Genomic DNA, 55,596 nt, shown 5'->3' with positions numbered 1-55,596 from the left:
TGCCGACGTTCCTGGAGATGACCGGGGCGCACCACGAGCGGGTGCGCCGCGCCGTCCTGCCGCTGTTCGGCCGGGGGCGGCTGGAGTTCATGGCTCCCCGGATCCGGGCCACGGCTCACGAGCTGATCGACGCCATGGTGGCCGGGGCGCGGGACGGCACGGCGGACCTCGTGGCCGCGTACGTCGAGCCGCTGCCGCTGCGGGTGCTGTGCGAGACCGTCGGGCTGCCGCACGAGGACCGCGACGTCTACCTGCCGCACACCCTCGCCCTGCTCGGCGCCGCGGGGCTGACGATGGAGGAGGTGCTGGCGTCTCTGTACGCGCTGCAGGACTACGCCTCGGAGCTCGTCTCCCGCAAGGAGCGGGACGGCGAGGGCGGCGCCGACTACGTTCACCTGCTGCTGGCGGAGAGCCGTCGGCCGGGGAGCGGGCTGACCCGGGACGACGTCGTCAGCTTCATCGTCACCATGCTCATGGCCGGCTACAAGACCAACATGCAGCACACCGGCAATGCCTTCCTCGCCCTGCTCACCCACCCCGGTCAGCTGCGGCTGCTGCGGGACGAACCGGCGGGGATCGGCACCGCGGTGGAGGAGCTGCTGCGCTACGTGCCGCTGATGAACGCCATCAACATCCTTGTGGCCACGGAGGATTTCACGCTGCACGGGCAGCACATCCGGGCCGGTGACGCGGTCGTCCCGGTACCGGCGTCGGCCAACCGCGACCCGGCGGCGTTCGCAGATCCGGACCGGCTCGACCTGACCCGGTCGCCCAACGCGCACGTGGCGTTCGGACACGGCCCGCACGCCTGCACCGGCGGGCACCTGACCCGGCTGCAGCTCGCCACCGCGATCGAGGTGCTCCTTGAGCGGCTGCCCGGCATCGAGCTCGCGGTGCCGGCCGATTCGGTCCCCTGGGACGAGTCGACGCCGCTGCGCGCCCCGGCACGGCTGCCCGTGCGCTGGTGACCAGGCCGTTCCGCCGTCGTACCGCACCCGGCTTCAGAAGAGAGGACCGCACCCCGTGACCGCACCACAGGCGCCCCTGACCGACGACGCCCCGCGCGAGGAGCCGCTTCCGCACTACCCGTTCAGCACCGAGGGCGACCGGCTCGCCCCTGAGCTCGCCGAACTGCGCTGCCGCTGTCCCGTGGCCCGGGTCAGCACCAACTCCGGCGACGCGGCGTGGCTGGTCACCGGCTACGAGCTGGCCCAGCACGTGCTGCGGGACCGGGCGTTCGCCCGCTCCGTCCTTGGCGAATCCGACAGCCCCGCGCAGGATGCCCCGATCCTGGCGCCGGAGCTGATGGACGCCATGAACCACCTGCACAAGGCCGGGCTGCGCGACGAGGTGCTCCAGGCTCTCGGCCGCAATCAGCCGGAGCTGCCGGAGGAATGGGTCGCCGAGGCCACCGTGGAGGGCCTGGACGCGATGGTCCGGGAGGGCGCACCGGGCGACCTCCAGCGCTACTTCGCGGAGTGGGTCGCCGCCAAGTGCATGTGCCGACTGCTTGGCCTGCCCTTCGCGGACCGGGCCTGGCTGACCCATCGGGCCGACGTCGACCTGACGATGGTCACGTACTCACCGGAGGAACTCGCCCGCAACTGGGAGGAGATCCGCCTGTACATGCAGAAGTACATGGCCGCCCGCCGCCCCGGCGAACCGCGCGGCCTGGCCGACCGGCTCGCCGACCTCAACGAGCGCCACCAGGGGCTGACGGTACGGCAGTTGTCGAACATCGTCGCCGTCCTCTTCGTCAGCGGCTACGAGGACTTCGCGAGCTTCCTGGGGGTGGCGGCGTTCAACCTCCTCCAGAAGCCGGAGGTGATGAGCGCGGTGCGGGGCCGTCCGGAGACGATGCCGCAGTGCGTGGAGGAGTTGCTGCGGTGCAGCGTCGTGCTGGGCAACGCGATTCCGCGCTACGTCACCCGGGACGCGGAGCTCGGTCCGGCGTCCGTCAAGGAGGGCGAGATGGTGCTGCTGTCGCTGGACGCGGCCAACTTCGATCCGGCGGCGTTCTCGGACCCCGAGGCGTTCGACCCCGCCCGCTCCCCCAATCCGCATCTGCGGTTCGGGTACGGCCGTCACCACTGCCCCGGTGCGCATCTGGTGCGCCGCCAGTCCGACACCGCTTTCCGGGTCCTGCTCGACCGGCTGCCCGGCATCCGGCTCGCGGTGCCGGCGGCGGAGGTGCCCTGGCACCCCCACCGGATGGCGATCATGCCTGCGGGGATTCCCGTCACCTGGTGACAAGCGGGCAACCGGGGCCCGGCGCCCCCTCATCGGCGCGCCGGGCCCCGGTCGCGCGGGCCGTTCGTCCGGGGAGTTGATCGCGGGCGCAGGCGCGAACGTTGTCGCGGGCCCGGTCACACCACCGCTCCCGCGGCCCGCAAACCGGCGCCGCGACATGGGCGGTCGACACCCGTACGGCACCTTCGCGTGGTCCGGATCCCCGCGAAAGCACCGGACGGGTTGCCGCCTGGGCCCTGCGACGATCCTGACCGAGTCTCCACCCTCAAGTCAATCCTGGGGATTCCTCGCCAACTTCCAAGGTATAGCTTGGAGTTGTGACTCTGGATGACCTGCGCGTGTTCGTAGCCGTGTGCCGGGCCGGGAGCCTCAGCGCGGTAGCCCGGGACCTGAACTGCACCCAGTCGGCGGTGAGCCAGCATGTGAAGCGGCTGGAGCGGGAGACCGGTGTGAGCCTGTTGGAGCGTCAACCGCGCGGGGTCGTGCCCACCGCGGCGGGGCGTGTCCTGTGTGACGCCGCCGCCGACGGAATCGCGGGACTCGATCTCGCGCTGCGCCGTCTTGAGGACCTCGCGAAAGGGGAAGGCGGCTCCGTACGGATCAGAACCGGCGGGACGACCGTACGGCACTTCATGGCCGAGGCGATCGTCGCCTTCCGCCGCCGCTACCCCAAGGTGAGCCTGGAGCTCCAGACCGAGACCTCCAAACGCGGCTGCTTCGAAGCCCTCCTGGCGGGCAGCCTCGACCTGGCCTGGATCACCATCGGCGGCCCGGTGCCCGGCATCGAGCAGCGGGCCGTCATCGATCTGCCCTGGGTCCTCGCCATACAGGCCGACGACCCGCTCGCGGCCCGGGGGCACGTCGACGCCGCCGATCTCACCGACATCCGTCTCGTCCGGCTGCCGCCGAACTCCACCTCCGGCGGCAGGCTGGACGCGGCCCTCAGCGACCTGGGCATCCGGGTCGGACCGCACACCGGCGTGGCCGACTGGGACACCGCCTTGCTGCTTGCCGAACTGGGCCTGGGACACGCCGTCGTACCCGCCATGCCGGGTCTCCCGCAGCCCGGCGCCGACGGGCCGTTGCGCCTCGTACCCATTGACGGGATAGCACCGCTGCCGGTCGGCTGGGCCGTCCGCCGCTGGGACGCACTCACCCCTCTCGCCCGCGCCTTCGCCGATGCCGTGGCCCATAGCTGTACGCAGTAGCCCCACAGCGCGGGCCGCCGGTGTGCTCCTCGTCATCGCCACGCGTTGGGGCCACTTCGGGTGGCTGCCGGCACCTCAGCCGGTCCAGATGCCCGTGATGTCAGAGGAGTTGGCGGCCTCGCCCGCGTGGGAGAGGCCGTACATGTCCTCCAGGGTGCGCAGCAGGTTGTAGTGATTGACCGTGGTCGAGTACGACGAGCCCGGTGTCACCTGCTGGCCGTAGAAGACGGTCGGGATCTTGTTTCCGCTGAGCCGGTTGTCCTCGTCGAAGGTGATGACGAGCAGGCTGTTGTGGTCCTTGGCCCAGCTCGCGTATGCGCCCAGGTTGTTCTGCAGCCAGGTGTCTCCCGTGGCGACCGAGCAGTCGTGCATGTCGCTGCACAGGTTCGGCACGACGTACGACACCTGGGGCAGCGTGCTGTAGTCGGCCGGGAACTGGTCGAAGGTGTAGGCCGAGTCGGTCGGCACATTGGAGAAGCCGAACCACGGGTTGTGCTTCTGCGCGTAGTCGCCGCTGCTGCAGTCGGTGGCTCCTTGAGCGGGCAGCGACTCGTTGTAGCTCGCCCATGTCTTGCCCGCGGCGAGCAGTTCGGAGGCGAGGTTGGGGGCGGACGAGAAGCCGGGCGTGACGCAGCTGTCGTCGGTGATCCCCTGGGTGGACCCGGAGAACATCGCGTAGTAGTTGGGCTGGCTCGGGTGCGTCTCGGCGTACGAGTCGGTCAAGTTGGCGCCGCCGGTGGCCAGGGAGTTGATGTACGGCGCGCTGGAACTGCCGATGACCTGGTTGTACGCGTGGTTCTCCAAGACCACGACGACGACGTGGTCGGGGGTGGGAACCCCGGTCGCGGCATGAGAGGTGCCGGCGAGGCCGAGCCAGAGGCCGGTGGACGTGACGGCCAGGCCCAGAGCGGACAGGAACGCGGTGCGGGTGCGGCGTTTGGATGCGCCGAGCATGACTACCTCCGGTTGGGGGACAGAGGGGTGCAACAGGAGGGTAGGAGTGTCCATGTCAAGTGCGAAGGCTGCGGTCGGTTAAGACGCGGCAAACGTCTGGTGCGAGCCGGACATCTCTTCACGCGCCGGGGAGGCGCCCGCCGGGTCGTTCGCCGCGAATCGACGACACACAACACTGCCTGAACGGGCCCTCGCCGCATACGAGTTGACCGTCGAGATCAGGACGACTGCGCTCGCCCCAGTCCCTGCAGGAGCAGGTCGACCAATCGGCGGGGGTCATAGCGGGGATCGCTGTCACGTCCGATGCAGAGGTTGCCGATGCCCCGCATCAGTTCGTAGGCCTGCGTACCGGGCCTGACTTCGCCCGCGTCGACCGCGGCATCGAGCAACTGCGCGCAGACAGGCACCAAGCGGTCGAGGAAGTAGGCGTGCAGCGCGTCGAAGCCGCTGCTGTCCGACTGCATCGCGTCAGCGAGTCCGTGCTTCGTGACCAGGAAGTCAACGAAGAGGTCGACCCACTGACGGAGCGCCGCGAGCGGCGAGTCGACACCGCCCAGCAAGCTCGGGCCGGCCTCGGCGCACGCCTCGACCTGGTGGCGGTAGACGGCCACGACGAGATCCGCCCGAGTCGGGAAGTGGCGGTAGATCGTCCCCATCCCGACACCCGCTCTGGCCGCGATCTCACGGATCGGCGCATCGACGCCGGAGGTGACGAACACCGCGGCGGCGGCATCGAGCAGCTTCTGCTCGTTGCGCACGGCGTCGACCCGCTTGCTTCGGGCCGGCACCTCCCCGGACTGGCTTGCAGCGGGCACCACGCCCTCCTTCCACGGCCGTTGACAAAACGGAACAGCGCTCCGTATATTAAACGGAACAACGCTCCGCTTCTATCGTAACTGAAGCCGGACGCTCCCGAACGCCTCACCCGCCGCCAGCCGTACGAGACCGTACGCGACGGGCAACAGAGGCCATCGAAGGGAAAACGCCATCATGAGTGCATCGACTTGCCCGGCCGGCACCGTCAGCCCGCCCACTCCCGTCCTCTCGGTCGGTCCGGTAGTACTGCCCGCCCCCGGCCGTGCCGTGGATCTGGAGGTACGGGTATCCGCGCCCACGACCGGAGGCGATCTGCCGGTCATCCTCCTCTCGCACGGCCAGGGCTACTCGAACAACCTCTCCTCGCTGAACGGCTACGCCCCGCTCGCCAACTTCTGGGCGGCGCACGGCTTCGTCGTGATCCAGCCCACCCATCTCAGCTCGACGACGCTGAACCTGGATCCCGATACCCCGGGGGCGCCTCTGCACTGGCGATCGCGGGCCGAGGACATGCACCGCGTCCTCGACCGGTTCGACGTGATCGAGGCGGCGGTCCCGCAGCTCCTCGGGCGCCTGGACCGGAGCAGGGTCGCCGTGGCCGGGCACTCGATGGGCGGGCACACCGCGAGCCTGCTGCTCGGGGCCCGGCTCACCGATCCGCACGACGGAACGGAAGTGAACCTGGCCGATCCCCGGATCAAGGCGGGTGTACTGCTTGCCGCGCCCGGCAGAGGCGGCGATTCCCTCACCGAGTCCGTGGCCGAGAATTTCCCGTTCTTCTCGACCACGGACTTTTCCGGGATGACGACGCCCACGCTCGTGGTCGCCGGCGACAAAGACGCCTCTGCCCACCTGACGGTCCGGGGCCCGGACTGGCACACCGACCCGTACTTCCTCTCCCCCGGCCCCAAATCCCTGCTCACCCTGTTCGACGCCGAGCACGGACTCGGCGGGATCTCCGGATACGACGTCGCCGAGACCACGGACGAGAACCCCGAGCGGGTGTCCGCGGTCCAGCGGCTCACCTGGGCCTACCTCCGCACCGAGCTCTACCCCGGGGATTCCGCCTGGCAGGCGGAGTGCGACGCGCTGACGGCCGGCCCCGACCCGCTCGGACGGGTCGAATCGAAGTAGGCCGAAGCGGTCGCCTCCTGCTGGTGGAGCAGATGGCCGAGTTGTACGCGGTTGCGGGCGCCGAGGCGGTTCATGATTTCGGTGATGTGGCGCTGGCAGGTGCGGATGGACATGCCCACGCGCCGGGCCACGGCCTTGTCCTCGTCGCCCGCCGTGAGCAGCCGGACGATGTCGGCCTTGATGTTCTCGGAGGCGGCGATGGCCTGGGCCCGGCCGTGCGCGGTGGGGAACGGGACGGCGGCGGCCCAGGCCCGCTCGAAGGCCGCGACGATGAAGTCGACGGCGTGCGGATCGCGGATCAGCGCCGCACCCAGGGGGTTGCCGCGCAGCTGGATCACCGCCACCTCGCGGTCGAAGACGATGAGCTGGTTGAAGCCGTCGCCCAGGGTGCGGATCTCGGCACCCAGCGGGACGAGTTGGTCGAGCTGGTCCCGCAGCCGGTCGGCGTCCGCCTGGAGCAGCGAGATCTGCTGGAGCATCGGCCGGGTGACCTGTTCCCGGGCGCTCTCCGGGGACACCGTGGTGAGCAGATCCGGATGTGCGGTGCTGCGGCGCAGCAGCCGCAGCGCGGTCAGACGCCGCAGCACCGACTCCACCTCGGCCTCGGGCAAGCCCGTCTCGGCGGCGAGGTCCGCGACGGAGAACCTCAGGAAGCGGGCCGCACATTTATACACGCGGAGCTGAGCGGCGGTGCGGCGTGTCGGCGGAGTCCTCGTACACGAACTGGGCATCGCGGAGAGCAGGCAGTTGGAGAATCTGGTCGAGGACCTGCTCGACAACTGGCTGGACCCGGCCCGCAGTGCGCTCTACGCGCATTCCTGGGAGTTGGTCGCCCGGGTCCCCGCCGGGCTGCGCAAGGCACTGTACGAATTCCGCACCGCCGAGCCCGGGGCCGTCCAACTGGTGCGCGGGACGCACGTGGACGACGCGTCGCTCGGCGCCCCGCCCACCGCCCTGGAGGAGCCGGGCCCCGGATGTCGCACCCGGCGCGAGGAGTTGCTGCTCGCCCTGGTGGCGATGTGCCTGGGCGAACCCTTCGCCCGCGCCGGGGAGCAGCAGGGCCGGATGGTGCGGAACGTGCTCGCACCCGCCGGGCCGGACGAGCCGCGCTGGCGCACCGCCGATGGGCCCGGCCCCGACCGCGACGACTATCTGGGGCTGTTCGCCCTGCGCTGCCCGGACGGCACCCGCGTTCCGCTGGCCGAGGTCAGGGACGTACCCCTGGCGGCGGAGCACGCGGAGGTGTTGAGGCAGGGGCGGTTCAGCGCGGGCGGACGCACCGGTCCCGTCCTGCGCGGCGCCACGGACGACCCGTACCTGCTGCTCGATCCGTTCCGTGCCGGAGCCGACGACGCGGTGGCGGAGGCGGCCCTGGCGGCCCTGCGTGACGGCCTCGGGGCGGTCCGCCACGAGCTCGTGCTCGAGCCGGGAAGTGTGCTGGTCATCGACAACTTCCGGGCGGTGCACGCCTGCCCCGGCCGGCCCGGCCACTGGCTGAAACAGATCCTCGTCGCCCGTGACCTGCGCACCCTGCGCGGACAGCGGGCTCCCGGAACCCGAGTGCTGGACAGTGATGAACGACCATAGGACACCAGTCCGGGTGGGGCTCAACCTCACCCTGCAGTATCCGCCCGGCGAGGACGCCGGGCGGGCCTGGCCGTCGTCACGGAACTGGTCTGCGCCCTGGCCACCGTGCTGCTCCTGGCGGCCGCCTCCCCGTGGCTGCTCGCACTCTGCCTCGCGGTACGGTAGTTGGCGACCAGCGGCAACACCGCGGCCCGTGCCACGCTGATGGGGAAGCTGGTACCGCCCGAGGGCCGCACCGCCCTGCGCGCCTACCAGCGGTCCGTCTCCAACATCGGCTTCTCCGTCGGCGCCCTGCTCTTCGCGCTCGCCGTGTCCACCGGTACGACCACGGCGCTGTACGCACTCCTCGCGCTGGACGCCGCCACGTTCTGCGTCGGCGCCCTCACCACCTCCCGGCTCCCGGCGACCGGCCGCGGCGCCGCGGGCAGGGGCCTCGGGCGGGATGCCATGGGCGACAGCGGCTACGTGACGGTGAGCCTGCTCAACGCGGTGCACGCACTGAACCGTGCCGTCGTCTCCATCGGTGTGCCGCTGTGGATCGTGTACGGATCGGACCTGCCGCCCTGGACCACCTCGGCGGCGATGATCCTCAACACGGTGGTGGTGGTCGCCCTGCAGGCCCGGCTGAGCCGCCCGGCGAAGGACGTCGCCGGGGCGCGCCGCGCCCTGCTCGCGGCCGGAACTCTGACGGCCGTGGGCTGCGCGGCGCTGGCGGCGGCCGAACGGGCGGTGTGGCCCCTGTTCGTGACGGCGTGTCTGGCCTTGGCCCTGGGCGAGATCCTGGGTGCCGCCGCGGGCTGGACCCTGTCCTACGACTCGGCCCCCGACCACCTCCTGGGCCAGTACCAGGGAATGTGGCAGCTCATCGCGGACGGCTCGGCGAAGGCGGCCGGCCCGGCGGTCATCGGCTGGACGGTCGCCGCGGGCCCGGCGGGCTGGGCCCTGCTGGCGGCCTGCTTCGCGGGCGTGGCGGCAGCGAGCCCGCCGGTGGTGACGTGGGCGTCCGCCTGCACGCGCCGCCCCGCCCAAATGGGCTGACCCCGACGGGCGGCCCGAGCCCGGGTCGCCCCACGGACTACTGGCCCGGCCCCCTTGGGCCCGCCGAGTCAGTGCACCGCCACGCCTTTGCCGCTGCCACGACGTCCAACTGGCTTGCTTTCCAAGGGATTTCCGGGGAATTGGCCCTCTCTTGCAGAGATGTGGCGACCTTCACCGAACCGCCGCATGACGGACCCATGACAGACCCACGAGCGGTCTATGCGCGTAAACCAAGCGCTGCCAGACTCCCCGGTGCACTCGCTGCACCGACGTCTCCGGCACCTCTGACGCCTCCGGCACAGAGGTTCCCCCGCTCCTCCCGCACCCCGTTTCCGACCCCGGGAGATCCCCGCCATGCGCACTTCCCTCATACGTCGCGCCGCACTCGCCGCCGCCTGCGGCACCGCACTGGCGACCGCACTCGCCGCCGCCCCGGCCCACGCGGCCGGTACGTACTCGCTGCTGGTCTTCCCCGACCAGAGCCACACCAGCGTCTACGACTTCATCAACTCCGCGTCGAAGTCCATCGACTTGACCATGTACGAGCTGCGGGACACGACCGCCGTGACGGACCTCATCAACCGGCAGAAGGCGGGCGTCACGGTCCGGGTGATCCTCGACGCCAAGCACACCTCGGTCAACGGCTCCGCGTACTCGAAGCTCAAGGCCGCGGGCGTCGGTGTCACGTACTCCTCGTCGTCCTTCGTCTACACCCACCAGAAGACGCTCACGGTGGACGGCACCACGTCGCTGATCCTGACGGGCAACCTGGACTCCACGTACTACTCCTCCAGCCGGGACTACGGGGTCTTCGACTCCGACGCGGCCGATGTCACGGCGATCGAGGACGTCTTCGCCGCCGACTACGCGAAGACCTCGATCACTCCGGCCGACGGCGACAACCTGGTCTGGTCGCCGACCGACTCGCAGGACCGGCTGCTCGCGCTGATCAACGGCGCCCAGCACTCGCTCGACGTCGAGCAGTTGGAGTTCGGCGACGCGGCACTGGTCGACGCCATCGTGGCGGCCGAGCAGCGCGGGGTGACGGTGCGGGTCGTCGGGATGAACCCGAGCAGCTACGGCACCCAGTTCCAGAGCGTCGTCGACGCGGGCGGCAAGGTCGTGACGTACAGCAGCACGACCGGTCTGTACATCCACGCCAAGGCGATCGTGGCGGACGCCGGCACCGCCACCGCGAAGGTTTTCGCGGGCTCGGAGAACTTCTCCGACAACTCCCTCAACAACAACAGGGAGTTGGGACTGATCACGGACGACTCCGGAGTGCTGGGCGGCATCGAGTCGACGTTCGGCACCGACTTCACCAACGGCACGCCGTACGGGGCCTGAGCCCCCGGGTGCCGACGGCCCACACCGGGCCGCCGGCATCCGAAGGCCATGGCTCACACCAGTGCGGGTTGCGGTTCCGGTTGCTGCGCCGGTGCGGGCTTCGGCTCCCACGACTTGGTGGTCCGCATGTATTGGTGGACCACTGAGGCCATCGCCAGAATGAGGAGCGGTCCAGACAGCCACGGATATTCGGCCATCTTCATCGGCAGATAGCGATACGACACCAAGAGCGCGGCGAAGACCGTTGCGCCGTAGGCGACCAGCCGGATTCCCGACCGTTCCCAGCCTCGGTCGAGCGAGCGCAGCGCTGCCTCGATCGTGAACGCGAACACCACTCCGGCAATGATGTCCGCGCCGTAGTGGTAGCCGAATCCCAGCGTTGCGCCGAGCGTGGCGGTCAGCCAGAACGCGCCTGCGTATCGCAGAATCCGGGGGCCCTGGCGGGAATGGATGAAGATCGCGGTGGCCCACGCGGTGTGCAGGCTGGGCATGCAGTTACGAGGGGTGATCTCGTCGTACGTCATGTGGTGCGGGGCAGTGAGCGGCGGCGGCGTGTGCGGCCACAGGTTGGCCACCGCCCAGTGCTCGCCGCCGGTACCGAAGGCTCCGGTGCCGTAGGCGAAGACCGGTCCGACCACCGGGAAGATCATGTAGATGGCCGGCCCGAGCAGGCCGATGACCAGAAAGGTGCGCACCAGATGATGGACCGGGAAGCGGCGTTCGGCCGCCACGTTGCGCAGCTGGTACATCGCGAAGACGACTGCGGCCACCGCGAGTTGGACGTAGACGTAGTCGAGGACATGGGCGCCGATCGAGCCGGTGGCCTGCACGATCCGGCCTGCCAGCCACGACGGGTTGTCCAGCGCGTGATCGGCGGTTGCCACGTACTGGTCGAGCACCGCCGGGCGCGTCTTGGAGGTGATGAGCAGCCAGGTGTCGCCGGTCTTGCGGCCGGCCACCAGCAGGAGGCCCAGCCCGACGCCCTTCAGCAGCAGGACACGTTCCCGGCCGGTGCGGCGTGTGACGGCGATGACCGCACAGCCCAGCATCACCCACAACGCGCCGTTGCCGAAGTTCATCCTGGCGTCGACCGCCCACCGCACCAGCGCGAAGGCGGCGTCGATGCCGATCGCGGCACCAGCCGCGATGAGCCGTTGCCGCCAGGTGAGCACCACCATCATCAACGCCATACCGTCGTACAGCAGCGGCCCTGATTTGGGGGCGAATATCACCTCTTGCGCCTGGTTGGTGATCGGCCCCGGCAGACCGTAGTGCCGCGCGGCGATCTCCAGCGCGACGAAGAATCCGAGGGCCGCCACAGCCACCGCGCCCCACAGGATCGCCCGTGGTCGACGCCATGCGGCGAACGTAATTCCGCCCTTTATCCGGGAAAATATTCGCGATGCTATAGATATCAATTGTCTGGCCGATGTGTGAGTTCGATCACGCTGACGGAGCGGTGCGGGTGGGCTTCGCCGGTCACGGACGGCGCGAAGGCCGGTCGATCCCGCGCTCGACGGTCCAGCCTCCCGGGGATGATCATGCAACTCCCGACGCCCGGCGGACGGTGATCGGCTCGCGCCTCCGGTCGGGTCACCGGGCGCCGGCCCACGCCAACGGCCGGGTCACTTGACGGCTCGATCACACACAGGTGTCGTAGAGGTTGAATCACCGTGCGGATCTTACTTGTCATGGCTGTTCCGGGCCGAGTCGCCTTACGTCGGGCTCGCCGGCGCGGTGGGCCCACGCCCCGGAGGGGTCCCCAACTCCCCATGGGTTACAGCTCGATAACGTCCGGTCGGTACTCTAGCTGTAACATTGCACATGTCACATCATCCATCTCATGAGAAAACTGATAGCCCTGCTCTCGGCAGCCGCGGCCGTCGCGGCCGCCCTCGGTGGAACGTCCGCCAGTGCCGCTCCCAAGGCCGCCACCCCCGAGGACACCGGGCAGGGGAAGCTCGTCTGGAGCTCCTGCAACGACGCCACCACGCCCGCGCTCCAGTGCGCGATGCTCGATGTGCCGGTCGACTACGCCGCCCCGCACGGCCGCAAGATCAAGATCAAGGTGAACCGGCTCCCCGCCACCGCGCCCAAGAACAAGCAGCAGGGCCCGATCCTGCTCAACCCCGGCGGCCCCGGGGACTCCGGACTCTGGATGCCCGCCTACATCTCCGGCCAGCTCCCCAAGGACGTCGCCTCGACCTACGACTGGATCGGCTTCGACCCGCGCGGCACCAACGGCAGCGACCCCCATGTCATCTGCGACGCCCACTACTTCGACGGCCTGCGGCCCGACTACCAGGTGAGCCAGGGCACTTCAAAAGCCTGGCTGACGAAGGCGGCCGGGTACGCCGCCGACTGCGCGGCCGACTGGTCCTGGCTCATGCCGCACATGACCACCGTCGACAACGCGCGCGACATGGACAGCATCCGGCGGGCGCTCGGCGCTCCGAAGATCAACTTCTACGGCGGCTCCTGGGGCACCTCGCTGGGCTCCACCTACGGCCAGCTCTTCCCCTCGCACGTCCGGCGCATGGTGCTGGACAGCATCGTCGGCCCCACCATCAGCTGGTACGACCACAACATCCTGCAGGACAAGGAGCACCAGCGCCGCTTCGACGCCTTCGCGGCCTGGACCGCCAAGGCCGACTCGGTCTACCACCTGGGTACGGACGCCGCGGCGGTCGAGAAGGCGTACCAGCAGGTCGAGGCGGACCTGCGGACCAACCCGGTGGCCGCCGCTCCGGCGCCCGGCAAGATCGGCCCGGCCGAGTTCGAGGACACCTTCTACGGCGGTGGTTACAACTTCCTGCGCTGGCCCCGGATGGCCACCGCCCTCTCGGCCTATCTCACCCATCACGACACCCAGCCGCTGAGCATCGCCTACAACCGCTACGCGGCGCCGGGCGCCGACGACGGCGCCTTCCCGGCGTACAACGCGGCGCAGTGCACCGAGAACGCCTGGCCGCGTGACTGGGAGTTCTGGAAGAAGGACCAGGCCAAGGTCAACGCCTCCGCGCCCTTCTACGCCTACAACAACATGTGGTACAACGCCGCCTGCATGTTCTGGCCCTACCAGGGCAACCAGGCGGGCCGTATGAAGATCACCGGCAAGGGTCTGCCGCCCGTCCTGCTCTTCCAGGCCACCGAGGACGCCGCCACCCCGTACCAGGGCGGGCTCGCCATGCACGACGCGCTGCCCGGTTCGAAGCTGGTCGTCCAGAACGGCGGCAGCTTCCACGAGATCCTCTTCCACGGCAACGCCTGCCTGGACGACACCTTCACCGACTACCTCCGCGACGGCAGCCTCCCCAAGGGAACCGGCCGCATCGCCAAGACCTGCGCCCCGGAGGCCGACCCCGCCCCGGTCTACGTGACCCCCTCGCCGGCCCTCACCGCCAAGACCGCCGCCACTCCCCTGTCGCCCACCGACCCCGAGGCCGTCCGCGGCGTCCTGCGGTAATCAGCGGATCAACCAGCCACAGCCCGGCGGCCGTTGGCACTCAGCCGACGGCGACCTGCCCGCCCCCCGGGTCCTCAGGGGATCGGGCAGGTCACAGCTGAGCCGACTGCAGGGTTACCGGCCGGCCAGTGCGGCGAGGCTGCCCGGGTAGAGGTACTTCTTCGCGGGGATCGTCGTCCCGTGGGCCCACGCGTCGAAGAAGCCCTTGAGGTCCTTGCCCGACACCTTCGCCGCCAGCGCCTCGAACTGCGGGAACGAGGCGTTGCCGTAGGCGTGGTCGCCGGTCCAGCGCCGGAGGGTGGCGAAGAAGGCGTCGTCACCGACGGTGCGCCGCAGCGCGTGGAGCATCAGGGAGCCCTTGAAGTACAGGGCGGGGTCGAGTTCCTTGCCCACCCCCGGGTCGTAGAGCTTCGTGGACCAGTACGCCGGGTTGTCCTTGTTCGCGTCGACCACCCGGGCGTAGAAGCCGGTGTCGAGGTTGGCGCCCTTGTGCTCCTCCCACAGTTGGTTGGCGTACTGGGCGAAGCACTCGGCGATGCAGCCGTCGCGCCAGTCGGTGAACGAGACGCTGTCGCCGAACCACTGGTGGGTGTTCTCGTGGACCACCGGGGCGTCGAAGAGGGCGCCGGTGTAGGTGGGCCGGCTCTGCGTCTCCAGGGCCAGCGGGCGGTTGCCGGACTCCTTGGGCCGGCCGACGACGACGGCGCCCGCCGAGGAGAACGGGTACGGGCCGAACTTCGAGGCCAGGAAGGCGAGGATGTCCCGCTGCTGGGCCTCCGTCGCCGCGTCGACCGGGACGTCCGGGCTGTACGCGGTGATGACCGGCGTACCGCCGGGCAGCTCCGACCGGTGGACGGTGAACCTGTCGATGGCGACCGTACTGAGATACGTGGCCATCGGCCTGTCCTCGTGCCAGCGGAAGGTCGTCGTGCCGCCCTGGGCGGTGGTCGGCCCGGGCAGGCCGTTGCCGATGGCGGTCCAACCGTCGGGAACGGTCGCGATGAGGGCGAAGGTGGCTTTGTCGGACGGGTGGTCGTTGGACGGGTACCAGGAGGTGGCTGAGTGCGGTTCGCCCGTCGCGTTCGCGCCGCCGTCCGCCAGGGTGTGCCAGCCCTCCGCGTCGGGCTTGCCCGCGTACCTCACCCGGACCGCGAACGTGGCGCCCCTGGCCACTCGGTGGGCCGGTTCGACGGCCAGCTTGTGCGCGCCGGAACGCGAGAACGACTTCGCCGGGGTGCCGTTCACGGTGACCGAGGCGACCTCGAAACCCTTCAGGTCCAGATCGAAGCGGTCCAGTGCCTGGTTGGCGCGGGCGGTGACGGTCGTGTCACCGTCCAGGTGGTCGGTGCGCGCCGGGTCGTAGGCGATCCGGACGTCGTAATGTGCCACGTCATAGCCGGAGTTGCCGTCGTCGGGGAAGTACGGGTCCTTCACCGTCGCGCCCGCCGCGGGGACGGCCGTCAGGGCGACGCCGAGGGCGGCCACGACCGCCGGCACGGCGGTGCTCCCACGGCGCCGGCTCAGTAATCTGCGCATCTCTGTCTCCTCTGGTCGGGCGGTCAGGGCCGGTGGGTGGTGGGGACGGTGGCGGCGAGCTGCCACACCACACCGATCAGGGCGTTGGTACTGGTCGTCTGCGTCGCGGGGTCGACGTTGGCGAGGGTGTCGCACGCATTGTGGATGCAGTCCGAGATGCCGGTGCTGAAGCCGGACGACGGGATGCCGGCCTTCCCGAACGACTCGTGATCCGAACCGCCCACGCCGATGTCGAAGGTGGCGATGCCGCGGGCGGTGAACCATGCCTCGAACGCCCGGAAGGCGGTGCTCTCACCGTGCTGCGCGTCGTTCACCACCAGCCACTGCTTGGTGTTCTTGCTGCCTGCCTGGTCGAGGTTGAGATACAGGTCGATCGCGTTGCGGTCGGCGGCGGACAGGCCCCGGACATAGTCCGCCGAACCGACCAGCCCCGCCTCCTCGGCTCCCCACCAGGCAAAACGCAGGTGCCGAGCGGGGTTCAGACCGGCCTCGGCCACCTGAAGGGCCGTGGTCAGGACCGCCGCCGCACCAGAACCGTTGTCGTTGATCCCCGGGCCCGCCGCGACGCTGTCCAGATGGGCGCCGGAGAGCAGCACGTGGTTCGGGTCGCCACCCGGCCAGTCGGCGATCAGGTTGCAGCCGTCCGCGCCGCCGTACGAGAAGTGGCGGAGCTCCGTGTGGAAGCCGGCCCGGTCCAGCGCGTGGCGCATGTACGCCACCGACTGCGCGTACCCCCGGGTGCCGTGCGCGCGGTTGCCGCCGTTGCGGTCGGCGATCCGCTGGAGTGCCTGCAGGTGCGGCATCACATCCGCCGCCGAGACGGTCGGCGCGGCGGGGGCTCGCACGTTCTCGACTGCCTCCGCCTCCGTGGCGGCGGGGACCGTGCGGGCCGGTGGTACGAGGAACGCGTGATCGCCCAAGTCGTACCGTACCGACGCGACTTCATGAACTCCCGCAAGGGACAGGGGACTTGGCGATGTCGGTGGTGTTGTGGTGTAGAGGTCTGCTGCCAGCACTGCTGCCGGTATCGGTGCCACACACAAGGCCAGGACCGCCACCATGGCGGCTGTCCGTGCCCCCTGGCCACGCCGTGCCAAGGAGGGGAAAGGGAATTTCAGCAACTAAGACCTCCGGGGGCTACTGATGCGAGTGATGCTTGATCCGAGTGACGCTTGATCGGAGTGACTCTGTCCGGACGCAGGCCTACGCCCTTTGCCCCATACGACGCGCGGCCCCCCGTGAGGTTGCGCCTTTCCGCAGAAATCTCCGCCGGGTCGTGGGTGCCCCGGCTCCGGTTGCCCACCTTCCGGCCCTGCTCATGACCGGATCGGTCCGCTGCCGGACCCGATGCGGCCTGTCGCCGCCGCACCCGTACGACTCAGGCTTGGGGACATGACCCGAGCACTGATCGTCATCGATGTCCAGGAGTCCTTCCGCGCCCGTCCGCTGTGGGAAACCACGTCCGACCTGAAGATCGCCGACCAGGTGAACCGCCTGGTCCGGCTCGCCCGCCAGGCCGGGGACCTGGTGGTGTGGGTACTGCACTCCGAGCCCGGCACCGGCGATGTCTTCGACCCGGCCCTCGGCCATGTCCGGCTGATGGAGGAACTGGCGCGCGCGGATGGGGAGCCGTTGATCCACAAGACCTCGCACAACGCCTTCACCACCACCAACCTGCAGCAACTCCTCACCGAGCGCGGCATCCGCGAGCTGACCGTCTGCGGCATCCGCACCGAGCAGTGCGTGGAGACGACCACCCGCGTCGCGAGCGACCTCGGCTACCAGGTCACCTTCGTCATCGATGCGACGGCGACCAATCCCATCCCGCACCGCACCGCTCCCGCCGACCGGAGCGTCGCCGAGCTGCTGGCCGACCCCCGCACGCTGCCTGCCGAGGAGGTCATCAGGCGCACCGAGTACGCCCTCGCCGGACGCTTCGCCACCATCGCGACGGTCGACCAGCTGGAGGCAGCGGCAGAACTTCAGGCATGATGACCGAATCGTGAGCCTCATCGTCTTCTTCCTGGTGCCCGGAGTCCACTTGCTGGACCTGGCCGGACCCGCGCAGGTCTTCTCCACGGCCGCGGACTTCGGGCACCCCTACACGCTCGCCTACGTCGCCGAGCAGCCGCTGGTCTCCTCCGCCCAGGGGCTGCCGCTGGTGGCCGGGCTCGACTGGCCCGAGCTCGGGCCCGAGGATCTGATCGTGGTGCCCGGCTGGCGGACCGTCGCCCTGACCGACGTCCCCGCCATCGGCGCCGCCTCCCTGCAGGTCCTCCGGGACCATCACAGCGGGGGCGGGACGGTGGCCAGCGTCTGCGCCGGAGCCGAGGCGCTCGGCCAGGCGGGCCTGCTCGACGGCCGCCGCTGCACCACCCACCACGACGTGCAGGACGAACTGGCCCTGCGCCACCCCGAGGCGGTGGTCGTCCGCGATGTCCTGTTCACCGCCGACGACCGGGTGATCACCTCGGCCGGCATCGCCAGCGGCATCGATCTGGCCCTGCACCTGGTCGCGACCCGGCACGGCCCGGCCGTCGCCGCCCAAGTCGCCCGGGACATGGTTGTCTACGCCCGCCGCAACGGCCATGAGCCGCAGTCCAGCGCGATGCTCCGGCACCGGTCGCACCTCGACGACACCGTGCACCGCGCCCAGGACCTCATCGACGCCCGCTTCGACCAACCACTGCCCCTCCCCGCCCTGGCCTCGGCCGTCGGCGTGAGCGAACGCACCCTCACCCGCCTCTTCAGCCGCGCCACCGGGCTCACCCCCCTGCGCTACCAGCAGACCCTCCGCCTCGAACGCGCCCAGCACTTCATCAGCCACGGCGCGACGATCGACGCGGCCGCCCGCTCGGTCGGCTTCGAGGACCCGCGCATGCTGCGCCGCCTCCGCGCCCGGACGGCCTGACTGCGTCACCCGGGTGTTGAGGCACGGCTTGAACGGCTCCGACACGCCGAGCCGCGACCGTTCCGCTGACCGCCGCAGTGGTCGTCGGCCGCCGCTTCACCGTGCGCGGTCAGCGGGTGTCCGGCGGGTCAGGGTCGGGCCTCGGCCGTGTCCTTCAGCTCCTTCAGCCACTCCTCAAGGCCTCCTCCGAGGTACTTGACGGAGGTGGGCACGTCGGCTTCGACCTGGGCACCGGTCCAGGTCTCCTCGGTCTGTACGAGGACACCGCCCCGCACCTTGGTGAAGGTCCAGACGTGGACACCCCTGTCGATGCGCAGCCCGTCGCCGATGGCGGGCCCGGTCCAGCGGACGCACGTGCCGGGCTTGAGCTGCTGGACGGTCGAGGTGATGGTCAAGGTGGTGGCGGGCGTCGTGGCGGTGGCGGGCACCGGGGTGGTCCACCGGAACCGCGCACCCTTCCGCAGCGGCCCCGCGTCGAGACGTTTCATGCTGGTGACGGGCGGCTGCCAGGACGGCCAGCGCTCCACGTCGGTCTGCAGATTCCAGACGGTGCGCACCGGCGCGTGGATGACGGTCGCGGTCCGGTACCCGATCTTGGCGGCGGGGTCGACGCGATTCCCCCCGCAGGTCAGCGAGGCACCCACGCGGTCGGCGTGGTCGGTCTGATCAAGCGCGGCGGCCTGGCTGGGCATGGCAGCCTGGCCGGGTGCGGCGGCGCCGAGGATGCCTGCGACAGCCAGCGGGACCGTCAGCAGGGCGGCGCGCAGCCGGGGACCTCGGCTGATCCTGAGCGGGGCATGCCCTGGGCTTGGCCGTCTCGTCTTCCTCTGTCCCCGCGCCTCAGCCGGAGTCGGTGCGGAAGGGAGTGCAGGAAGTCGGCGCGCGGCCTCCGTGGGTGCCGAGGAAGGTGAGGAGATCGCAGATGGACTGGCCGAGGACCTGGTCGTGGCCCGCGCCGGGATATGTGCGGGGAATGATCGCGGGCGAGCCGAGGCCGCGCAGGTTCTGTACCACGGCAGCGGTCCACGCGGGCGGCACGTCGTGGTCTTCCTGGCCTTGGACGACCAGGACCGGGGTGGGGATGGCGGTGCGGTCGGGGTCCCCGTAGTCGCCCATCTGTTGTCCGATCCGGGCCAGCTGACCGGTGCTCAGCGGCAGGGCCTCCTCGGTGTTGACGTGTCTCAGCACCGGGTAGCCGGCCGCCTGGCATTGCGCGAGGACGCGGAAGGCGAGCTCCGCCGCCGGGGTCCCGAGCAGCGATGGCAAGGTACGGGAGGGGTCAGTGGCGCTCAGACCGGCCAGCGCGTAGAACGCGAAGGACAGTTCGCTGGGCACGTGCGAGGCCTTGACGCCCGGCAGCATCGCTTCCAGGTGGCTGGCCGGGGCAATGGCGACCGTACCGGCCAGCCGGGCCGCCCCTGCTCGGCTGGGAGCCTGGGCGGCGAACAGCACGGCCTGCCCGCCCTGGGAGTGCCCGACCGCGAACCAGAGGTTTCCCAGGCCGGGCAGGAGGTGGTGGGCAGCGGTGACGATGTCCACGACCGCGTTGCCCTCGTCCGCGCCCACCAGGTAGGTGTGCATGCCGGGGGTGCCAAGGCCCGGATAGTCCGTGGCAGTCACCGCGTAGCCGGCCTGCAGCAGTGCGCGCAGTTCCTTGGCGTAGGCGTCGGACCCCAGGTCGGACATCTGCGAGGGTGCGCAGGAGTCGGCGACGCCAGTGGTGCCGTGTGCCCAGGACACCACCGGCCACCCGCCGCGAGGCGGTGCGCCCGGCGGGAGGAGGACCGTGCCGCTGACGGGGACGTCGACTCCATGGGCGTTCACCGAGTGGTAGAGCACGGTCCAGTGCCGGGCACCACCGAACCGGGTGTCGGTTCCGTGGTCGGTTGCGGCGATGAGCGTGCCCGGGGGACGGTCCGGCAGCGGCTGCGGCACCCGGTAGGTGTGATCGGCCATGGAGACCTGTGGCAGGGCGGGGCTGTCTGCCGCGTTCGCGGGCCCGGCCGGTTCCCCGGCGCAGCCGCCCGCCGCCATGACCATCACGACCGTGACCGCCACCGCGAGAAGCCACCTCGCGAGGTACACCGTTCTCGCGAGTGAGCGACGCGTTGAGCGGTGGAGGTTGCTCGGCGTCCTCACGGCGACCGTCCCTTCACAGCGACTGACTGTGTTCACCGTCGCATCCGCGGCATCGGGGTGCACTCGGGACGCCGCCGTCGGACTTACCAGGCATCCGGGGCCCCGGTGCCGGGATCCCTCACAGCTCGGTGGCCCGTTCGTGGCGAGGCTCGTACATGCCCACCTCACCACCGCCCGGCAGACGGAACCTGGTCAGGCGGCCCCAGCGTGCGTCCGTGACCGGCTGCGTGAACTCCACACCCTTCGCAGCCAGGTTCCGCACGGTCGCATCGACGTCGTCGCACATCAGATACAGCTCCTGCGACTCCGGGCCCTCAGTGGGATGTACGGCGATCTCGGCGGGCGGAAGCTTGAAGATCAGCCAGCCGCCTCCCGCGTCGACGTGCGGGTGGTCCAGCACATCCCTGAAGAAGGCCCGGTCCGCTTCCGCGTCGCGGCTGTAGATGATGACGTGCGCGCCATTGATCATGCGGCCAGGGTAGGTTCCGGCACTGACAGGGCGGCTCTGCGACGCTCGGCATCGGACCGACCCGCTGCGGATCACTGCCTGGACGGCCATCCGCGGATGCCGCCTCACACCCCTCGCCCGGGCCCATTCCAGGTTGGGGCGGGTCAGGGCGTGGCCAGGTCCTGGCGGCGGGCAAGGGCGTCGGAGGTTTTGACCGTGATGTAGAGCGACGCCACGAGAGTGAGGACCAGTGCGGCGCCCGCGGCGAAGATGCTGCCGCTCATGGCGGGCTGCGGACTGCCGGCCTCGGAGCGGGCGGAGCCGCTGAGGAACGGGACGACGGCCAGGACGGCGATTCCGAGGCCGACCTCGGCCCAGACGACCGCCGGGAAGTGCCGCAGCGTCAGGTGCACAAGTGAGGCGGTGGAGTCGGCGCGGCGGGCCTGGGCGATGCGGGGCATCAGCCAGAACTGGTTGAAGCCGCCGGCTACGACCATGGCGAGGACCAGCGCGATCTTGATGAGCAGGAAGAATCCGTAACTCGTCGTCCACAGCTGCCCGATGCTGCCGACGTGCTTCCAGCTCATCCACAGTCCGGAGGTGAGCACCGCACCGACGCAGACCAGGGCGACGAAGCTGAAGCGGCGCCAGAGGTCCGCCCACAACGCTCCGGCGCTCTCGCCGAGTCGGCCGCGAGCTCTCGCGAGGGTGGCGAGCAGGGCCAGACCGCCGATCCAGACCGTGCCGCTGATGATGTGGACCTGGTCGAACAGCAGGTCGAGCACCTTGTCGGCGTCCGTCGGCGCGGTGGCCGGTATCGCCGCGATCAGTGACACTGCGACGGTAAGGGGCAGGGCGGTCAGCGCGATGGTGTCGAGGTGTCGTCGCGCCTGGGAAAAGAGCAGGGCGACCAGGGCGGCCGACACCAGGACCAGAACGACGTTCTGGACCAGATAGATCGTCCCCTGCGCCACCCAGGCCCCCTTCGCCGCGGGTGCGCGCAGGAAGTCCCAGATCCGCCCCGGCGCGAGAGCGTCGCCGAACGGCATGCCCTTGCCGGCCCGGGACACGCGGGCAGCGAGCTGGAAGTAGCCGGCCACGAGCAGTACGACCCCGGACCAGGCCAGGTACATCGCCGTCCGCCGACGCAGAGCGTCGATGTCACCGCGCTCGTTCTCCGGCGAGCGGAGCGCCGGGCGAACTGCTGCCGCGTACGTCACCGTGGCGCCGATGGCCCCGGACAGCCCGAGGAAATAGCTGGACTTGGTGAGGATTCGCCAGAGTGGAGGCGTGGTGTAGCCGGCCGAGGCGGCCAGGTGAATGAGGCTCATGAGAGGTTAGGCTAACCTAAATAAATAGATCGTAAGTCTGTGACGCCCGTCTCCCGGCTGCGGTCACCTTCGAGAGGGCACTACGCGAAGGTGGCCACGAAGCGTCGCTGCCACGGTGTTTCGACGGCGCGGTGCGCATAGTGCTTCCGTACGTAGGCGACCGCATCGGCGTTGGGTACGCCGTCCAGAACGGCCAGGCAGGCGAGGGCCGTGCCCGTACGTCCGAACCCGCCTCCGCAGGCGACTTCCACGCGCTCGTTCTCGGCACGGGCCAGAAGTCCGCGCAGTGCGTTCGCGAAACCCGCCCGATCGGACGGCAGCCAGAAGTCCGGCCAGCGCAACCACCGGCTCTCCCAGTCGACCGGCGCCGGCCGGCGGCCGCGCAGGTGGAGCGCGAATTCGGGCCGGGGCCCTGGAGAAAGGGGCTTCCTCAGGCCCCGGCCGCGCACCAGCAGACCCGACGGCAGTTGCATGACGCCTTCGGCCGCAGGTTCCCAAGTGGTGTTCATGGGGTGAACGTGGCTCCTTCCGAAATGCCCGCGGTCACTCGGCGATGGACCGGGTGAGGATGACCACGGCGACAAATCTGCGGTACAGGCGGATCGGGTCCGCGTCGGTGAGGTGCACGGTCAAGTCGTCGTCGCGCACCGCCCCGTTGATCCACGTCGCCATCTCGGCCAGGTCCGCGTTGCGGAACCGGACGGTGAGTGTGGCGGGGAGTTCGATCGCGGGCACTGTGGCCTGCGGCAGGTGCCGGACCGCCTCGTGGGCGGCCTCCCGGATCACCTCGCGGGCCTGCGCCGGGTGCATGCTGTCGGCGGCGAAACGCGACACCGAGGTCTTGACCACAGCGGCACGAATACCGGGACAGAACGGCTCGACCTCCTCGGCCGTGATCCGGTCACCCGTGATCAGTACCACCGGCACCCCGTGCCCGAGTGCCACCAGCGCATTGATGCCACTCTCCCCCGCGGGTACGCCATTGAGCCGGACGTCGGCGATCGCCTTCGGGTTGTAGGTGTGCGACAGCGTGGAGGCCGGACCGGACATCGACCCGTGGTAGGAGACGAAGAAAACGCCGTCGAACGAGGCGTCGAGGCCCTGCATCATGTACAGCGGCTTGTGGCGGCCAGACAGGTAGCGAGCGCGGCAAGCGAGCTCGTCCGGGCGGAGGTTGGCCATCGCCGAGTGCGAGTCGTTGACGAGGAACTCACTCGCGCCACCGGCCTGCGCGCCCTCGATGGCAGCGTTCACCTCTCCTTGGAGCAGGCCGCGGAAATAGCCGTACTGGGTGCCCGAAGGCCTGCACTGGTCCCAGTCGACGACCCCCGCGGTGCCCTCCATGTCGGAGGAGATGAAGATCCTCACCGCACGCCCCTTCAACTTGACGTGCAGACCACCGGGTTGAACTGCGAGTGGGCCGCTCCGCCGCTACGAGCCAACCACGGAAGACGGCCGCGCGGCCCACGTCTTCAGCCCAACTGGCACAATATTCACGGCACTTATCAGCCAGCGCGTCAGCGGCTCGCGGAATCCCATCTCCCGCGTAGTCGGCCGCCGGGCCCTCAGCCGCGGGGGCCGTATCGGACGGGCAGTTCGGCCAGGCCCCGGATCAGGCCGGGGCGCCAGGGCAGTTGGGCTGGGTCCGTGGCGAGGGTGAGGTCGGGGAAACGGTCGAGCAGCGCGGTGAAGGCGACCGTGGCCTCCAGGCGGGCGAGCGGGGCGCCCAGGCAGTAGTGGATGCCGTGTCCGAAAGCGAGGTGCCCCACACCGCCGGTGCCCGCACGGGGGCGGCGGATGTCGAAGCCGTCCGGGTCGGGGAAGCGGCGGGGGTCCCGGGAAGCGGATCCCAGCAGGATCAGGACGGCCTCGCCGGCCGGGATGGTCACCCCATCGATCTCCACGTCCTCGGTGGCCCAGCGGTACGCCGAGGACGTCACCGGCCCCTCGTACCGCAGCATTTCCTCGATGGCTCCATCGAGCAGGGACCGGTCGGCGCGCAGCGCGGTGAGCTGCTCGGGGTGGGTCAGTAGGGCGTAAGTCCCGTTGGAGAGGAGGTTGACGGTGGTCTCGTGGCCCGCGACGAGCAGCACGAACGCCATGCCGAGCAGTTCCTCCGGCCCGAGCCGGGCACCTTCCGCGTCGCGGGCCCGGACCAGCGCGCTGAGGAGGTCGTCGCCCGGGGAGCGGTCTTTGGCCCGGAGCAAGTCGGTGAGGTAGTCGGTCATCGACTTGGCCGCTGCCAGGGCAACCTGAGGGGTGGGCGGGAAGACCATGTCGTGGGACCACACACGGAAGGGCTCCTGGTCCGTGGCCGGCACACCGAGGAGCTCGCAGATGACGGCTATGGGCAGGGGTCGCGCGAGCGACTCCACGAGATCGGCGCCGGCCAACGGGGCGATGGCGTCGAGGAGTTCATCGGTCAGCTGCTGGATGCGCGGGCGCAGCGACTCGATCCTGCGGGCGGTGAACTCCCCCGCGACCAGCTTGCGCAGCCGGGTGTGCTGGGGCGCGTCGGTCTGGAGCATGTTGCGGCCGATGGCATGACCGCCGTCGTCCACCCAGCGGGAGGAGTGGCGCACATCGTTGCTCAACCGGACGTCTGTGAGGGCGTTCCGCACCTCCTCGTGCCCCAGGACCACCCAGATGTCACCGGCTTCCCCGGTGGGCACGCGGTGTACCGGACCCTGCTCGCGCAGGTGGGCGTAGACGGGATAGGGGTCGGCGGTGAAGTCTGTGCCGGCCGGTGCGAGAGTCTCGAACTCGGGCATCGTGCTCACGGATTGTCGTCCCTTCGTCGTCGGGCCATGACCTCGGGCAGGCCCCTCGGGAAGGCCATGGCCCGTCAAGTGGGGAGTTGCCCCCACTTCGCGATCCGACCCTAGCAGCGAACCGGGGAGCGGTCCACGGTTTGTTGCTAGGGTGCAGTCCGCGACAGTGGTACGAGCACCGGTGCACGGCGGGAGTGGTGAGGGACTGTGAGCGCTACGCGAAAGCGCGGGGCATCGGCCGAGGACAGCGGCCGGGCCCCGTTGCGGCGGGACGCCCTGCGCAACCGCGAGCTGCTCATCGCCGCCGCCCGCGAGATCTACGCCGAGCAGGGCGTGGACGCGCCGCTCGACGACATCGCCCGCCGCGCCGGCGTCGGCAACGCCACCCTCTACCGGCGCTTCCCATCCCGGGGCGCACTCATCGAGGCGGTCTTCGGCGAGTCGCTCAACGACACCCTCCGGCGCGGCGAGGACGCCAGGAAGGCCGAGGACGCCTGGGACGGTCTGGTCCGCTATCTGGAGCACATCTTCGAAGGCCTGGCCGCCGACCGGGGTGCCAACGACCTGATGACCACGGGGACCCAGGGCATTCCGTCCCTGGACGCCCTCAAAGCCCACCACCACGAGACGGTCTCCCTGCTGATCGGCCGCGCCCAGGAGCAGGGCGCCATGCGCGACGACGTCACCGTCGAGGACCTCCTCTTCATGCTGGCCGCCCTCGGACGCGTCGTCCCGGCCTCGATGACCGCCGCCCCCGGCACCTGGCTGCGCCAACTCCACCTGCTCCTCGCCGGACTGCGAGCCGAGGCCGCCGCCCCCCTGCCCGCCCCACCGCTCACCACCGACCAGCTCACCCGGGCGCTCCAGACCCTCGCCGCCCCGAAACAGCAGGGCTGACAGCCGCGCCCGCCACGTCGGACACGGGCGAACTCACCTTCCACAACCGGCTGGTTGCATCGGAGAGCCGGATGCGTCCAGCCTGCGCGCCCGAGATCCACTCGCCCCACCGGGCAGCCCGCCCATGCAACGCAGGGACAACCCCCGGGGCGATTTCCACTTCGCCGCCTCCCCGGTCGGTCAGTCGCTCAAGTTCCGACCGAGGGAGCATCAACTCCCGTCTCTCACCGGCTGATCGGTTGCCATACTCCGACCTGGCCCAGCGAGGAGGGACGGTAGGCATGTCGACATCATCCAGTATCGAAACGTCCGAGCGGATGGAGGTGCCGCAGCTCGACATCCCCGAGTTGGCGGCTCCGGGCGGCTCCATGGAAACCGAGCGGGAGCATCGCAAACGGCAACTCGCGGTGACCTTGCGCCTCTTCGGCCGGTACGGCTTTGACGAGGGGATCGCCGGGCATGTGACGGCCCGCGACCCTGAGTTCCCCGACCGGTTCTGGGTGAACCCCTACGCGGTGCACTTCTCCCGTATGCGGGTGAGCGATCTGCTGCTCATCGACGAGGACGGGCACATACTCGAAGGGCAGCGGCGCACCAACAAGGCCGCCTTCTGGATTCATTCCTCGATCCACCGTGCCCGCCCCGACGTTGTGGCGGTGGCCCATGCCCACACCATTCACGGACGGGCGTTCGCGTCCCTGGACAAGCACCTTGCCCCGATCGTCCAGGAGTCCTGCGCCTTCCACGACGACCACGTGCTCTTCGACGAGTACAAGGGACTGGTGCTGGAGAGCACGGAGGGCGAACGGATCGCCGCCCGCCTGGGCCATCGGCGGGCCGCGATCCTGCGCCATCACGGCCTGCTGGCTGTGGGCGGTTCGGTGGCGGAGGCGGCCTGGTGGTTCATCGCCATGGACCGCGCCTGCCAGATGCAGCTCCTCGCGGACGCCGCCGGCAGCCCCCGCCACATGAGCGACGACGAAGTCCGCCTCGCCCACCGCCAGTTCAGCAACGCCAACATGGCCCGGCACAACTTCCAGATCCTCAGCGACCTCGTATGCGAGCAGGAGCCGGACGTACTGGACTGAGATGGGTGCGGCTCAGCCGGACCCGATGGCCGATGCGGCGGTGGGCGCGACCGGGGCGGGCGGTCGCACGACGGTGCGGGCCCCAGCACATAAGGCGGGGCCCCACTACCTGGGCCGGACGAGCCGGGTTTCGTAGGCGAACACCACGGCCTGGACCCGGTCGCGGAGCTCCAGCTTGACCAGGATGCGGTTCAGATGGGTCTTCACCGTCGCCTCGGCCAGGTGCAGCGCGGCGGCGATCTCCGCGTTGGAGAGACCCCGCCCGACCTCCGTGAGTACCTCGCGTTCACGGGCGGTGAGCCTGCCGAGCCGATCGTCGTCGCCCCGGCCGGTGCCGGACGGGAGTTGGTGGGCGAAGTTCTCCAGGAGCAGCCGCGTGATGCGCGGTGCGACGACCGCGTCGCCGGCCGCGACGGAGCGGATCGCGGCGAGCAGTTCCTCGGGGAGCGCGTTCTTGAGCAGGAAGCCCGAGGCGCCGGCCCGCAGCCCGGCGAAGGCGTACTCGTCGAGGTCGAACGTGGTCAGGATGAGGACCTTCGACTCCGGGGACTCGGCGACGATGCGCTCCGTCGCCTCGATGCCGTCGGTGCCGGGCATCCGTACATCCATCAGTACGACGTCGGGCCGCAGCTCGCGGGCGAGCCGGACGGCCTCCGAGCCGTCGCCGGCCTCGCCGACCGGCGCCATGTCGGCCTGTGCGTCGAGCACCATGGTGAAGGCCATGCGCAGCAGCGGTTCGTCGTCGACGAGAAGGACACGAATGGTCATGCGGTCACGCTTCGATTCCGTTGAGGGCGAGCACGACACGGACCTGCCAGCCGCCGCCGGGTCGCGGCCCGGCCGTCAGCTCACCGCCGTAGGCCGCGGCCCGCTCCCGCATTCCGTGCAGACCGTGACCGGTCGTGGTGGTGGGGAACTCGGCGGCGGGGCCGTCGTCGGTGACGTCGACGGTGATCTCCTGGGGGCCGCAGCTGACCCGCACGGCGGCCCGGGTGCCCGGCGGTGCGTGCTTGAGGGTGTTGGTGAGGGCTTCCTGGACCAGGCGGTAGACGGTCAACTGCGCGGCGGCGGGCGCGGCCGACGCATCCCCGGCGACTTCCAGGAGGGTGGGCAGTCCGGCGGCGCGCACCTGGTCCGCCAGCGGTTCCAACTGGGCGATGGCGGGCATGGGGTGACGCAGGGCGTCCGGCTCGTCGGCCCGCAGTACGCCGAGGAAGCGCCGCATGTCGGTGATCGCCTGGCGTCCGGTGGTGGAGACCTGGCGCATGGCCGTGGTGGCCCGCTCGGGAGCTCGGTCCTGCGCGAAGACCGCGCCGTCGGCGAGCGCCACCATGACCGACAGGTTGTGCGTGACGATGTCGTGCATCTCGCGGGCGATCCTGGAGCGCTCTCCGGCGACGGCGAGCTGCGCCTGCTGGTCCCGCTCGCGTTCGAGGCGCAGCGCCCGCTCTTCGAGGAACGCCATCTGGGCGCGCCGGCCGCGCATGTTGATGCCGATGACCGAGGCGGCGACGACCATCGCGGAGAGCCCGATGAACGTCTCGGCGGCCCTGTCCTCGGGCGCCCAGCGGACCGCGGCCAGGAGCACCCCGCCTTCGAGCACGCCGATGGCCAGCCAGGTGCGCTGCCTGCTCGCGTACGCGGCGACCGTGTACAGGCCGATGAGCAGTGCGATGTCCGCCGGGAGCCGCAGGTCGGCGAGCCACTGGGCGAACGCGACGGCCGACATCGTCAGGAACATCGCGAACGGCGCCCGCCTGCGCCACACGAGCGGCAGCACCATCGGGGCGGTGCAGCCCACGATGGCCCAGGGGTGATCGTGCAGCGGCCGGCGTGCCATGCCCGTGAGGGCGATGAAGACGGCGGCCGCGAAGAGCGCGTCCACCGCGAGCGGCGAAAGCCGGGCACGTGCCCGCAGCCGGGCGCGCACCGCGAGGGCACGCCACGACTCGGCCCGCTGTCGCACGGCGGCCACGTGCGCGTACGTCATGATCCGGCCCGGCCGGGCCGGGAAGGACCGGCGGCGCGGCCGCGGCACGGCGTCGGTTCACCCGTGCCGTGACCGGAGCCGGTCGCCGCCGGCCTCATCAGGCGTCCCGCCGCTTGAGCGCCACTCCCGCCCCGGCCAGCGCGACCAGCGCGTACAGGCAGAAGAATGCGAATCCGGTCCATGGGGCCAGCGTATGCGGGGCCTGGTGGATGTGGAGCAGCCCCTGTCCGGCGGTGCTCGGCAGGTAGGGGTTGATGTGCTGGAACCACGACGACGGCAGGGCCTCGGCGAGCACCGGCAGGACGAGCAGGACGCCGAAGACGGTGGCGATGCCACCCGCCGTGTTGCGGATCAGGGCGCCGAACGCCACCCCGAGCAGACCCACCACCGTCAGGTAGAGCCCGGCGCCGAGGACCGCCTGCGGCACTCCGGGCGCGCTCAGGGAGGTCCCGAGGTGGTGCCCGGACATCGCGGCCTGGCCGATCAGGAACGCCACCAGTGAGGCGACCGTCGTCAGCACCCACGCCACCACCCCGTACACCAGCGCCTTGGCCCACAGGACGGGCAGGCGGCGGGGCACCGCGGACAGCGAGGCGCGGATCATGCCGGTCGCGTACTCGCCGCTGACCACGAGGACACCGAGTACGCCGACGGCGAGCTGGGCCAGGTAGAAGCCGCGCAGGCTGACCAGGGTCGGATCGAAGTTGGCCTTCTCGTCGGCGGGCAGATGCGCCCAGCGGTCGGCCGTGAAGTAGCTGAACAGCAGCCCGAGACCGATCATCGCGAGGACGGCGGCGAGCAGCGTGAAGAGCGTGGAGCGCAGCGAACGCAGCTTGATCCACTCGGAGTGGATCACCCGGATCTGGGTGACCTCGCCGCGCGCCGCGGCGGGGATGATGGATGCCGTCGTCATGCCGCACTTCCTTCGCTGCCCGCGGCGACCAGTTCCGGCGCCGGGGCCTGGTACTCCACGGCGTCCCTGGTCAGCTCCATGAACGCCTCTTCGAGCGAGGCCTGCTGCGGGGTGAGCTCGGCCAGCGCGATGGCGTGGTCGGCGGCGATCCGGCCGATCCGGTCACTGCTGAGACCGCTCACTTCGAGGACCCCCGGCTCCTGCGTCCCGACCGTGACGTCGGGACCCGCGAGCAGCCCGCGCAGCTTCTCCGCCTCGTCGGTGCGTACCCGCACCATGTCACCGGCGGCCTGGGCCGTGAACTCCGCCACCGAGGTGTCGGCGATCAGCCGGCCGCGGCCGATCACGATCAAGTGCTCGGCGGTCAGCGCCATTTCGGACATCAGGTGCGAGGACACCAGGACCGTACGGCCCTCGGCGGCGAGCCCCTTGAGCAGATTGCGTATCCACAGGATGCCCTCGGGGTCGAGGCCGTTGACCGGCTCGTCGAGGATCACCGTCGCCGGATCGCCGAGCAGCGCGCTGGCGATGCCGAGCCGCTGGCCCATGCCGAGGGAGAAACCGCCCACCCGCTTCTTCGCCACCGCGCGCAGTCCGACCAGGTCGATCACCTCGTCCACCCGACGGGCCGAAATGCCGGTCGTGGCGGCGAGGGCCAGCAGGTGGTTGTACGCGCTGCGCCCGGTGTGGATCGCCCGTGCCTCCAGCATCGCCCCCACCTCGTGCAGCGGCGCCCGGTGCTCGGCGTAGCTCTTGCCGTTCACGACCGCACGTCCCGAGGTGGGCGCGTCGAGGCCGAGGAGCATCCGCATCGTGGTGGATTTGCCCGCGCCGTTCGGCCCGAGGAATCCGGTGACGATGCCGGGTCGCACGGTGAAGCTGAGGTCCGCGACGGCGGTGCGCTCGCCGTAGCGTTTGGTGAGGGAATGGGCTTCGATCATGGAAAGTCCTAGCGGAAAAGGGCATCGGGGGTCCGAACCGGACGCTGCCCACGCTAGGCCCGGCCCCCCGCCCGCCACGACGCCCCACGGACCGACATTGCGGCGCCGTCCGTGCACCCCGGGATTGAACGCACCTACACCCGGCGATGTACGCGCCCGGCCCGCACCGACCCGCATGCCGGTGCCGCCGCTCGCCCTGCCGCCGTGCCGTCGCCTGACGGCTCGGTCAGCCCCGGGACGTCGGTTTGAGGGCGGTTGCCAGGCCGTTGGCCCACAGGCTGTCCACCTGGGCGCGCTCATTGGTGTCGGGGTAGGCGTTGGTGCAGGACGGACCGGGTCCGTGGCCCGACATCAGTTCACTGCACGGGCCGTTGTAGTCGTCCGGCAGGCCGAGCACGTGTCCGGTCTCGTGGGCCACCACGCGTACCGAGTAGTACACCTGGTTCTGCTGGTAGTCGAGGAAGATGTATCCCTTGCCGTGGCCGTCCGTGGACGCGTACGAGCCGTTCTGCGGGTCGTCGCCCTCGTTGTACGAGAAGTCGGCGCTCGAATCGTTCTGTGCCAGCTGGACGTTGTGCACGGAAGAGTTCCAGATCTGCGCGGCCTGGGATATCTGGGAGCTGAACGTGGGGGCGTTGGCCGCGCTGTAGTAGACGGTGACGGAAGCCGCGCCCGGGTGGGCGGCGCGCTTCTGGGCGACCGACTTCATGACGGCGTCATAGAACGCCTTGCTGTTCGCGGCGTTGTCCTTCGCGCCGGTGAAATGGACTGCGGCGGCGCTTGCCGCGGTCGGCGTCACGGTGGTCGGTGTCGCGCCGCTCGCCGGGATGGCACTGAGGCCGGCGAGAGCCATTCCGAGTGTGGCGGCCAGGACAAGAGCCTTGGGGTGTCTCATGGGGGGACTCCTGGGGATCGCGTGGGGATCGCGTGGGGGGTGTGGCCTGCAACCATGAGTGTGAGCCTCCGCAGGCATCCGAGAACGATGCCGATCCGCGATAACTCCCATGTATCAGGGGGGATTTGGCCATCCACGACGGCCCGCCCCATGCGGTCTGTCAGTCGACGGACGGACACGACCGTCGGTGACCGGATCCGCGGACCGGATACCGCCACCACGGCGCAAGCTGCGCGACGCCGAATGTCACTTCGACGGCGAAGAACAGCCAGAGCAACCGCAAGGCCCCGTGGGTCAGCGCGTACGCCTGCCACGCCGCGAACAGCGTGCGTGCGGCGCCGTCGAGGAGTCCGTGCAGCGGCAGGGGCCGGACGATGCGCAGGACGGCCCAGACGACCACGACCGAGCCCATCAGATTCGCGTACATGGTCTGCACCGGGTCGAGTTCGGGCAGGACGCCCGTCCCCAGTGCGTCGCCCAGCGAGGAGAGCGCGTCGTGCACCAGCGTGTACGTCCACGGCGTCGCGAAGCCTGCCGTGACGACGAGGTCGTACCAGGCGCTCGCGCGCACAACGCGAAGGTAGTTGGGGCGTGCGGGGGCGAAGAGAGAGGTCACAGTGAGGCTCCTGCTGTTCTTGGGGGCAGCAACGCCTCACGCTAAACAGTGGAGTACGGTCCAAGGTCAAGCTCATCATCCGACGGAGGGCCATGCGTATCGGGGAGTTGGCCGCACAGACCGGCATGACCAGGGACACCATCCGGTTCTACGAGAAGGCCGGCCTCGTCTCAGGCAGGCGGCTGGCCAACGGTTACCGCGACTTCGCTCCCGAGACGGTGGCCTGGCTGCACTATGTCCGCACCGCGCGGACGCTCGGATTCTCACTGGCGGAGATCGCACGGACCGGCGAGGAACTGCGCGGGCTGCCCGATGCCGCGGAAGCGTTGTCCGCGCTGTTCGAGGAGAAGATCCACGTCCTCGACGCCCGCATGTCCGAACTCGCCGCCCTGCGGACCGAACTCGCCGCGCGCGTCGGCACCGGGTGCCCCTTGCGGCCGGCCGGCCAATCGGGCCAGGACGTGGCCGATGGGGCACGTGACCGGCTTACGGGCTGATCGTCCCGGTCGGCGGGGTGATACATACGGCCACTTGCATGCCCATGCAGAACCATGCATACTCTTCCCATGTCTAAGGTCCTCACCTCCCTGCCCACCGGCGAGCGCGTCGGCATCGCCTTCTCGGGCGGCCTCGACACCTCGGTCGCGGTCGCGTGGATGCGCGACAAGGGTGCCGTCCCGTGCACCTACACCGCCGACATCGGCCAGTACGACGAGCCCGACATCGCCTCGGTGCCCGGCCGCGCCAAGACCTACGGTGCCGAGATCGCGCGCCTGGTCGACTGCCGCGCGGCGCTGGTCGAGGAGGGCCTGGCCGCGCTCACCTGCGGGGCGTTCCACATCCGCTCGGGCGGGCGGGCCTACTTCAACACCACGCCGCTCGGCCGCGCCGTCACGGGCACCCTCCTGGTCCGGGCGATGCTCGATGACAACGTCCAGATCTGGGGTGACGGCTCGACCTTCAAGGGCAATGACATCGAGCGGTTCTACCGCTACGGCCTGCTCGCCAACCCCCACCTGCGGATCTACAAGCCGTGGCTGGACGCGGACTTCGTGACCGAGCTCGGCGGCCGCAAGGAAATGTCGGAGTGGCTGCTCGCGCACGGCCTGCCCTACCGCGACAGCACGGAGAAGGCGTACTCCACCGACGCCAACATCTGGGGCGCCACCCACGAGGCCAAGACCCTGGAGCACCTGGACACCGGGGTGGAGACCGTCGAGCCGATCATGGGCGTGCGGTTCTGGGACCCGTCCGTCGAGATCGCCGCCGAGGACGTGACGATCGGCTTCGACCAGGGCCGCCCGGTGACGATCAACGGCAAGGAGTTCCTCTCCCCCGTCGACCTGGTGATGGAGGCGAACGCCGTCGGCGGCCGCCACGGCATGGGCATGTCGGACCAGATCGAGAACCGGATCATCGAGGCCAAGAGCCGCGGCATCTACGAAGCGCCCGGCATGGCCCTGCTGCACGCGGCGTACGAGCGTCTGGTCAACGCGATCCACAACGAGGACACCGTCACCCAGTACCACAACGAGGGGCGGCGCCTGGGCCGGCTGATGTACGAGGGCCGCTGGCTGGACCCGCAGGCGCTGATGGTGCGCGAGTCGCTGCAGCGCTGGGTCGGCGCGGCCGTCACCGGCGAGGTCACGCTGCGGCTGCGCCGTGGTGAGGACTACTCGATCCTCGACACCACGGGCCCGGCGTTCAGCTACCACCCGGACAAGCTGTCCATGGAACGTACCGAGGACTCCGCGTTCGGCCCCGCGGACCGGATCGGCCAGCTCACCATGCGCAACCTCGACATCGCCGACTCGCGCGCCAAGCTGGAGCAGTACGCCGGGCTCGGCCTGATCGGCACCGACAATCCCGCGATCGGCGCCGCCCAGGCGGCCGCGACCGGGCTGATCGGCACCATGCCGGAGGGCGGCGCCGAGGCCATCGCGTCCCGCGGCGAGGTCTCCGATGACGACGAGATGCTGGACCGCGCCGCGATGGAGTTCGGCACGGACTGACCAGCGCCCGTCGAGCCGACGGTTCGACACCGCGCGGAGCATGCACCACCAAGAAAGGCCGGCTCGACGCCCCCATGGCGATGAGCCGGCCTTCCTTGTTGCCCGGGCCGGACGGAGGGCCGAGTCTGCCGCGTTGCATAGTGGCGGCGTACGCCACGTACGAAGCAGGCGATTGGTGAACCACCCGGATGGCACCCGGATACGACACCGATACGGCATGAATACGGCACGGAGTCCTTTGTGAACGAACACATCCAGTCCGCGACCGTTCGCGTGTTCATCGCCCTCGCGCCGCCCGACGACGCGAAGGAGGAACTGGCGCGGGAGCTGCGCCCCGCCTACGCCGCGCACCCGCGCATGCGGTGGAACCGCATCGAGGACTGGCACATCACCCTGGCGTTCCTCGGCGAGCTTCCGGTCGCGACCCTTGCACTCCTGCGCCCGCCGCTCGCGGACCTCGCGGCCGCGCGCGGACCCGTCGAACTGGCGCTGCGCGGTGGCGGGCACTTCGACGAGCGAGTGCTGTGGAGCGGGATCGACGGGGACCTCGAAGGGCTGCACGGGCTCGCCGCAGAGGTGCGTGCCGTCGTCAAAGAGTGCGGTGTCGCGTTTGAGGACCGGCCGTGGCGCCCCCATCTGACGCTGGCCCGCGCCCGCCGGGGCGCCCCCTCCTGCGCGGTGGAGACCGCCGCCGGGCTCGCCGGATTCGTCGGCCGCCGATGGCGGGCCGAGCGCCTGCACCTGGTCGTCAGCAACGTCGGCCGCGGTCCGGAACCGATCCGCTACCGCGACATCGCGGCCTGGAGCTTCAGCGGCGGAAGTCACGACCACACGGCCAACTGACCGTCTGATCGTTTCGAGGGCCTACGCCGCTGAGGAACAGCGTGTGCGTAGCGCCGAAAAATGCCGTAATGCCTGGTCCGCTGCGCGGCGACGCCAGGGTTCAGATCAGTCGGAGATGTTGCTCCGGAGTCTGTCGAGTACGTCCTCGAACGCGGCCGTCTCCTCCTTGGACAGGCCGCGGCGCAGCCGTTGGTCGAAGGCCGTGGCGGCGCCGCGCATGGATTGGAACGCGGCCTCGCCCTTCTCGGTGAGCTCCACCTGGTGGACGCGACGGTTGGCGGGGTCGCGCCTGCGGGTGACGAGACCCTCTGCCTCCATCGCGTTCAGGTGGTGGGTGAGTGTCGCTCCGCGGATGCCGACGGCATCGGCCAGTTCCCGCTGGTTCCCGAGCCGGTGGGACTTCAGCGAGATCAGGATCAGCCAGTTCGGCATCGACCCGCCGACCTCGGCCAGCGCCTCGTCGAAGGCACGGCCGACGGTCCTCGCGGTACGGGCGAGGTGCAGGCCGATCGGGGGGTGAGCGGGTCGGGGCATGGTTCGACACTAGCAGAACCCATAGATATCGAATTGTTTGACCTGGAATCGTTAGAGACCTAACGTAGCCAGGGAAGGAGGGACGTCATGGAACTGCGGATCGTCAACCCGCGGCCGGAATACGCGCCGCCCCCGTTCACCGAGCCCCCGGCCACGGGGTACCTCCACCTCGCCGCCGCCGTCGAGCCGACGCTCGGGCCCACTCCGTTCCCCCGGGGCGGCCCGCGGAAGGCGGGGCTCCTGGGCCGACTGAAGGTGCTGGCCGCGGAGTTGGAGCGCCAGGGTCCGGTGCGTACGGTCACCGTCTACCGGGCGGTCCTGATGCCGCCGGCACCTCCGGCCGCTGCACACCCGGCCCGCTTCGACGTGGTCGTGCTCGTGGAAGCGGAATCCCCGGACGTTCTCGACGCGGTCCGGTCGTCGGAGCCCTACCAGCGGATGGCCGCCGAGGTCTCGGCAGTCGCGAGCGACGTGCACGAAATGGCGGCCCGCTGCCTGCGCTTCCTGGGCGACGTCGACAAGAGCCGCCAGGGACTGTTCCTGTTCAACTACTTCACCGCCGAGGACGCCGAGGTCGCCACCCGGCTCTGGGAGCACCTCGCCGGGTGGTACGTGACGGAGACGGGACTTGACAACTCCACCCTGCTCGCGCCCATCGGTACGGCCGACTACGTATTCGTCAACCACGCGCGGTGGGACATGAGCCTGCCGGGGTTCGCACTCAAGCAGTTCAGCAAGAGCTCGTTCCGCGGGTACGTACTGGCCAACCTGCGCGCCAACCGGACGACAGCGATGCCGATCCTGTACCGGAAGGCCTGACCATGTCCGAGGCGGACACGTTCCAGGGAAGGGCCGCCCTCGTAGCGGGGGCCAGCCGAGGGATCGGCGCGGAGACGGCGCGGGCCTTCGCCCGCTCGGGGGCCGCCGTGGTGCTCGCGGCCCGGGATCAGACGGCCCTGGAATCCGTCGCGAGCCGGATCCGGGCCGACGGAGGGCGAGCGATCGCCGTGCCCGACGATGTGGTGACGCCAGCTCCGTCGAGCGGCCGACCACGGTATCCGGGTGAACGTCGTGGCACCGGGCCCGATCCTCACCCACCACCTCGAAGCGGCGGGCGAGCAAGCCCAGTCGCTGGCCGCCGAATCGACGCCGATGCGACGCGTCGGGCGCGCCGAGGAGGTGGCCGCGGCCGTTCTGTGGCTCTGCTCCGATGCGGCGTCGTTCATCACCGGGGCGGTACTGCCCGTCGACGGCGGCCAGTACGCCGGAGTGAAACCCCCGCAGATGTACCGGCAGGGCCGCCCCATGGAGCGGCCCTCGACCTGAACGGCCGCACCGCGACACCGAGTCGCGTAGGCGGCGACCGGGACGACGATCGCCGTGCCCCGCCGCCGCACAGAAGGGCCCTGAAGCCCAGCGCGAGGCCCTGGTCTCGACGGCGCGCCGGCTGAGCTCCTGAGCGCGTATCCGAGGCGCGGCGGCGGTTGGTCAGTACGGCGCCGGCTGACGGGGCGCTGATGGCGACTTGTGCTGGGGTGTCGGGGACTTGCTCGTCGCGGGCCCGATGGTGATGCTCACGGCGACCACGGCGTCGGGCTTGGAGGCGCAGGCGAAGTGGATGTCCGCCTTGCCGGGTCGCGCGCCGGAGGCGATCGTGGCGGTTCCGACGAGTGTTCCCCTGGGCCCGGGTTTGAGGTCGGTGGCCCCGATGGGACTTCTCACGGTGGTTCCCTTGCCCGTCACGGCACCCTCGGCACGGCCGCCCTGGCCGGGGTTCTTGCAGTTGCGCAGCGTCAAGGTGACGGTCTGTGCCATCGGTCGCCCTGTCACCGCACACGAAGCGGCGAGCTGGCGAGCAAGCGGGCGAACCAGGAACCTCAACAGTTCACCCGTTTGGCGGTTGCGGACGTACTGACGGGCGCAGCAGAACGTGCGCCCGCGTTGGTCACCCGCGAGCACTCCCGGTAGCTCTCTAGGTAGCTTCCGGATCAAACGCAGCGTGCGCGGGCGCGGCCGCGTCCTTGGTGAAGGAGACCGCGCCCGGCTGCTTCGTGTGATGCTCGGCGCTCGGTGGCGCAACGGCCCCAGCCGGGCTCACCCCGGCACCATGCGCCGCATCGCGAACGTCCGCGGAGACCTCTTCCAGCTCCGGGCGCAGGTCGAAGGCGCTGCGGATCTCGTTCAAGCCGAGGCCGTCGGCGCCATCCAGGACATGCTTGCGCACGAAGGCCTTCGGATGGAGGTCCTCGAACTCGAAGTCCTTGAATTCCGGGCCGAGTTCGGACCTGAGATCCTGCTTGGCATTCTCGGTGAAAGCTCGCACCTTGCGCAGGACTCCGGTGGCGTTCCGGATGAATTCGGGCAGCTTGTCCGGGCCGAAGACGAAGATCGCTACGATGGCGATGGCGAGCAGCTTCATCGGGCTGAGTTCCGTGAACATCCGCTCGCTCCTTGATCCGCTTCTGGGGGCAGAGCTCCATCCTGGAGCCCCGCAGCCTCACATTTTAGGGGTTACGCAAGTATTGCAACCATCGAGGCCGCTCGGACGCCGATCCGCCCAAGATGTGCCGCCTCCGCAACCGGCAGCCGTACGGGACCGGCGGCGCCGGGGTGCGCGTCCGGACTCACCTCCCCAGCTCGGCGAGATGGGCGCTGCGCGATACTTCCTCCTATCCGGCGGGGGGCCATGCCGACACACCGACCCGCCTCGCACGCTTACTATGTTGCGCAATCATGCAAGTGAAGCAAGGGGGGTGAGCGGCTTGCGTACCGCCGTCTCGCATCTGTGGGGGAATCGAGGGCCCGTGCCGAGTATGCCGAACAGCCTTGTGTCGGGGGCCAAGAGCTGGACAGCTCAACGGCGCAACACGGAACTGGCGCTGGTCTCATTCGCCGTTCTCATCTCGGTGTTCGGTCACGCGTCCGTCGGCCTGGCCATGAATGGCTCCCTGCCCTCTGGGATCTGGGGGTACGGCGGGGGCCTGGGCGCTCTCGCGCTCACCGCGCACGTGGCAGTGCGGCGCTTCGCGCGCTATGCCGATCCGCTGATCCTGCCCGCGGCGGTGATGCTGAGCGGCCTGGGGCTGGTGATCATCGACCGGCTCGACGCCTCGTACAAGCTTCACTACCACGCGACGGCGTCGGCCCCCGGGCAGGTGATGTGGACGGCCATCGGCGTCGGCGTACTGATCGCGATCGTCGTAGCGGTCGAGCACCACCGCCTCCTTCAGCGTTACACCTACGTGTGCATGGCGCTGGCGCTGCTCCTGTTGATGGCACCCGCGTTCTTCCCCGGCGACACCTACGGCGCCAAACGCTGGATCTACCTGGGTCCGGTGTCGTTCCAGCCGGGCGAGTTCGTGAAGATCATCATCGTGATCTTCTTCGCGGGATACCTGACGGCCAACCGGGACGCCCTCGCCCTGGTCGGGCGCAAAGTCTGGGGCGTCAGCCTGCCGCGCGGCCGCAATGCCGGCCCGGTCATCGCCGTATGGATGCTCAGCCTGCTGGTGCTGGTCTTCGAGCGCGACCTGGGCACCTCGCTGATCTTCTTCGGGGTCTTCGTCCTCATGCTGTACACGGCCACCGAGCGCACCAGTTGGGTCATCTTCGGACTGGTGATGGCAGCCGTGGGCGCGTTCATCGTCGGATCTCTGGAGCCCCACGTCCACGGCCGCGTGGTGGCCTGGCTGCACCCCTTCGACATCTACTTGCCAGCCTCCCAGCGCCCCGCGGGCCTGATCTCCGATCAGGCCGCACAGGCCCTCTTCAGCTTCGGCAACGGCGGCCTCACCGGAACGGGACTCGGGCAGGGACAGCCCTGGCTGATCGGCTTCGCCGGACGCAGCGACTTCATTCTCACCACCATCGGCGAGGAACTCGGCGCAGTCGGCGTGATGCTCGTCCTCATGTTGTACGTCCTGCTCATCGAACGCGGCCTGCGCACCGCGCTCGCGGCCACCGATCCGTTCGGCAAACTCCTGGCCACCGGCCTGGCCACGACCATCGCGCTCCAGGTCTTCGTCGTCGCCGGCGGCGTGACCGGCCTGATTCCGCTGACCGGCAAGGCCCTGCCCTTCCTCGCCCAGGGCGGTTCGTCATCGGTCGCCAACTGGATCCTCGTGGCCCTGCTGATCAAGGTGAGCGACGGCGCCGGGCGCGCCGCCACCCAGCCGGAAGGAAACGCCACCATCCTCACCCCGGCCGTCGGCGCGGCGTCCTAGGAGGTCCGGCGGAGCGGGACCGGCGCACCGCTTCCCTGTGGCTTTCACCATAGACACTTGCTGACTTGCGCCAGTGTGCAACTAATAGGGTCCGCGGCCCGTCTCACTGAGCACAGAGCACGGGCCAACGAGCCAGGGCAAGTGCTGGCCGACCGGCCGGACCGACGGGTGAGAGCGGGCGCATGCAAGAACAGCGGGCACAAGCAGCGGGCAACCAACTGAGAGGGCAGGGCCAGAGTGCCGGGCACCGGCACCAGGAGGCACCGCTGCCCCCTGCGCTGCGGCGCGCTCCCTCGACGGCCGGGCGGCCCGGGCCCGGCGCGGTGGCCCTGGCTCTGCTGGTGCCGCCGCTCCTGGGCGCAGGCCTGGACGCCGTCTTCGCGCACGGCCCGAGCTGGGGACTGACAGCCGGAGCCGCCGCAGGATCGGCGATCGCGGCTTTTCTGGCGGCCCGGCGCGGTGCGTTGTGGTGGGTGGTGCCACTGCCGGTACTCGTGGTGGCCGCGATCACCGCCGGTGCCGGGATGCTCTCGGGCTCCGGCGGCAAGTCACTCGCCACGGAGCTGCTGCGGTGGGCCGTGGCCGGGTTCCCGGCGATGGCGGCCGCCGAGTGCGCCGTACTCGCCGTGCTCGCGGTACGGGGCGTACGGTCCCTGCGAAGCCGGAGGCGTTCTGATGTCTGACAGCCGGCGCTCCGACTCCCGGCGGTCTCGCCGACATGCTGCCAATGCCCCTGGTACACCGGTCACCGGCCGCACCCGCCCGCGCGGATGGCTGCTGGCGCTGCGCGCGGTGGTGTGGGTGACCTCGGCGGCAGTGCTGATCACCTGCGGCGTGACGTGGTTCGCATACCGCTCACTCACGCATGGCCTGACCACCTCCGACGCGCTCGATGCCGTCAAGAAGAACGCGCCCAAGCATCTGGACAGTTCGGTGAACCTGCTGCTGATCGGTCTGGATTCGCGCAAGGACATGAACGGCAACGACCTGCCCAAGCAGTTCGTCCAGGACCAACTGCACGCCGGGTCCAGCGACATCGGCTACTACAACACCAACACCCTGATCCTGATGCACATCCCGGCGGACGGCGGCAAGGTCAGCGCGTTCTCCATCCCCCGCGACGACTACGTGGAGACCCTCAACGGCGACGGCTCCTCCCAGGGCGAGCACAAGATAAAGGAGGCATACGCCAACGCCTACACCGGCGCCAGCGAACGCCTCGCCAAACAGGGCATCAAAGGCCCCGACCTGGAGGGCAAGAGCCGCGAAGCCGGACGCGAGGCCACCCTGGCCACCGTCCAGCAGTTCACCGGCGTACCCATCGACCACTTCGCCGAAGTCAACCTGCTCGGCTTCTACGACATCGCCAAAGTCCTCCAGCCCATCACCGTCTGCCTCAAACACCCCGTCAAGGACCGCTACTCCGGCGCCGACTTCCCGGCCGGAGAACAGAAGGTCAACGCCAAACAGGCCCTCGCCTTCGTCCGCCAGCGCCACGGCCTCGACAACGGCGACCTCGACCGCACCCGCCGCCAGCAGGCCTTCATCTCCAGCATCACCCACCAGCTCAAGAACGAAGGCATCTTCGGCGACCTCGGCAAACTCCAGGGACTGTTCGGCGTCATCAAGAAGGACCTGGTCCTCGACAGCGCCTGGAACGTCCTGGACTTCGCCCAGCAGGCGCCCAACTTGACGGGCGGCAACGTCGTGTTCCATACGCTGCCCATCACCGGATTCGCCATGCGCAAGGGCGAGGACGTCAACCTCGTCGACCCCGCCAAGGTCAAAGCCATGGTTCAGCAGACCTTCGCTCCCAGCCCCGCCTCGCCCGCCTCCGACGGCGGCGACTCCAAGCCCGGCGCGAAAGCCGCGCCCGCCACCGTCGACATCCGCAACGGCAACGGAACCGGCGGCCTCGCCGACACCGAACTCACAGCCCTGGCCGCGCTCGGCTACACCGCGGGCGACACCGGCAACGCACCAGCCCAGGCCCACACCACCGTGGCCTACGGGGCAGGCGCGCAGCAGGCCGCCCAGCAGATCGCGTCCCGACTCAAGTCCGGTACGGCCACCCAGAGTTCCGCCGTCCCGGCCGGACACGTCCGCGTCACCCTGGGCCACGACTACTCTCCGCCGAGCGACGGAACGCCCTCCACCGGCCCGAGCGGCTCCGCCCCCGCGGCGGACAGCGGCGACGCCGGAGCAACGGTCAAGGCCGGGGGAATCCCCTGCGTCAACTGACGCGACAGCCAGACTGCGTGCTCTGAACCTGTCAGCGCAGGCACTGTAGGAAACGGGTCTGGCCCCGGAGTTGACTCCGGGGCCAGGTCGGGGGTCGTGGCGGCTACCAGTCGCCGCCGCCGAAGCCGCCTCCTGAGTCGCCGCCGAAGTCTCCCCCGTCGAAACTGCCCGCGAAGTCTGACGGGTTGAAGTCGGAGCCGCTGAACTCGCCGCCGCCGGGCAGGCCGTCGAAGCCGGACGCACCTTCGGCGAAGTCAGCGGGTGCGCTGATCAGGCTGCCGAGCACGGTGCCCACGAGGAGACCGCCGAGGACGCCTCCGGCACCCCCGAAGTAGCCGCCCGCCCACTGGACGTCGGCCACCGAGGGGCCGTGGCGGGGATCGAAGAAACACGGCAGCCGACGCTCGGGCAGCAGTCGGCCGCCACGCCGGGCCTCCAGGGTGGCCAGGGCGAACCGGCCGTCGGCAAGCGTCTCGGTCACCGGTTGCACGTCCTGCGGCCTGGTGGCCGCCGCCAGCTGCTCCTTGGCCTTGTCGTAGGCGTCGAGAGCGTGGGTGTAGTCCCCGCGCATCTCGTCCGTGACGCCGGGCCCGGACGGGGAGAAGGCGATGCGGTCCAGTTCTTCGGCGTACGCGGTGATGTCCTCGTCCACCACGGTGCGCAGGGCGTCCAGTTCGGCGCGCTCGCGCTCCTCGCGCTTCTTCTTCGACCGCCTCAGCAGGGCGTATCCGGCGCCGCCGCCCACGACGAGCACTCCGCCGACAGCCAGCCACGCGATGGTCGCCGAGCTGTCCTCGCCCCCGCCTGTCCAGGATGCGGGTGCCTTGCCCTTGGCCCGGACTCTTCTTCAGCGCGTCGGCCACCGCGCCGGTACCGCTCGCCGCGTGTGCCGGCACGGCTGCCCATATGGCGGCCAGGGCGAGCAGCAGCCCGATCAGGACAGTGGCCGGGCGCAGTTGTCCCGCGGCCCGGGGAAGGACGGGCATCAAGAGTTCTCCTCGGAGTGTGAAAGCGGCGGAGCGAGGTGGTTCACTGTCCGATGGAGCTCAGCCGTAGGAAAGGTTGGAGCAGGGGTCGTCGTCGGCCGAGCGGGCGCCGTCGGCAACTCCGGTCGGCACCGCGCCCGGCACCGTTGACGGCGTCGCGGTCGGGTCGGCGGCAAAGGCTTTGCCGAGGATGACCTTGATCCCGGCCGCCGCGGTCGCGCTGACTTCCGCGCCGGGGAAGACCTGGGCGGCCTTCTCGGCCTGGTCCTGCTGGCCGGGCCCGTACTCGATGACCGTCTTGGTCTGGGTGCGCACGATGGCCGTGGCCGTACCGGTGACGGTGAAGCCGTGCTGCCTGAGCGCGTCGGCGGCGCGGGCCGCGAGACCGGTGACGGTGGTGCCGTTGTACACGGCGACGGAGATACCGGTGCCGGAGACCGCCGGGGTGGCGCCCGGCGACGGGGATGCCGCGCCGGCCTGATCGTCGTGATGCCTGCCGGCGTCCTGACCGTCGAGGGTGCGGTCTGCTTTGAGCGCGGCCCACAGGGCCTCCGCGTCCGGGTGGACGACGGCGACCCGGGCACCTTGATAACGCCACGGCAGGGTGACGAACTTGGTGTTGTGCAGGTCGATGTCCTTCAGCGACATCGCGAACGAGATCAGCTTGTCGGCCGAGCCGAGCCCGGGGTCCACGGTCAGGGACTGCGTGGCGGCGTTGGCGAGCGGCAGCAGGCTGGTGGGGTTCAGCCCATCGCTCTTCACCTTCTTCAACAGCGAGGCCACGAAAGCCTGTTGGCGCTTGATGCGGCCCATGTCGGAGCCGTCGCCGATACCATGCCGGATGCGTACGTAGTCCAGGGCCTGCTGGCCCGCGACGGTCTGCGGGCCCTTGGCGAAGATCTGGTCACCGCGGGTGGAACGGTTGGGGTTGAGATCCTTCTGGTAGACGTCCTGGGGCAGACAGACCTGGACACCGCCGACGGCCTCCGTCATCTTCGCGAAGCCCTTGAAGTCGACCACGACCGTGTGATCGACGCGCAGCCCGGTCAGCTTCTCCACCGTGTTCTGGCTGCAGGCGGGGTTGCCCTTGGGCGTCTGGCCCACCGAATAGGCGGCGTTGAACATGGTGTTGCTCTGCCGCGTGGTCCAACTGCCGTCGGGGAGCTTGCACGAGGGGATGTCGACCAGGGTGTCGCGGGGAATGGATACCGCGACGGCGTGCTTCTGATCGGCGTACACATGCAGCAGGAACGCGGTGTCCGAGCGGCCGATGTCACCCTTTTTGCCGCCGCCGAAGCTGATGTTGCCGTCGGTCCGCGCATCCGTGCCGATGACCAGCACATTCGACCCGTTGGCCGAAGCGGGCGGCCGGTCGCCGGAGATCCCGTCCGCGCCGAAAGTCTCGATGTTGCCGTCGAGCTGGATGTACATCCAGCCGGCACCGGCCGTCAACAGCACGAGCAGCGAGACACCCGCGGCGATCCCGAACCGCACTCCGCTGGGCCGGGGCCGCGTAGCGGACCGGCCGCCTTCAGGCCGGCGGCCCGACGCCTTATGACTGCCTGCCATCTGCGCGCCTCTTGTCCGTCCGCGTCACGTAGTCACGTAGAAACAGGAAGGGGCCGCCTGACCCCCACCAACAGTTCCGCAGTTGCGCAATATAGCAACCTTTATGACGGGCGCGGTCCCGGCTCATGCGTCCCATTCGGGCTAGCTTGCTAGCATGCGACCCACAACTGGGGTAAGTCGGCGAAGTTCTTCCAGTCGCTGGGCTACGAGTTGGAGTTCTCGACCGACCACAACTCCGGCCAACTCCGCAACGGCTAGGGCCCGTACGTCTTCATCGCATGACCGTCCGCGACCCCGACGGGCGGCTGTGGAGCCTCCAGGCTCCCGCCAAGAACTGACCGCGGCGAAAGGCGAGCACCATGGCAGACGGACAGACCGAGGCGCCGGACAACACCGCGGTGCGGACCGCGCTCTGGCGGGCGATGCACGTCCTGGTCGACCCGCCACCGCATGTGCTCCACGACGAGATCGGCCTGCGACTGGCGGCCCCCGGCGATGACTGGCGCCGCCGCCCCGACATGGACCCCGACGCCACCAGAGGATTCCGGGCGGCCATCGTGGCCCGCGCTCGTTTCATCGAGGACTTGATCGCCGAGCAGGCCGGCCGCGGCGTCACCCAGTACGTCATCCTGGGAGCCGGACTGGACACCTTCGCCCAGCGCAGGCCGGACGTCGCCGCCCGCCTACGGGTCTTCGAGGTCGACCAGCCCGGACCCCAGGCCTGGAAGCGCCACCGCCTGGTCGAACTCGGCTACGGCATCCCCGACTGGCTGCACCTGGTGCCGGTCGACTTCGAGGCAAGCGAAGACTGGCTGAAGAAGCTGGCCGCCGCCGGTTTCGATTCCAGCCGGCCGGCGGTCATCGTCTCCACCGGCGTCTCCATGTACCTCACCAAGGACGCCACCGCGGCCATCCTGCGCCAGATCACCGGGCTCGCACCCGGCTCGACGCTCGCCATGACCTTCCTGTTGCCGACCGAGCTGGTCGACGACGCCGATCGCCCCGGCCTCCGGACGAGCAAGCAAGGCGCGCAAGCAGCCGGAACGCCGTTCCTCAGCTTCTACACCCCGTCCGAGATCCTGGCGCTGGCCCGAGCAGCCGGCTTCGAAGACGCCCGACACGTGCCGGGACATGCGCTCGCCGAGCGCTACTTCGCCGATCGCACCGACGGCCTCGCCCCCTCGACCGGAGAGGACGTACTACTGGCGGCCACCGCCTGATCCCTCCTCATCGCCCCGCGGCGACGCCTTACGCGATGACGAGCCCTGGCCCAGCTCTCCCACCGAACAGGCAAGCCCTACGTGCTCGGTGGGTGCGGGGCCGGGGCCAGGATCAGGGGGAGGTATACGTCGTCGACGATTTCCGTGATGGCCTCGTCGTCGACAGGGGCACCGAACAGCAGGAACTGGTTGCGCAGCAGGTCGGTGGCCACCGTGGCTCTTCGGGTGGCGATCACCCACGGCTCGATCTCACCGCGTTCGACGGCACGTTCAAGGATGGCGTGGATGGTCGCGGGGCCGCCGGCCGTGTGGATGTGTTCCCGGATCAGTCCGGCGAGCTCGGGGTCGCGTGCCATCTCCGCGAGGAGCCCGCGCAGGATGCCGCCGAGGGGACTGGCCATCTTGGTGGACAACTGCCCCAGCAGGGCGATCACATCGGTGCGGAGCGCACCGGTATCGGGGAGGGTGTCGTGGGGGACACCGCCCAACTTGCAGGCGTCCACGACCAGTTCGGCGCGGCTGGACCAGCGACGGTAGACGGCGGCCTTGCCGGTACGGGCCCGGGCGGCCACCCGTTCCATGGTCAGCGCGGGGTAGCCCACCTCGGCGAGTTCAGCCAGCGTCGCCGCCAAAATGGCGCTTTCCAGTTCCCCACCGCGGCGGCGGGGACCTTTGCGGTGGTCAGCGGCCCGTTCTGCGGACTGCTCGACGTTCGGCGACACCGTGACTCCCCAAGGATTTCTTAGAGACCGTTGCGTTCCCTAAGGGGGCAGCCTAGCCTCTCAGTTAGAGAACTGTCCGTTCTTTAAGCGTCCGAGGTTCGAAGGATTTCGATGACCGAGACTGCCGCAACACTCCAGACGCACGACGCCCCCGCCTTCCCCGCAGACCGCACCTGCCCCTATCAACTCCCCGAGATGTACAGCCGACTTCGGGACGAGCCCGAGGCGCTGCACCCCGTGACCCTCTACGACGGCCGACGGGCCTGGGTCGTGTCCGGACACGAGGCGGCGCGCTCCTTACTCGCCGACCCCAGGCTCTCCTCCGACCGCACCCGCGCCGCATTCCCCTCCGTATCGCCGCTCTTCGAAGCCATCCGGAACCAGCGCCAGGCGTTCATCGGCATGGACCCGCCCGAACACGACACCCAGCGGCGGATGCTGATCAGCGAGTTCACGGTGAAGCGCATCAAGGGCATGCGTACCGACGTCGAGCGCATCGTGCACGGCTTCATCGACGACATGCTCGCCGCGGGCCCGCCCGCCGACCTGGTGAGCCGGCTCGCGCTGCCCGTCCCTTCCCTGGTGATCTGCCAACTCCTCGGTGTTCCCTACGCCGACCACGACTCCTTCCAGGGCGCGAGCAGGCGGCTGGTACAGGCGACGGACTCGGCCGGTGCGGCCGCCGCGCTGGACGAACTCCGGAACTACCTGGACTCCCTGATCACCCGCATGCAGACGCGGCCCGTGCCCGGGGTGCTGAGCACCCTGGTCACCGAACAGTTGGCGAGCGGCGGGATCGACCGCGAGGAGCTCATCTCGACCGCACTGCTGCTGCTCGTCGCCGGACACGAGACGACGGCGTCGATGACGTCGCTCAGCGTGATCACGCTGCTGGAGCACCCCGAACAGCACGCCGCCCTGCGCGCGGACCCGAGCCTGGTCCCCGGGGCGGTCGAGGAACTGCTCCGCTACCTGGCCATCGCCGATATCGCCGGCGGCCGGTTCGCCACGGCCGACATCGAGATCGACGGCCGTGTCATCCGCGCGGGCGAGGGCGTGATCGTCACCAACTCCATTGCCAACCGGGACGGTTCGGTGTTCAAGGATCCGGACACCTTCGACGTGCACCGCTCGGCCCGCCACCACATCTCCTTCGGCTACGGAGTGCACCAGTGCCTCGGCCAGAACCTGGCCCGGCTGGAACTCGAAGTCATCATCGCCACGCTGTTCGAGCGCATCCCGACACTGCGCCTGGCCGTCCCGGTCGACCAGCTGACACTGCGCCCCGGCACCACGATCCAAGGCGTGAACGAACTTCCGGTCACCTGGTGACCGCACCGAAAGGAGGGACCATGACGCCGAAAGGAGACACCATGGAGGTGTCCGCCGACCGGAACGTCTGCATCGGCGCCGGACTGTGCGCGCTGACCGCCCCCGACGTCTTCGACCAGGACGACGACGGTCTCGTCGAGGTGCTCATGCCCGATCCCGGCGTCGGCCATCAGGCCGCCGCCCGCCGAGCGAGCAGTCTGTGCCCGTCCGGCGCGGTCCGGACCGCCGAGTAGCACCCCGCCCGGGACCGGACCCGCTCGCGGGCCCGGTCCCGGCGCGAAGGCTTGGCAGGCAGGGTAGTCAGCGCCGCCTCCAAGTCATCCCGTTTCAGGCGGTGTTGTGGCCGCCGCCGACAGGGGGCGGACCAGGAGGTCGGATCGGGTCAGCGGCCGTGCAGCCAGATCCGCAGCGGACCGATCGGCTCGAAGCCGTGGCTGATGGCGGCCGCCAGGTCGTCGCCATGCTCGTAACCGACCACTGGCAACGTGGGGAACAGCCGGTGCACCGTGTCCAGTACAGCCGACCAGGCCGCGTCAGGGCTACCCTCCAGGGCGAAGACGTTGGAGATTCCGACCACCTGCTCGCTGCGGCTCGCCACCGCTCCGGCGACCACTCGGCCGTCCGCAGACCGTCCGGCGAGCATGAACGTGGCTGGGTCGTCGAGCAGTTCGGCTCGGAAGAGACCCGCATTGCCGTTCCCGCCGTCCCAGGCAAGTGCCCAGGCGCGCACCGTCTCCGGGTCGCCCACCACATCCCAGACGAGGTCCGGCCTGGCGGCGGCGGACACACTCGCCGGGCGGTGGATCCACTGCGCCTCGAACAGCACCTGGAATCCGGCCTCCGTCAAGTCGAGGTCGGCGAAGCTGTCCTTGACGGAGGAACCGGGCGCGATGGTATCGATCCGGGCCACCAGTGCGGTCGGGTCGGCGCGTGGCACCAGCGTCACCGCGTCGGGGTAGAACTGCGGCGCCCGGGCCGGAGCGGCCCAGGCCTGTGCTCCGAACTCCCCCACCAAGCCGTGCGATCGGCTCATCGCTGAACACCACTCGGCATTGTTCCCGGCGGCGGCCCGGACCATAAGCTGCTTCGGCACCGTCACGAGTGCGGATCATGCCGCGTTCGCGTCTGCCCGTCGAACGGTTTTCCGCAGCCCGCAAGTTGAACACTCAAATCGATGGCGGCCCCTGAGCCAGCCCTGGCAAAATTCATTCCCCTCTGGGGCAGCCGGCCGCGCGCATGATCGTGCGTCACGCCCCCCTCACGGGTGAAACAAACAGATAGACGCACCATGTGGTCAATGACCCTGCTGTCCTGGACGCACCCCGTAGCCAAGGGGCGGTACGCGATCCAGGAGGAAGCTCATGCAGCTTTCACGATTCACCAGGCCAGTAACCGTCCACCCCACCGCAACTACCACCGCGCCCGGCCGGTCCCGGAAGGTCGCAGCCGGACTGGGTGTCGCACTGCTGGCACTGTCCGGATCCGTCCTCACCATGCCCGCCGTTGCCGCAGAACAGCGGGCCGCCGCTGTCCCGGCGGGTGACTACTGCGGGCCGACCGAGTCTTTCTACGGCGGAGGCAGCTACACCTACGCTGAGGTGCAGGTGTGCCTGCGCTTCGGCTCCGGCGGCAATCAGGTGATCGTGAAGACCAGCAACGATCAGTACCAGTGGGGCGGTTCCTGGTACAACGCTTCATCGACCTACCCCGCCCAGTGGAATGCCACCGGCTCGGTGAGCATCAGCGGCCAATCGGGAAGCTACGCCACCCCCAACCCCGTCACGCAAGGGTCCTCCAACGGTTCGGCCGACGGCGGCTCACCCGCAGCCCTCAGCGCCTGCGGCACCTACAACGTCACCATGACGTTCCACCAGATCGGCCCGTACTGGACTGACAGCAGCAACGACATCGATTCCGGCCAACGGTCCTACCAGGTAAGCGTGCCCTGTTAGAGGCTGGAGACCAGGAGCGGAGCCAGAGGCGTATGGCAGGCTTCCGTTGTCCCGGCCTGAATCTGTTGGGCACCCCGCAGCTCAGCGGCACGCCGTTGCAACATCCCATGACAGGCCGACAGTTATGCGCGGAACGCCGTCCTATCGTGGTGGGTTACGGCCAACCTCCGACCAGGGACATCGAATGAACGACGATCCGGCACACATCGTTGAGGCGGCATTCCGGTTCTACCGGTCACAGGACCGTGAGGCGGCTCTCCCGCTCTACGCTGATGACTTCACCTTCACCAGCCCACAGGACGACCACATCGACAAAGCGATGTTCTTCGAACGCTGCTTTCCCACCGCCGACCGGTTCAAGGAGCAGCGGACGCTGCGCGTGACCCCCGCAGACCGGGAACTCGTCTTCGTCTACTACGAATACGAGCTCGCAACGGGCGAACGGCATCGCAATGTCGAGGCGATCACGGTGCGCGAGGGACTCATCCGGGAGGTGCAGGTCTTCTTCGGCGGCAAGGTGTGACCCGGGTACGGGACATGATCCCACCCTGCCCGCGTCTCGGCCGCCGCCCTACGTGAGGTCGAAGGGGGCCGGGGCGTGGCCCTCCCAGATGTGGCGGGAGGCGTGTTCCGGGTAGGGCATGGTCGTGGATTCGGCGTCCAGGATGCGGGTGAGGTACTGGCCGGGGTGGTAGGCGGGCCATCCGGGATGGCCGGTGGTGGCGAAGCGGATCCACGCCTGCTGGAGTTCCCGGGACACCGCGATGGCCTCGGGGGCGGGCTGCTCGCCGAAGAGCTGTCTGCCGGTGGGGCTGTCCAGCGTGCCGAACGCCAGGGGAACGTCGAGGCTGTGGCAGGCACCCAGGATCCCTCCCGAGGCCGGGGAGGCCAGTTGCAGCTCGAACAGGTACGAGGTTCCGCCAGCTCCGGCGTTCGCCTGGGCCAACTGCTGTGAGGGGATCCGGAAGAGGGCATCGGAGTACACGGTTTCCACCAGCTCTTCCGGGGTGGCCCGCGGGTGGGCGGCACGGTAGGCGTCCGCGCCGTCCGGTGCCGGGGCGAACAGGTCCAGGGCGGTACGGGCGTCCTGGTCGGTGAAGGTGCCCAGTCGTCCGGTCATGACGCTGAACAGCCGGAATTCATCGCGTGTATGGCCGACGAGGAGTTCCGTGCCGCTCGCGCGGCCATCGCTCAGCGCGGGCCAGGGTGTTTCGGTGAGGACTTCGCCGTCGACGACGGGGCACATGGCGATACCGGCCTGCGCGAGCCGACCCCATCTCTCGCGGTGGCCGGGGAGGTCGACGCTGAGGGCGGTGACCGCTTCGGCCAGGCGCCAGGGGTCGATGGCGGCCAGGGCGGCGGCGGTGGGCGCCGTACCGAGCCGGTCCGCGAGCGCCGCGGCGACCTGTTGGGCCAGTGCCCGGGTGCAGTGCCAGCCCGGCACCGAGTGGGTGATGGCCCGTCGGAACAGGCCACGCTCCGGCTTCATCGTCAGCAAGGCGGCGATCGACCCCGCCCCGGCGGACTGTCCGGCCGCGGTGACATTGTCCGGATCTCCTCCGAAGGAGGCGATGTTCCGCCGTACCCATCGCAAGGCCGCGATCTGGTCGAGGAATCCGCGGTTGGGCGGGGCGCCTTCGAGGAGGGCGAAACCCTCCGCACCGACGCGGTAGTTGATACTCACCACCACGAGCCCCGCCCCGGCCAAGGCCGCCGGGTCGTACATCGGGTCACTCGAATCCGCCGTCATGTAGGCGCCTCCGGGGATCCACACCAGCACCGGCAGCCCCGCCGCGCCCGGATCCGGAGTGCAGACGTTGAGCGTCAGCCAGTCCCTGCCCGCTGCCGAACTCCCGCGAGTCGGCCCGGACTGCGGCGCCGCGGGGCCGAACTCCGCTGCCTGCCGTGTCCCTTCCCAGCGCGGAAGCGGGGCGGGCGCGGCGAAGCGGAGTGCGCCCACCGGCGGTTGGGCGTAGGGGATGCCGCGGAACACCGCGTACCCCTGCCGCAAGCGGCCCTCAACCACACCTTCCACAGTACGCACGATCGGCCGTTCAGACATCCCGGTTCCTTCCTCCGCAGGGGGACTCCAGGGTTATCGGCCATGTGTATTATGTCAACTGTATTGGAAAGAGCCCATGGGGGGCATGGAGAGGCTGACGATGCCGAAACAGGTGGACCACCGCGAACGCCGCGAAGCGATCGCCCGAGCGCTGTGGCGGGTGGTGGAGCAGCGCGGTGTCACACATCTGACGGTGCGTGAGGTCGCACGGGAGGCGGGCATGTCCCACGGGCAGCTGCAGCACTACTTCGCTTCCCGGCAGGCCATGCTCTCCTTCGCCATGGACTTCGCGTCCGAGCAGACGACACACCGCGTCGCCCGCACCCTCCAGCCGTTCGGCGACCGGCCACACCCCCGCGAAGTACTCCGGGCGATGCTCACCGAGACGCTCCCCCTGCATGCCGACGCTCGCGCGACCAGCCGGATGAGCGCCGCCTACGTCCTGGAGGCGCTGCACGACGAGCACGTCCACGCGCGGGCGCGCGACGGCCTCGTCCAAGGGCGCGCTCTCGTCGAGCAGTTGATCCGCGGGGCGATCGCCGGCGGGTTCATCCGGCCGGACCGCGACCCGGTGACGGAAACCAATCTGCTCCTGGCGCTCACGGGCTTCACCACCCTCCTGGAACTGAACGTGATCGCGCCCCAGGACGTACTCACCGCTGTCGATCAGTACCTGGACAGGCTGTTCGAGAACGACCAGAGCGCGTGAGGCGCGCGACGGACTCCGGCCACAGGCAGACGGACCTCACCGTCAGCGCCTGCTGATCCGCACCGTGTCCCCCGCCCTGCCGCCCGCGAGGACGTCGATACGGGCACCCGTGTCGGGATCGGTGAAGGTCTGGCCCGGCTTGTACGCGGCCAGGTCCAGCTGGGTGCAGCCGGTGGGCGGGGTGGCGGTCGGGTTCGCGTTCATGATCCTCAGCGGCCCCTCGCCGGTCTTGGCGGCCGAGTCGACCTTGTAGATGAGGACGCCGGTCGAGCAGGCGGAGCGGTCGTTGCCCTCGGGTCGGCGGGACTCCGCGACGTACGCCGTGGTCTCACCCGTGCGCAGGACGGCGATCTTGGTGCCACCGAGCCGTTCCACCGAGGTCAGCCGTACCGTGCGGTGCCCGGGTGCGGGCAGGCAGGCGACCTGGTTGTCGCGGGTCCAGCCGAGCTTCCAGGACTGCCATCCGAGATACTGCGGGGCGGGTCCCGCGATGTTGCCCATGAGGTCCCAGCCTCCGACGTACTGGTGGGTGGCGCCGGTGAAGGAGTACAGGTCCGGGAGACCGAAGGTGTGGGAGGTCTCGTGGTCGGCGACCTTCGGGCCCCAGTGCCACATGTCCTGGCCGAAGGTGACGGCCCACTTGACCCGGGTGCCGTCGGCGGTGATGCCGGGCGTGGTCGGATCGTAGAGGTACGTCGGCGAGAAGGAGATCGCGGCCGCCGCCTTGGTGGGCACGACATAGACCATGTCGTAGCGGGAGAAGTCCGCGTACGGATCGGCGGCGCTGATCGCGTCCCGTACGTACTTCTCGTGGGCCTCGAAGGTGAGGCCGCGCTGGAAGCCGTACGAGGTGGAGTCGGCGGGCATGCGGACCCAGCGGTGCAGCGAGCTGATGTGGAGCCGGGACCGGCCGTAGCTGGCTTTGGCCATCCAGTCGGCGGCGGGGGCGAGTTGGGCGGCATACGCGTCCGTGGAGGCGGTGGCCTGCGCGTCCGGGAAGTCCACGAACAGTGTCAGTACGCGGTGGGTGCCGGTGGCGGGCTGGAACTGGACGCGGTCGGTGTCGTGCCCCTCGTCGGTCCAGCCGGTCTTGCCGGGAAGCGCGCAATGGGCCGCGGAATCAGGGGAGTTGGAGGACACGGCCGCGTTCGCGGGGGCGGCGAGGCACGGGATCAGGGCGAACGCCGCGGCAAGGGGGCGCAGGTGGGTCGGCAGGGCTGGCATGTGTCTCCCATCGGAGGTGTGTGGGGGCAGGGCAAGGCCTAGGCACGGTCTGCGGCCAGGTCCATGAGGCGGGCGAGCACGCGGCCGCCGGAGGCGGAGACGCCGTCGTGCTCCCACTCGTTGGTGACCCAGGCGCGGGTGGCGCCGACCTCGCGCGCGGTGCGCAAGGAGAGCCCGGCGTCCACGTACATGTCGTCGTGGTAGACGACCGCGGCGAGGGGGACCTCGTTGGCGGCGAGGCGGTCCGGGTCGTAGAGGGGCGGCCAGTCGGTGCGGGCGGCCAGCAGGTCCGCGGCGTCCGCGAAGGGGCGCAGGCCCGCGATCTCCCGGACCATCCAGGGGTACATCATCTCGCCGGTGAGGAGGAGGGGGTCGGCGCCCTCGCCGAACTCGGGGAAGTCGGCGAGCGCCCGGTGGGCCGCCCAGCCGGTGGGACGTCCGGTGCCTTGCGCGAACAGCGACTCCTGCATGACGACGAACAGCGGGTTGTCCACGAAGCCGGTGAGGCCCATCACCTGGTGGAGGAAGGTGGCGCTCAACTCGCCGTCCGCGGCCAGGGCTTCGTCGAGCAGCCAGTGCAGCCGCTCGAAGCCGTCGCCCATTCCGAGGGCGAGGCCGAGGGTGCGCAGGCGGCGGACGGTGAGCCGGTCCCCGTCGGGGAGCCGGACGTCGGTGGCCGCCAGGAGGTCGGCGATCTCGCGCAGCCTGACGGCGTCGTCCGGGTAGCGGGCGTAGAAGTCGAGGACGCGGTCGCGTACGCGGGGGTAGGTGCGCGCGTACACGTCGTCGGCAGTGGCGGTGAGACCGGGCAGGCCGCCGGTCACATAGCAGGCGCGGAGGCCCTCGGGGGCCTGGGACAGATAGGTGAGGGTGATGAAGCCGCCGTAACTCTGGCCGAGCGTCTCCCAGGGTTCGCCGTCGCACAGCTCCCGGCGGATCAGCTCGGCGTCCGCGACGATCGCGTCGGCCCTGAAGTGGCTGAGATAGTCGGCGAGTTGGGACGGTGCGGCGAACCCGGAGGCCGCCCGGGCGGTGACCGGAGTGGAGCGCCCGGTACCGCGCTGGTCGAGGAGGAGAACCCGGTGGGTCTTGAGTGCCTCGGGGAGCCAGCCGGGTGAACCGGCCGACGGGCGGGGCGACTTGCCGCCCGGGCCGCCCTGCAGGTAGAGCAGCCAGGGCAGCCGCTCCCCCTCGCGAACGCGGGCGACGACCTCGCGGGCGAAGACCTGGATGGTCGGGCCGTGCGGCGCCGAGTGGTCGAGCGGGACGGTGAAGACATGGTCGACGGTCGCGTACGCGGGGTTCATGATCACATTGCTTTCGCAGGTGAGAGGGTGTAAGTGCGGCTGGAGGTGTAGAACTCCAGGGCCGCGCGGCCCTGTTCGCGGGGTCCGTGGCTGGACGCCTTGGCACCGCCGAACGGCAGGTGGAAGTCGACGCCGGTGGACGGGGCGTTGATCCGGATCATTCCGGTGTCGATCCGGTCGAGTCCGCCGAGGGCCGCGTCCAGATCCGTGGTGTGCACCGAGGTGACCAGGCCGTACGGCACCGAGTTGGTGATCCGGACCGCATGGGCGAGATCGTCGGCGGGCAGCAGCGCGGCCACCGGACCGAAGACCTCATCGCGCAGCAGCCGGTGTCCCGGGGAGACCTGCTCGACCAGGGTGGGGGCCGCGTACCAGCCGGGCCCG

At 69.9% G+C, this 55,596-nt stretch carries 56 protein-coding genes and 1 pseudogene (2 of these 57 only partly in view); 27 read left to right on the top strand and 30 right to left on the bottom strand.

All coding sequences use genetic code 11. From position 1 onward, the window contains the following. From ACIBK6_RS10575 to ACIBK6_RS10565, 3 genes are all read left to right on the top strand, one after another. Positions 1-968, top strand: partial view of a cytochrome P450 gene (locus ACIBK6_RS10575; RefSeq protein ID WP_399050628.1) — the 3' portion only. 247 nt of this gene lie to the left of the window's left edge; only the last 968 of its 1,215 coding nucleotides appear in the window; the start codon falls outside the window, past its left edge; its stop codon occupies positions 966-968. Between the two features lie 55 nt (positions 969-1,023). Beyond that, entirely contained in the window at positions 1,024-2,250 is a 1,227-nt protein-coding gene (locus ACIBK6_RS10570; protein WP_399050626.1) for a cytochrome P450, read from the top strand. Positions 2,251-2,567: 317 nt separating this feature from the next. Beyond that, complete coding sequence (locus ACIBK6_RS10565; RefSeq protein ID WP_399050624.1) at positions 2,568-3,458, top strand: LysR family transcriptional regulator; 891 nt, start codon at positions 2,568-2,570, stop codon at positions 3,456-3,458. Positions 3,459-3,533: 75 nt separating this feature from the next. Here ACIBK6_RS10565 and ACIBK6_RS10560 read toward each other — a convergent pair whose 3' ends face one another. Together ACIBK6_RS10560 and ACIBK6_RS10555 are read right to left on the bottom strand one after the other, a co-directional pair. After that, positions 3,534-4,412 carry an alkaline phosphatase family protein gene (locus ACIBK6_RS10560; RefSeq protein WP_399050622.1) on the bottom strand — a complete coding sequence of 293 codons (879 nt, stop codon included), beginning with the start codon at positions 4,410-4,412 and terminating at the stop codon, positions 3,534-3,536. Between the two features lie 218 nt (positions 4,413-4,630). Continuing rightward, positions 4,631-5,227: a TetR/AcrR family transcriptional regulator gene (locus ACIBK6_RS10555; protein WP_399050620.1), complete on the bottom strand. Its 597-nt coding sequence runs from the start codon at positions 5,225-5,227 to the stop codon at positions 4,631-4,633. A gap of 175 nt (positions 5,228-5,402) precedes the next feature. Between ACIBK6_RS10555 and ACIBK6_RS10550 the strand changes: the two genes are divergently transcribed. After that, a complete protein-coding gene (locus ACIBK6_RS10550) occupies positions 5,403-6,362 on the top strand; it encodes an alpha/beta hydrolase family protein (protein ID WP_399050618.1) in 960 nt (319 codons plus the stop codon). Here the strand turns inward: ACIBK6_RS10550 and ACIBK6_RS10545 are convergent. Then, complete coding sequence (locus ACIBK6_RS10545; RefSeq protein WP_399050616.1) at positions 6,278-7,036, bottom strand: LuxR C-terminal-related transcriptional regulator; 759 nt, start codon at positions 7,034-7,036, stop codon at positions 6,278-6,280. The genes ACIBK6_RS10550 and ACIBK6_RS10545 overlap by 85 nt on opposite strands. Before the next feature lie 16 nt (positions 7,037-7,052). Between ACIBK6_RS10545 and ACIBK6_RS10540 the strand changes: the two genes are divergently transcribed. The 3 genes from ACIBK6_RS10540 (at position 7,053) to ACIBK6_RS10530 (ending at position 10,334) form a co-directional block, all read left to right on the top strand. Continuing rightward, on the top strand, positions 7,053-7,949 hold the full coding sequence (locus ACIBK6_RS10540; protein ID WP_399050614.1) for a hypothetical protein: 897 nt from the start codon (positions 7,053-7,055) through the stop codon (positions 7,947-7,949). Between the two features lie 165 nt (positions 7,950-8,114). Beyond that, a complete protein-coding gene (locus tag ACIBK6_RS10535) occupies positions 8,115-8,987 on the top strand; it encodes a hypothetical protein (protein ID WP_399050612.1) in 873 nt (290 codons plus the stop codon). 354 nt (positions 8,988-9,341) lie between these two features. Then, a complete protein-coding gene (locus tag ACIBK6_RS10530; protein ID WP_399050610.1) occupies positions 9,342-10,334 on the top strand; it encodes a phosphatidylserine/phosphatidylglycerophosphate/cardiolipin synthase family protein in 993 nt (330 codons plus the stop codon). A 53-nt stretch (positions 10,335-10,387) separates the two neighbouring features. Here the strand turns inward: ACIBK6_RS10530 and ACIBK6_RS10525 are convergent, their stop codons facing one another. Beyond that, positions 10,388-11,707, bottom strand: a complete 1,320-nt coding sequence (locus tag ACIBK6_RS10525) for a phosphatase PAP2 family protein (RefSeq protein WP_399050990.1) — start codon at positions 11,705-11,707, stop codon at positions 10,388-10,390. A 470-nt stretch (positions 11,708-12,177) separates the two neighbouring features. Here ACIBK6_RS10525 and ACIBK6_RS10520 point away from each other — a divergent pair, with 470 nt between their 5' ends. Then, complete coding sequence (locus tag ACIBK6_RS10520; RefSeq protein ID WP_399050608.1) at positions 12,178-13,800, top strand: alpha/beta hydrolase; 1,623 nt, start codon at positions 12,178-12,180, stop codon at positions 13,798-13,800. Positions 13,801-13,914: 114 nt separating this feature from the next. Here the strand turns inward: ACIBK6_RS10520 and ACIBK6_RS10515 are convergent, their stop codons facing one another. Together ACIBK6_RS10515 and ACIBK6_RS10510 are read right to left on the bottom strand one after the other, a co-directional pair. Further along, on the bottom strand, positions 13,915-15,336 hold the full coding sequence (locus ACIBK6_RS10515) for a M1 family metallopeptidase (RefSeq protein ID WP_399050606.1): 1,422 nt from the start codon (positions 15,334-15,336) through the stop codon (positions 13,915-13,917). A gap of 23 nt (positions 15,337-15,359) precedes the next feature. Further along, entirely contained in the window at positions 15,360-16,256 is an 897-nt protein-coding gene (locus tag ACIBK6_RS10510) for a M20/M25/M40 family metallo-hydrolase (protein ID WP_399050604.1), read from the bottom strand. A gap of 472 nt (positions 16,257-16,728) precedes the next feature. On the opposite strand from ACIBK6_RS10510, the gene ACIBK6_RS10505 reads away from it, so the two are divergent. Together ACIBK6_RS10505 and ACIBK6_RS10500 are read left to right on the top strand one after the other, a co-directional pair. Further along, positions 16,729-17,328: an isochorismatase family protein gene (locus ACIBK6_RS10505; RefSeq protein WP_399050602.1), complete on the top strand. Its 600-nt coding sequence runs from the start codon at positions 16,729-16,731 to the stop codon at positions 17,326-17,328. A 10-nt stretch (positions 17,329-17,338) separates the two neighbouring features. Then, positions 17,339-18,247, top strand: coding sequence for a GlxA family transcriptional regulator (locus ACIBK6_RS10500; RefSeq protein WP_399050600.1), 909 nt, complete (start codon positions 17,339-17,341; stop codon positions 18,245-18,247). 128 nt (positions 18,248-18,375) lie between these two features. Here the strand turns inward: ACIBK6_RS10500 and ACIBK6_RS10495 are convergent, their stop codons facing one another. The 7 genes from ACIBK6_RS10495 to ACIBK6_RS10465 all read right to left on the bottom strand — a co-directional run bounded on the left by ACIBK6_RS10495 (position 18,376) and on the right by ACIBK6_RS10465 (position 24,936). Continuing rightward, positions 18,376-18,939 carry an SRPBCC family protein gene (locus ACIBK6_RS10495; protein WP_399050599.1) on the bottom strand — a complete coding sequence of 188 codons (564 nt, stop codon included), beginning with the start codon at positions 18,937-18,939 and terminating at the stop codon, positions 18,376-18,378. Positions 18,940-19,087: 148 nt separating this feature from the next. After that, complete coding sequence (locus ACIBK6_RS10490; protein ID WP_399050597.1) at positions 19,088-20,305, bottom strand: alpha/beta hydrolase family protein; 1,218 nt, start codon at positions 20,303-20,305, stop codon at positions 19,088-19,090. Positions 20,306-20,504: 199 nt separating this feature from the next. Continuing rightward, positions 20,505-20,855, bottom strand: a complete 351-nt coding sequence (locus tag ACIBK6_RS10485) for a VOC family protein (RefSeq protein WP_399050596.1) — start codon at positions 20,853-20,855, stop codon at positions 20,505-20,507. A 143-nt stretch (positions 20,856-20,998) separates the two neighbouring features. Next, positions 20,999-22,165: a copper resistance D family protein gene (locus ACIBK6_RS10480; protein ID WP_399050594.1), complete on the bottom strand. Its 1,167-nt coding sequence runs from the start codon at positions 22,163-22,165 to the stop codon at positions 20,999-21,001. A gap of 80 nt (positions 22,166-22,245) precedes the next feature. Then, positions 22,246-22,674: a protein-tyrosine phosphatase family protein gene (locus ACIBK6_RS10475; protein WP_399050593.1), complete on the bottom strand. Its 429-nt coding sequence runs from the start codon at positions 22,672-22,674 to the stop codon at positions 22,246-22,248. A 34-nt stretch (positions 22,675-22,708) separates the two neighbouring features. After that, a complete protein-coding gene (locus ACIBK6_RS10470; protein WP_399050591.1) occupies positions 22,709-23,533 on the bottom strand; it encodes a M55 family metallopeptidase in 825 nt (274 codons plus the stop codon). Positions 23,534-23,730: 197 nt separating this feature from the next. Continuing rightward, positions 23,731-24,936: a cytochrome P450 gene (locus ACIBK6_RS10465; RefSeq protein WP_399050988.1), complete on the bottom strand. Its 1,206-nt coding sequence runs from the start codon at positions 24,934-24,936 to the stop codon at positions 23,731-23,733. A gap of 207 nt (positions 24,937-25,143) precedes the next feature. Here ACIBK6_RS10465 and ACIBK6_RS10460 point away from each other — a divergent pair, with 207 nt between their 5' ends. Beyond that, on the top strand, positions 25,144-25,833 hold the full coding sequence (locus ACIBK6_RS10460) for a TetR/AcrR family transcriptional regulator (RefSeq protein ID WP_399050590.1): 690 nt from the start codon (positions 25,144-25,146) through the stop codon (positions 25,831-25,833). Between the two features lie 281 nt (positions 25,834-26,114). Further along, entirely contained in the window at positions 26,115-26,921 is an 807-nt protein-coding gene (locus ACIBK6_RS10455) for a class II aldolase/adducin family protein (protein ID WP_399050589.1), read from the top strand. 105 nt (positions 26,922-27,026) lie between these two features. Here ACIBK6_RS10455 and ACIBK6_RS10450 read toward each other — a convergent pair whose 3' ends face one another. From ACIBK6_RS10450 to ACIBK6_RS10425, 6 genes are all read right to left on the bottom strand, one after another. Further along, positions 27,027-27,689 carry a response regulator gene (locus tag ACIBK6_RS10450; RefSeq protein ID WP_399050587.1) on the bottom strand — a complete coding sequence of 221 codons (663 nt, stop codon included), beginning with the start codon at positions 27,687-27,689 and terminating at the stop codon, positions 27,027-27,029. 4 nt (positions 27,690-27,693) lie between these two features. Continuing rightward, on the bottom strand, positions 27,694-28,959 hold the full coding sequence (locus ACIBK6_RS10445) for a sensor histidine kinase (RefSeq protein WP_399050586.1): 1,266 nt from the start codon (positions 28,957-28,959) through the stop codon (positions 27,694-27,696). Positions 28,960-29,008: 49 nt separating this feature from the next. Continuing rightward, entirely contained in the window at positions 29,009-29,824 is an 816-nt protein-coding gene (locus tag ACIBK6_RS10440; RefSeq protein WP_399050584.1) for an ABC transporter permease subunit, read from the bottom strand. Next, a complete protein-coding gene (locus ACIBK6_RS10435) occupies positions 29,821-30,765 on the bottom strand; it encodes an ATP-binding cassette domain-containing protein (RefSeq protein ID WP_399050582.1) in 945 nt (314 codons plus the stop codon). Before ACIBK6_RS10435 ends, ACIBK6_RS10440 begins: the two co-directional genes overlap by 4 nt. A gap of 226 nt (positions 30,766-30,991) precedes the next feature. Continuing rightward, positions 30,992-31,660, bottom strand: a complete 669-nt coding sequence (gene snpA, locus ACIBK6_RS10430) for a snapalysin (RefSeq protein ID WP_399050580.1) — start codon at positions 31,658-31,660, stop codon at positions 30,992-30,994. Between the two features lie 160 nt (positions 31,661-31,820). After that, positions 31,821-32,276, bottom strand: coding sequence for a hypothetical protein (locus ACIBK6_RS10425; protein WP_399050579.1), 456 nt, complete (start codon positions 32,274-32,276; stop codon positions 31,821-31,823). A 92-nt stretch (positions 32,277-32,368) separates the two neighbouring features. Here ACIBK6_RS10425 and ACIBK6_RS10420 point away from each other — a divergent pair, with 92 nt between their 5' ends. From ACIBK6_RS10420 to thpR, 3 genes are all read left to right on the top strand, one after another. Beyond that, on the top strand, positions 32,369-32,773 hold the full coding sequence (locus ACIBK6_RS10420) for a MerR family transcriptional regulator (RefSeq protein WP_399050577.1): 405 nt from the start codon (positions 32,369-32,371) through the stop codon (positions 32,771-32,773). Positions 32,774-32,842: 69 nt separating this feature from the next. Continuing rightward, entirely contained in the window at positions 32,843-34,288 is a 1,446-nt protein-coding gene (gene argG, locus ACIBK6_RS10415; RefSeq protein ID WP_399050576.1) for an argininosuccinate synthase, read from the top strand. Between the two features lie 240 nt (positions 34,289-34,528). Further along, positions 34,529-35,131 (top strand): RNA 2',3'-cyclic phosphodiesterase, encoded by a 603-nt coding sequence (thpR, locus tag ACIBK6_RS10410; RefSeq protein ID WP_399050575.1) that lies wholly within the window; start codon positions 34,529-34,531, stop codon positions 35,129-35,131. 105 nt (positions 35,132-35,236) lie between these two features. Here thpR and ACIBK6_RS10405 read toward each other — a convergent pair whose 3' ends face one another. Further along, positions 35,237-35,665 (bottom strand): MarR family winged helix-turn-helix transcriptional regulator, encoded by a 429-nt coding sequence (locus ACIBK6_RS10405; protein WP_399050573.1) that lies wholly within the window; start codon positions 35,663-35,665, stop codon positions 35,237-35,239. Between the two features lie 87 nt (positions 35,666-35,752). Here ACIBK6_RS10405 and ACIBK6_RS10400 point away from each other — a divergent pair, with 87 nt between their 5' ends. From ACIBK6_RS10400 to ACIBK6_RS10390, 3 genes and pseudogenes are all read left to right on the top strand, one after another. After that, the gene (locus ACIBK6_RS10400; RefSeq protein WP_399050572.1) at positions 35,753-36,484 is read left to right on the top strand and encodes a hypothetical protein; all 732 of its coding nucleotides are present in this window, start codon (positions 35,753-35,755) and stop codon (positions 36,482-36,484) included. Positions 36,485-36,486: 2 nt separating this feature from the next. Further along, positions 36,487-36,630, top strand: a pseudogene (locus ACIBK6_RS10395) (SDR family NAD(P)-dependent oxidoreductase); the annotation flags it as partial. Positions 36,631-36,727: 97 nt separating this feature from the next. Further along, positions 36,728-36,991: an SDR family oxidoreductase gene (locus ACIBK6_RS10390; RefSeq protein ID WP_399050570.1), complete on the top strand. Its 264-nt coding sequence runs from the start codon at positions 36,728-36,730 to the stop codon at positions 36,989-36,991. 162 nt (positions 36,992-37,153) lie between these two features. On the opposite strand, the gene ACIBK6_RS10385 is transcribed toward ACIBK6_RS10390, so the two are convergent. Together ACIBK6_RS10385 and ACIBK6_RS10380 are read right to left on the bottom strand one after the other, a co-directional pair. After that, positions 37,154-37,480 (bottom strand): hypothetical protein, encoded by a 327-nt coding sequence (locus ACIBK6_RS10385; protein ID WP_399050568.1) that lies wholly within the window; start codon positions 37,478-37,480, stop codon positions 37,154-37,156. Positions 37,481-37,637: 157 nt separating this feature from the next. Continuing rightward, positions 37,638-38,105 carry a sec-independent translocase gene (locus tag ACIBK6_RS10380; protein ID WP_399050566.1) on the bottom strand — a complete coding sequence of 156 codons (468 nt, stop codon included), beginning with the start codon at positions 38,103-38,105 and terminating at the stop codon, positions 37,638-37,640. A 373-nt stretch (positions 38,106-38,478) separates the two neighbouring features. Between ACIBK6_RS10380 and ACIBK6_RS10375 the strand changes: the two genes are divergently transcribed. From ACIBK6_RS10375 to ACIBK6_RS10365, 3 genes are all read left to right on the top strand, one after another. Beyond that, complete coding sequence (locus ACIBK6_RS10375) at positions 38,479-39,888, top strand: FtsW/RodA/SpoVE family cell cycle protein (protein ID WP_399050564.1); 1,410 nt, start codon at positions 38,479-38,481, stop codon at positions 39,886-39,888. Positions 39,889-40,070: 182 nt separating this feature from the next. After that, on the top strand, positions 40,071-40,571 hold the full coding sequence (locus tag ACIBK6_RS10370; RefSeq protein WP_399050562.1) for a DUF6542 domain-containing protein: 501 nt from the start codon (positions 40,071-40,073) through the stop codon (positions 40,569-40,571). Continuing rightward, positions 40,564-42,129: an LCP family protein gene (locus ACIBK6_RS10365; protein WP_399050560.1), complete on the top strand. Its 1,566-nt coding sequence runs from the start codon at positions 40,564-40,566 to the stop codon at positions 42,127-42,129. Before ACIBK6_RS10370 ends, ACIBK6_RS10365 begins: the two co-directional genes overlap by 8 nt. Before the next feature lie 103 nt (positions 42,130-42,232). On the opposite strand, the gene ACIBK6_RS10360 is transcribed toward ACIBK6_RS10365, so the two are convergent. Then, the gene (locus tag ACIBK6_RS10360) at positions 42,233-42,874 is read right to left on the bottom strand and encodes a hypothetical protein (RefSeq protein WP_399050558.1); all 642 of its coding nucleotides are present in this window, start codon (positions 42,872-42,874) and stop codon (positions 42,233-42,235) included. Positions 42,875-43,175: 301 nt separating this feature from the next. After that, positions 43,176-44,684, bottom strand: coding sequence for an LCP family protein (locus ACIBK6_RS10355; protein ID WP_399050556.1), 1,509 nt, complete (start codon positions 44,682-44,684; stop codon positions 43,176-43,178). Between the two features lie 359 nt (positions 44,685-45,043). On the opposite strand from ACIBK6_RS10355, the gene ACIBK6_RS10350 reads away from it, so the two are divergent. Beyond that, entirely contained in the window at positions 45,044-45,904 is an 861-nt protein-coding gene (locus ACIBK6_RS10350; protein WP_399050554.1) for a class I SAM-dependent methyltransferase, read from the top strand. A 77-nt stretch (positions 45,905-45,981) separates the two neighbouring features. Here the strand turns inward: ACIBK6_RS10350 and ACIBK6_RS10345 are convergent, their stop codons facing one another. Continuing rightward, positions 45,982-46,626, bottom strand: a complete 645-nt coding sequence (locus ACIBK6_RS10345) for a TetR/AcrR family transcriptional regulator (protein WP_399050552.1) — start codon at positions 46,624-46,626, stop codon at positions 45,982-45,984. Between the two features lie 111 nt (positions 46,627-46,737). Here ACIBK6_RS10345 and ACIBK6_RS10340 point away from each other — a divergent pair, with 111 nt between their 5' ends. After that, positions 46,738-47,958, top strand: coding sequence for a cytochrome P450 (locus ACIBK6_RS10340; RefSeq protein WP_399050550.1), 1,221 nt, complete (start codon positions 46,738-46,740; stop codon positions 47,956-47,958). 41 nt (positions 47,959-47,999) lie between these two features. Further along, complete coding sequence (locus tag ACIBK6_RS10335; RefSeq protein ID WP_399050986.1) at positions 48,000-48,191, top strand: ferredoxin; 192 nt, start codon at positions 48,000-48,002, stop codon at positions 48,189-48,191. Positions 48,192-48,340: 149 nt separating this feature from the next. Here ACIBK6_RS10335 and ACIBK6_RS10330 read toward each other — a convergent pair whose 3' ends face one another. After that, on the bottom strand, positions 48,341-48,991 hold the full coding sequence (locus ACIBK6_RS10330) for a hypothetical protein (RefSeq protein WP_399050548.1): 651 nt from the start codon (positions 48,989-48,991) through the stop codon (positions 48,341-48,343). 328 nt (positions 48,992-49,319) lie between these two features. Between ACIBK6_RS10330 and ACIBK6_RS10325 the strand changes: the two genes are divergently transcribed. Together ACIBK6_RS10325 and ACIBK6_RS10320 are read left to right on the top strand one after the other, a co-directional pair. Beyond that, the gene (locus ACIBK6_RS10325) at positions 49,320-49,910 is read left to right on the top strand and encodes a hypothetical protein (RefSeq protein ID WP_399050546.1); all 591 of its coding nucleotides are present in this window, start codon (positions 49,320-49,322) and stop codon (positions 49,908-49,910) included. 184 nt (positions 49,911-50,094) lie between these two features. Beyond that, the gene (locus ACIBK6_RS10320) at positions 50,095-50,433 is read left to right on the top strand and encodes a nuclear transport factor 2 family protein (RefSeq protein ID WP_399050544.1); all 339 of its coding nucleotides are present in this window, start codon (positions 50,095-50,097) and stop codon (positions 50,431-50,433) included. A 48-nt stretch (positions 50,434-50,481) separates the two neighbouring features. On the opposite strand, the gene ACIBK6_RS10315 is transcribed toward ACIBK6_RS10320, so the two are convergent. Next, entirely contained in the window at positions 50,482-51,972 is a 1,491-nt protein-coding gene (locus ACIBK6_RS10315) for a carboxylesterase/lipase family protein (protein WP_399050542.1), read from the bottom strand. A 100-nt stretch (positions 51,973-52,072) separates the two neighbouring features. On the opposite strand from ACIBK6_RS10315, the gene ACIBK6_RS10310 reads away from it, so the two are divergent. Further along, entirely contained in the window at positions 52,073-52,681 is a 609-nt protein-coding gene (locus tag ACIBK6_RS10310) for a TetR/AcrR family transcriptional regulator (protein ID WP_399050540.1), read from the top strand. A 42-nt stretch (positions 52,682-52,723) separates the two neighbouring features. On the opposite strand, the gene ACIBK6_RS10305 is transcribed toward ACIBK6_RS10310, so the two are convergent. The 3 genes in view from ACIBK6_RS10305 to ACIBK6_RS10295 are tightly spaced (at most 38 nt apart) and all read right to left on the bottom strand, a layout consistent with a single transcriptional unit that may run on beyond the window. After that, positions 52,724-53,905, bottom strand: a complete 1,182-nt coding sequence (locus tag ACIBK6_RS10305) for a M6 family metalloprotease domain-containing protein (protein WP_399050538.1) — start codon at positions 53,903-53,905, stop codon at positions 52,724-52,726. Between the two features lie 38 nt (positions 53,906-53,943). Next, positions 53,944-55,212, bottom strand: a complete 1,269-nt coding sequence (locus ACIBK6_RS10300; protein ID WP_399050536.1) for an alpha/beta fold hydrolase — start codon at positions 55,210-55,212, stop codon at positions 53,944-53,946. A 2-nt stretch (positions 55,213-55,214) separates the two neighbouring features. Then, a protein-coding gene (locus tag ACIBK6_RS10295; protein WP_399050534.1) for an aldehyde dehydrogenase family protein crosses the window boundary here: on the bottom strand, positions 55,215-55,596 show its 3' portion. Its footprint extends 1,001 nt past the window's final position; 382 of the gene's 1,383 nt are visible here — the last part of the coding sequence; its start codon lies beyond the right edge, outside the window; its stop codon occupies positions 55,215-55,217.

The organism is Streptomyces sp. NPDC050485 (genome assembly GCF_044458185.1).
Taxonomy (GTDB): Bacteria; Actinomycetota; Actinomycetes; order Streptomycetales; family Streptomycetaceae; genus Streptomyces.
This window is presented reverse-complemented; position numbering and strand designations above follow the sequence as displayed.

Coding starts and splice junctions, on each gene's coding strand:
- ACIBK6_RS10455 (WP_399050589.1), top strand. CDS start 26,115: ATGTCGACATCATCCAGTATCGAAACGTCCGAGCGGATGGAGGTGCCG.
- ACIBK6_RS10355 (WP_399050556.1), bottom strand. CDS start 44,684: ATGGCAGGCAGTCATAAGGCGTCGGGCCGCCGGCCTGAAGGCGGCCGG.
- ACIBK6_RS10340 (WP_399050550.1), top strand. CDS start 46,738: ATGACCGAGACTGCCGCAACACTCCAGACGCACGACGCCCCCGCCTTC.
- ACIBK6_RS10380 (WP_399050566.1), bottom strand. CDS start 38,105: ATGTTCACGGAACTCAGCCCGATGAAGCTGCTCGCCATCGCCATCGTA.
- argG (WP_399050576.1), top strand. CDS start 32,843: ATGTCTAAGGTCCTCACCTCCCTGCCCACCGGCGAGCGCGTCGGCATC.
- ACIBK6_RS10450 (WP_399050587.1), bottom strand. CDS start 27,689: ATGACCATTCGTGTCCTTCTCGTCGACGACGAACCGCTGCTGCGCATG.
- ACIBK6_RS10400 (WP_399050572.1), top strand. CDS start 35,753: ATGGAACTGCGGATCGTCAACCCGCGGCCGGAATACGCGCCGCCCCCG.
- ACIBK6_RS10440 (WP_399050584.1), bottom strand. CDS start 29,824: ATGACGACGGCATCCATCATCCCCGCCGCGGCGCGCGGCGAGGTCACC.
- ACIBK6_RS10370 (WP_399050562.1), top strand. CDS start 40,071: ATGCAAGAACAGCGGGCACAAGCAGCGGGCAACCAACTGAGAGGGCAG.
- ACIBK6_RS10485 (WP_399050596.1), bottom strand. CDS start 20,855: ATGATCAATGGCGCGCACGTCATCATCTACAGCCGCGACGCGGAAGCG.
- ACIBK6_RS10320 (WP_399050544.1), top strand. CDS start 50,095: ATGAACGACGATCCGGCACACATCGTTGAGGCGGCATTCCGGTTCTAC.
- ACIBK6_RS10465 (WP_399050988.1), bottom strand. CDS start 24,936: ATGCCCGAGTTCGAGACTCTCGCACCGGCCGGCACAGACTTCACCGCC.
- ACIBK6_RS10300 (WP_399050536.1), bottom strand. CDS start 55,212: ATGAACCCCGCGTACGCGACCGTCGACCATGTCTTCACCGTCCCGCTC.
- ACIBK6_RS10520 (WP_399050608.1), top strand. CDS start 12,178: ATGAGAAAACTGATAGCCCTGCTCTCGGCAGCCGCGGCCGTCGCGGCC.
- ACIBK6_RS10335 (WP_399050986.1), top strand. CDS start 48,000: ATGGAGGTGTCCGCCGACCGGAACGTCTGCATCGGCGCCGGACTGTGC.
- ACIBK6_RS10315 (WP_399050542.1), bottom strand. CDS start 51,972: ATGTCTGAACGGCCGATCGTGCGTACTGTGGAAGGTGTGGTTGAGGGC.
- ACIBK6_RS10405 (WP_399050573.1), bottom strand. CDS start 35,665: ATGCCCCGACCCGCTCACCCCCCGATCGGCCTGCACCTCGCCCGTACC.
- ACIBK6_RS10480 (WP_399050594.1), bottom strand. CDS start 22,165: ATGAGCCTCATTCACCTGGCCGCCTCGGCCGGCTACACCACGCCTCCA.
- ACIBK6_RS10495 (WP_399050599.1), bottom strand. CDS start 18,939: ATGCCCAGCCAGGCCGCCGCGCTTGATCAGACCGACCACGCCGACCGC.
- ACIBK6_RS10310 (WP_399050540.1), top strand. CDS start 52,073: ATGCCGAAACAGGTGGACCACCGCGAACGCCGCGAAGCGATCGCCCGA.
- ACIBK6_RS10375 (WP_399050564.1), top strand. CDS start 38,479: ATGCCGAACAGCCTTGTGTCGGGGGCCAAGAGCTGGACAGCTCAACGG.
- snpA (WP_399050580.1), bottom strand. CDS start 31,660: ATGAGACACCCCAAGGCTCTTGTCCTGGCCGCCACACTCGGAATGGCT.
- ACIBK6_RS10475 (WP_399050593.1), bottom strand. CDS start 22,674: ATGAACACCACTTGGGAACCTGCGGCCGAAGGCGTCATGCAACTGCCG.
- ACIBK6_RS10305 (WP_399050538.1), bottom strand. CDS start 53,905: ATGCCAGCCCTGCCGACCCACCTGCGCCCCCTTGCCGCGGCGTTCGCC.
- ACIBK6_RS10550 (WP_399050618.1), top strand. CDS start 5,403: ATGAGTGCATCGACTTGCCCGGCCGGCACCGTCAGCCCGCCCACTCCC.
- ACIBK6_RS10350 (WP_399050554.1), top strand. CDS start 45,044: ATGGCAGACGGACAGACCGAGGCGCCGGACAACACCGCGGTGCGGACC.
- ACIBK6_RS10505 (WP_399050602.1), top strand. CDS start 16,729: ATGACCCGAGCACTGATCGTCATCGATGTCCAGGAGTCCTTCCGCGCC.
- ACIBK6_RS10330 (WP_399050548.1), bottom strand. CDS start 48,991: ATGAGCCGATCGCACGGCTTGGTGGGGGAGTTCGGAGCACAGGCCTGG.
- ACIBK6_RS10365 (WP_399050560.1), top strand. CDS start 40,564: ATGTCTGACAGCCGGCGCTCCGACTCCCGGCGGTCTCGCCGACATGCT.
- ACIBK6_RS10325 (WP_399050546.1), top strand. CDS start 49,320: ATGCAGCTTTCACGATTCACCAGGCCAGTAACCGTCCACCCCACCGCA.
- ACIBK6_RS10560 (WP_399050622.1), bottom strand. CDS start 4,412: ATGCTCGGCGCATCCAAACGCCGCACCCGCACCGCGTTCCTGTCCGCT.
- ACIBK6_RS10530 (WP_399050610.1), top strand. CDS start 9,342: ATGCGCACTTCCCTCATACGTCGCGCCGCACTCGCCGCCGCCTGCGGC.
- ACIBK6_RS10435 (WP_399050582.1), bottom strand. CDS start 30,765: ATGATCGAAGCCCATTCCCTCACCAAACGCTACGGCGAGCGCACCGCC.
- ACIBK6_RS10385 (WP_399050568.1), bottom strand. CDS start 37,480: ATGGCACAGACCGTCACCTTGACGCTGCGCAACTGCAAGAACCCCGGC.
- ACIBK6_RS10515 (WP_399050606.1), bottom strand. CDS start 15,336: ATGCGCAGATTACTGAGCCGGCGCCGTGGGAGCACCGCCGTGCCGGCG.
- ACIBK6_RS10420 (WP_399050577.1), top strand. CDS start 32,369: ATGCGTATCGGGGAGTTGGCCGCACAGACCGGCATGACCAGGGACACC.